The organism is Mycolicibacterium chengduense, from assembly GCF_033741155.1.
Lineage (GTDB): Bacteria > Actinomycetota > Actinomycetes > Mycobacteriales > Mycobacteriaceae > Mycobacterium.
In genome coordinates this window covers 1-56,511 of sequence record NZ_JAWQNH010000011.1, presented here as the reverse complement: position 1 = coordinate 56,511, position 56,511 = coordinate 1, and the positions used below count along the sequence as shown (strand labels likewise).

General features: G+C 65.7%; 56 protein-coding genes and 1 pseudogene (1 of these 57 only partly in view). 27 read left to right on the top strand and 30 right to left on the bottom strand.

The window, feature by feature from the left end; translation table 11 throughout:
* Together SBI67_RS28450 and SBI67_RS29175 are read left to right on the top strand one after the other, a co-directional pair.
* Positions 1-2,473: the 3' portion of an MMPL/RND family transporter gene (locus tag SBI67_RS28450; RefSeq protein WP_318983790.1), read on the top strand. 410 nt of this gene lie to the left of the window's left edge; only the last 2,473 of its 2,883 coding nucleotides appear in the window; its start codon lies off the left edge, out of view; it ends in the stop codon at positions 2,471-2,473.
* Positions 2,470-2,745: pseudogene (locus SBI67_RS29175) on the top strand (MarR family winged helix-turn-helix transcriptional regulator); the annotation flags it as partial. The gene SBI67_RS28450 and the pseudogene SBI67_RS29175, both read left to right, overlap by 4 nt.
* A gap of 15 nt (positions 2,746-2,760) precedes the next feature.
* Here the strand turns inward: SBI67_RS29175 and SBI67_RS28445 are convergent.
* Positions 2,761-2,943, bottom strand: a complete 183-nt coding sequence (locus SBI67_RS28445) for a hypothetical protein (RefSeq protein WP_318983789.1) — start codon at positions 2,941-2,943, stop codon at positions 2,761-2,763.
* Between the two features lie 55 nt (positions 2,944-2,998).
* Between SBI67_RS28445 and SBI67_RS28440 the strand changes: the two genes are divergently transcribed.
* Both SBI67_RS28440 and SBI67_RS28435 read left to right on the top strand, forming a co-directional pair.
* Complete coding sequence (locus SBI67_RS28440) at positions 2,999-3,631, top strand: TetR/AcrR family transcriptional regulator (protein ID WP_318983788.1); 633 nt, start codon at positions 2,999-3,001, stop codon at positions 3,629-3,631.
* A 43-nt stretch (positions 3,632-3,674) separates the two neighbouring features.
* Positions 3,675-4,430, top strand: a complete 756-nt coding sequence (locus SBI67_RS28435) for a Type 1 glutamine amidotransferase-like domain-containing protein (protein ID WP_318983787.1) — start codon at positions 3,675-3,677, stop codon at positions 4,428-4,430.
* Between the two features lie 3 nt (positions 4,431-4,433).
* Here SBI67_RS28435 and SBI67_RS28430 read toward each other — a convergent pair whose 3' ends face one another.
* The gene (locus SBI67_RS28430) at positions 4,434-5,240 is read right to left on the bottom strand and encodes a helix-turn-helix domain-containing protein (protein ID WP_318983786.1); all 807 of its coding nucleotides are present in this window, start codon (positions 5,238-5,240) and stop codon (positions 4,434-4,436) included.
* A gap of 108 nt (positions 5,241-5,348) precedes the next feature.
* Here SBI67_RS28430 and SBI67_RS28425 point away from each other — a divergent pair, with 108 nt between their 5' ends.
* Positions 5,349-5,804, top strand: coding sequence for a hypothetical protein (locus SBI67_RS28425; RefSeq protein WP_318983785.1), 456 nt, complete (start codon positions 5,349-5,351; stop codon positions 5,802-5,804).
* A gap of 58 nt (positions 5,805-5,862) precedes the next feature.
* On the opposite strand, the gene SBI67_RS28420 is transcribed toward SBI67_RS28425, so the two are convergent.
* The 5 genes from SBI67_RS28420 to SBI67_RS28400 form a co-directional block, all read right to left on the bottom strand.
* Positions 5,863-6,489 carry a DUF3887 domain-containing protein gene (locus SBI67_RS28420; protein WP_318983784.1) on the bottom strand — a complete coding sequence of 209 codons (627 nt, stop codon included), beginning with the start codon at positions 6,487-6,489 and terminating at the stop codon, positions 5,863-5,865.
* 206 nt (positions 6,490-6,695) lie between these two features.
* A complete protein-coding gene (locus SBI67_RS28415) occupies positions 6,696-7,856 on the bottom strand; it encodes an endo-1,4-beta-xylanase (protein ID WP_318983783.1) in 1,161 nt (386 codons plus the stop codon).
* A 287-nt stretch (positions 7,857-8,143) separates the two neighbouring features.
* Positions 8,144-8,959 carry an NAD-dependent epimerase/dehydratase family protein gene (locus SBI67_RS28410; protein ID WP_318983782.1) on the bottom strand — a complete coding sequence of 272 codons (816 nt, stop codon included), beginning with the start codon at positions 8,957-8,959 and terminating at the stop codon, positions 8,144-8,146.
* Positions 8,956-9,414 (bottom strand): MarR family winged helix-turn-helix transcriptional regulator, encoded by a 459-nt coding sequence (locus SBI67_RS28405; RefSeq protein WP_318983781.1) that lies wholly within the window; start codon positions 9,412-9,414, stop codon positions 8,956-8,958. The genes SBI67_RS28410 and SBI67_RS28405 overlap by 4 nt, the downstream gene beginning before the upstream one ends.
* Before the next feature lie 54 nt (positions 9,415-9,468).
* Positions 9,469-9,852, bottom strand: coding sequence for a DUF1622 domain-containing protein (locus SBI67_RS28400; protein WP_318983780.1), 384 nt, complete (start codon positions 9,850-9,852; stop codon positions 9,469-9,471).
* Positions 9,853-10,074: 222 nt separating this feature from the next.
* Here SBI67_RS28400 and SBI67_RS28395 point away from each other — a divergent pair, with 222 nt between their 5' ends.
* From SBI67_RS28395 to SBI67_RS28385, 3 genes are all read left to right on the top strand, one after another.
* A complete protein-coding gene (locus SBI67_RS28395; RefSeq protein WP_318983779.1) occupies positions 10,075-10,692 on the top strand; it encodes a GNAT family N-acetyltransferase in 618 nt (205 codons plus the stop codon).
* 75 nt (positions 10,693-10,767) lie between these two features.
* On the top strand, positions 10,768-11,166 hold the full coding sequence (locus SBI67_RS28390; RefSeq protein WP_318983778.1) for an ester cyclase: 399 nt from the start codon (positions 10,768-10,770) through the stop codon (positions 11,164-11,166).
* Positions 11,167-11,181: 15 nt separating this feature from the next.
* Complete coding sequence (locus SBI67_RS28385) at positions 11,182-11,661, top strand: GNAT family N-acetyltransferase (RefSeq protein ID WP_318983777.1); 480 nt, start codon at positions 11,182-11,184, stop codon at positions 11,659-11,661.
* 23 nt (positions 11,662-11,684) lie between these two features.
* Here the strand turns inward: SBI67_RS28385 and SBI67_RS28380 are convergent, their stop codons facing one another.
* Entirely contained in the window at positions 11,685-12,242 is a 558-nt protein-coding gene (locus SBI67_RS28380) for a P-loop NTPase family protein (RefSeq protein WP_318983776.1), read from the bottom strand.
* Positions 12,243-12,504: 262 nt separating this feature from the next.
* Here SBI67_RS28380 and SBI67_RS28375 point away from each other — a divergent pair, with 262 nt between their 5' ends.
* From SBI67_RS28375 to SBI67_RS28360, 4 genes are read left to right on the top strand one after another with little or no spacing between them, the layout of a single operon-like run.
* Positions 12,505-12,717, top strand: coding sequence for a hypothetical protein (locus SBI67_RS28375; RefSeq protein WP_318983775.1), 213 nt, complete (start codon positions 12,505-12,507; stop codon positions 12,715-12,717).
* A complete protein-coding gene (locus SBI67_RS28370) occupies positions 12,717-14,246 on the top strand; it encodes a solute symporter family protein (protein ID WP_318983774.1) in 1,530 nt (509 codons plus the stop codon). The genes SBI67_RS28375 and SBI67_RS28370 overlap by 1 nt, the downstream gene beginning before the upstream one ends.
* Before the next feature lie 41 nt (positions 14,247-14,287).
* Entirely contained in the window at positions 14,288-15,889 is a 1,602-nt protein-coding gene (locus SBI67_RS28365; RefSeq protein WP_318983773.1) for a thiamine pyrophosphate-dependent enzyme, read from the top strand.
* Positions 15,890-15,918: 29 nt separating this feature from the next.
* The gene (locus SBI67_RS28360) at positions 15,919-16,854 is read left to right on the top strand and encodes a malate dehydrogenase (protein ID WP_318983772.1); all 936 of its coding nucleotides are present in this window, start codon (positions 15,919-15,921) and stop codon (positions 16,852-16,854) included.
* Positions 16,855-16,868: 14 nt separating this feature from the next.
* Here SBI67_RS28360 and SBI67_RS28355 read toward each other — a convergent pair whose 3' ends face one another.
* Positions 16,869-17,627, bottom strand: coding sequence for an IclR family transcriptional regulator (locus SBI67_RS28355; protein WP_318983771.1), 759 nt, complete (start codon positions 17,625-17,627; stop codon positions 16,869-16,871).
* Between the two features lie 197 nt (positions 17,628-17,824).
* On the opposite strand from SBI67_RS28355, the gene SBI67_RS28350 reads away from it, so the two are divergent.
* Both SBI67_RS28350 and SBI67_RS28345 read left to right on the top strand, forming a co-directional pair.
* Entirely contained in the window at positions 17,825-18,322 is a 498-nt protein-coding gene (locus SBI67_RS28350) for an amidase family protein (RefSeq protein WP_318983770.1), read from the top strand.
* Positions 18,300-19,790: a vanillin dehydrogenase gene (locus SBI67_RS28345; RefSeq protein ID WP_318983769.1), complete on the top strand. Its 1,491-nt coding sequence runs from the start codon at positions 18,300-18,302 to the stop codon at positions 19,788-19,790. Before SBI67_RS28350 ends, SBI67_RS28345 begins: the two co-directional genes overlap by 23 nt.
* A gap of 48 nt (positions 19,791-19,838) precedes the next feature.
* On the opposite strand, the gene SBI67_RS28340 is transcribed toward SBI67_RS28345, so the two are convergent.
* The 5 genes from SBI67_RS28340 to SBI67_RS28320 are packed head-to-tail and all read right to left on the bottom strand — an operon-like array spanning position 19,839 to position 25,080.
* A complete protein-coding gene (locus SBI67_RS28340) occupies positions 19,839-20,903 on the bottom strand; it encodes an ABC transporter ATP-binding protein (protein WP_318983768.1) in 1,065 nt (354 codons plus the stop codon).
* Positions 20,904-20,943: 40 nt separating this feature from the next.
* Positions 20,944-21,768: a carbohydrate ABC transporter permease gene (locus SBI67_RS28335; RefSeq protein ID WP_318983767.1), complete on the bottom strand. Its 825-nt coding sequence runs from the start codon at positions 21,766-21,768 to the stop codon at positions 20,944-20,946.
* Positions 21,765-22,736 carry a carbohydrate ABC transporter permease gene (locus tag SBI67_RS28330; protein ID WP_318983766.1) on the bottom strand — a complete coding sequence of 324 codons (972 nt, stop codon included), beginning with the start codon at positions 22,734-22,736 and terminating at the stop codon, positions 21,765-21,767. The genes SBI67_RS28335 and SBI67_RS28330 overlap by 4 nt, the downstream gene beginning before the upstream one ends.
* Entirely contained in the window at positions 22,733-24,094 is a 1,362-nt protein-coding gene (locus tag SBI67_RS28325) for an extracellular solute-binding protein (protein ID WP_318983765.1), read from the bottom strand. The genes SBI67_RS28330 and SBI67_RS28325 overlap by 4 nt, the downstream gene beginning before the upstream one ends.
* Positions 24,091-25,080 (bottom strand): carbohydrate kinase family protein, encoded by a 990-nt coding sequence (locus tag SBI67_RS28320; RefSeq protein ID WP_318983764.1) that lies wholly within the window; start codon positions 25,078-25,080, stop codon positions 24,091-24,093. The genes SBI67_RS28325 and SBI67_RS28320 overlap by 4 nt, the downstream gene beginning before the upstream one ends.
* 174 nt (positions 25,081-25,254) lie before the next feature.
* Between SBI67_RS28320 and SBI67_RS28315 the strand changes: the two genes are divergently transcribed.
* The 3 genes from SBI67_RS28315 to SBI67_RS28305 are packed head-to-tail and all read left to right on the top strand — an operon-like array spanning position 25,255 to position 28,150.
* A complete protein-coding gene (locus tag SBI67_RS28315) occupies positions 25,255-26,031 on the top strand; it encodes a DeoR/GlpR family DNA-binding transcription regulator (protein ID WP_318983763.1) in 777 nt (258 codons plus the stop codon).
* Positions 26,028-27,404 carry a 6-phospho-beta-glucosidase gene (locus SBI67_RS28310; RefSeq protein ID WP_318983762.1) on the top strand — a complete coding sequence of 459 codons (1,377 nt, stop codon included), beginning with the start codon at positions 26,028-26,030 and terminating at the stop codon, positions 27,402-27,404. Before SBI67_RS28315 ends, SBI67_RS28310 begins: the two co-directional genes overlap by 4 nt.
* Positions 27,401-28,150 carry a glucosamine-6-phosphate deaminase gene (locus SBI67_RS28305; RefSeq protein ID WP_318983761.1) on the top strand — a complete coding sequence of 250 codons (750 nt, stop codon included), beginning with the start codon at positions 27,401-27,403 and terminating at the stop codon, positions 28,148-28,150. Before SBI67_RS28310 ends, SBI67_RS28305 begins: the two co-directional genes overlap by 4 nt.
* Before the next feature lie 37 nt (positions 28,151-28,187).
* Here the strand turns inward: SBI67_RS28305 and SBI67_RS28300 are convergent, their stop codons facing one another.
* Complete coding sequence (locus SBI67_RS28300; RefSeq protein WP_318983760.1) at positions 28,188-28,937, bottom strand: SDR family oxidoreductase; 750 nt, start codon at positions 28,935-28,937, stop codon at positions 28,188-28,190.
* Positions 28,938-29,010: 73 nt separating this feature from the next.
* Between SBI67_RS28300 and SBI67_RS28295 the strand changes: the two genes are divergently transcribed.
* Entirely contained in the window at positions 29,011-29,892 is an 882-nt protein-coding gene (locus SBI67_RS28295) for a LysR family transcriptional regulator (RefSeq protein ID WP_318983759.1), read from the top strand.
* A 26-nt stretch (positions 29,893-29,918) separates the two neighbouring features.
* Here the strand turns inward: SBI67_RS28295 and pcaC are convergent, their stop codons facing one another.
* The 5 genes from pcaC to SBI67_RS28270 are packed head-to-tail and all read right to left on the bottom strand — an operon-like array spanning position 29,919 to position 34,089.
* A complete protein-coding gene (pcaC, locus tag SBI67_RS28290; RefSeq protein ID WP_318983758.1) occupies positions 29,919-30,329 on the bottom strand; it encodes a 4-carboxymuconolactone decarboxylase in 411 nt (136 codons plus the stop codon).
* Entirely contained in the window at positions 30,326-31,531 is a 1,206-nt protein-coding gene (locus tag SBI67_RS28285) for a lyase family protein (protein WP_318983757.1), read from the bottom strand. Before SBI67_RS28285 ends, pcaC begins: the two co-directional genes overlap by 4 nt.
* The gene (gene pcaG / locus SBI67_RS28280; protein WP_318983756.1) at positions 31,528-32,085 is read right to left on the bottom strand and encodes a protocatechuate 3,4-dioxygenase subunit alpha; all 558 of its coding nucleotides are present in this window, start codon (positions 32,083-32,085) and stop codon (positions 31,528-31,530) included. Before pcaG ends, SBI67_RS28285 begins: the two co-directional genes overlap by 4 nt.
* Entirely contained in the window at positions 32,082-32,855 is a 774-nt protein-coding gene (pcaH, locus tag SBI67_RS28275; RefSeq protein WP_318983755.1) for a protocatechuate 3,4-dioxygenase subunit beta, read from the bottom strand. Before pcaH ends, pcaG begins: the two co-directional genes overlap by 4 nt.
* A gap of 46 nt (positions 32,856-32,901) precedes the next feature.
* Positions 32,902-34,089, bottom strand: a complete 1,188-nt coding sequence (locus SBI67_RS28270) for a 4-hydroxybenzoate 3-monooxygenase (protein WP_318983754.1) — start codon at positions 34,087-34,089, stop codon at positions 32,902-32,904.
* A gap of 89 nt (positions 34,090-34,178) precedes the next feature.
* On the opposite strand from SBI67_RS28270, the gene SBI67_RS28265 reads away from it, so the two are divergent.
* Positions 34,179-34,955, top strand: coding sequence for an IclR family transcriptional regulator (locus tag SBI67_RS28265; RefSeq protein ID WP_318983795.1), 777 nt, complete (start codon positions 34,179-34,181; stop codon positions 34,953-34,955).
* 204 nt (positions 34,956-35,159) lie between these two features.
* A complete protein-coding gene (locus SBI67_RS28260; protein ID WP_318983753.1) occupies positions 35,160-36,080 on the top strand; it encodes an esterase family protein in 921 nt (306 codons plus the stop codon).
* A gap of 59 nt (positions 36,081-36,139) precedes the next feature.
* Here the strand turns inward: SBI67_RS28260 and SBI67_RS28255 are convergent, their stop codons facing one another.
* The 4 genes from SBI67_RS28255 to SBI67_RS28240 all read right to left on the bottom strand — a co-directional run bounded on the left by SBI67_RS28255 (position 36,140) and on the right by SBI67_RS28240 (position 40,854).
* Positions 36,140-38,959 (bottom strand): MMPL/RND family transporter, encoded by a 2,820-nt coding sequence (locus SBI67_RS28255; RefSeq protein WP_318983794.1) that lies wholly within the window; start codon positions 38,957-38,959, stop codon positions 36,140-36,142.
* Between the two features lie 61 nt (positions 38,960-39,020).
* Positions 39,021-39,419 carry an MmpS family transport accessory protein gene (locus tag SBI67_RS28250; RefSeq protein WP_318983793.1) on the bottom strand — a complete coding sequence of 133 codons (399 nt, stop codon included), beginning with the start codon at positions 39,417-39,419 and terminating at the stop codon, positions 39,021-39,023.
* 175 nt (positions 39,420-39,594) lie between these two features.
* Complete coding sequence (locus tag SBI67_RS28245) at positions 39,595-40,041, bottom strand: hypothetical protein (RefSeq protein ID WP_318983752.1); 447 nt, start codon at positions 40,039-40,041, stop codon at positions 39,595-39,597.
* Between the two features lie 159 nt (positions 40,042-40,200).
* Positions 40,201-40,854 (bottom strand): TetR/AcrR family transcriptional regulator, encoded by a 654-nt coding sequence (locus SBI67_RS28240; protein ID WP_318983751.1) that lies wholly within the window; start codon positions 40,852-40,854, stop codon positions 40,201-40,203.
* A 199-nt stretch (positions 40,855-41,053) separates the two neighbouring features.
* Between SBI67_RS28240 and SBI67_RS28235 the strand changes: the two genes are divergently transcribed.
* The 3 genes from SBI67_RS28235 (at position 41,054) to SBI67_RS28225 (ending at position 44,688) form a co-directional block, all read left to right on the top strand.
* On the top strand, positions 41,054-42,268 hold the full coding sequence (locus SBI67_RS28235) for a CaiB/BaiF CoA transferase family protein (RefSeq protein ID WP_318983750.1): 1,215 nt from the start codon (positions 41,054-41,056) through the stop codon (positions 42,266-42,268).
* Positions 42,269-42,382: 114 nt separating this feature from the next.
* A complete protein-coding gene (locus SBI67_RS28230) occupies positions 42,383-43,528 on the top strand; it encodes a thiolase family protein (protein WP_318983749.1) in 1,146 nt (381 codons plus the stop codon).
* 11 nt (positions 43,529-43,539) lie between these two features.
* Complete coding sequence (locus SBI67_RS28225; protein WP_318983748.1) at positions 43,540-44,688, top strand: acyl-CoA dehydrogenase family protein; 1,149 nt, start codon at positions 43,540-43,542, stop codon at positions 44,686-44,688.
* 22 nt (positions 44,689-44,710) lie between these two features.
* Here the strand turns inward: SBI67_RS28225 and SBI67_RS28220 are convergent, their stop codons facing one another.
* The gene (locus tag SBI67_RS28220; RefSeq protein WP_318983747.1) at positions 44,711-45,337 is read right to left on the bottom strand and encodes a TetR/AcrR family transcriptional regulator; all 627 of its coding nucleotides are present in this window, start codon (positions 45,335-45,337) and stop codon (positions 44,711-44,713) included.
* Positions 45,338-45,413: 76 nt separating this feature from the next.
* On the opposite strand from SBI67_RS28220, the gene SBI67_RS28215 reads away from it, so the two are divergent.
* The 3 genes from SBI67_RS28215 to SBI67_RS28205 are packed head-to-tail and all read left to right on the top strand — an operon-like array spanning position 45,414 to position 48,801.
* Positions 45,414-46,943, top strand: coding sequence for a bifunctional 3-(3-hydroxy-phenyl)propionate/3-hydroxycinnamic acid hydroxylase (locus SBI67_RS28215; protein ID WP_318983746.1), 1,530 nt, complete (start codon positions 45,414-45,416; stop codon positions 46,941-46,943).
* Positions 46,940-47,809, top strand: coding sequence for an alpha/beta fold hydrolase (locus tag SBI67_RS28210; protein WP_318983745.1), 870 nt, complete (start codon positions 46,940-46,942; stop codon positions 47,807-47,809). Before SBI67_RS28215 ends, SBI67_RS28210 begins: the two co-directional genes overlap by 4 nt.
* Positions 47,806-48,801 carry a VOC family protein gene (locus SBI67_RS28205; protein ID WP_413232586.1) on the top strand — a complete coding sequence of 332 codons (996 nt, stop codon included), beginning with the start codon at positions 47,806-47,808 and terminating at the stop codon, positions 48,799-48,801. The genes SBI67_RS28210 and SBI67_RS28205 overlap by 4 nt, the downstream gene beginning before the upstream one ends.
* A gap of 76 nt (positions 48,802-48,877) precedes the next feature.
* On the opposite strand, the gene SBI67_RS28200 is transcribed toward SBI67_RS28205, so the two are convergent.
* From SBI67_RS28200 to SBI67_RS28180, 5 genes are all read right to left on the bottom strand, one after another.
* Entirely contained in the window at positions 48,878-50,122 is a 1,245-nt protein-coding gene (locus SBI67_RS28200) for an NAD(P)/FAD-dependent oxidoreductase (RefSeq protein WP_318983744.1), read from the bottom strand.
* Positions 50,119-51,588: an NAD(P)/FAD-dependent oxidoreductase gene (locus SBI67_RS28195; RefSeq protein ID WP_318983743.1), complete on the bottom strand. Its 1,470-nt coding sequence runs from the start codon at positions 51,586-51,588 to the stop codon at positions 50,119-50,121. The genes SBI67_RS28200 and SBI67_RS28195 overlap by 4 nt, the downstream gene beginning before the upstream one ends.
* Complete coding sequence (locus SBI67_RS28190; RefSeq protein ID WP_318983742.1) at positions 51,537-52,964, bottom strand: FGGY family carbohydrate kinase; 1,428 nt, start codon at positions 52,962-52,964, stop codon at positions 51,537-51,539. The genes SBI67_RS28195 and SBI67_RS28190 overlap by 52 nt, the downstream gene beginning before the upstream one ends.
* Positions 52,961-54,463, bottom strand: coding sequence for an amino acid permease (locus SBI67_RS28185; RefSeq protein ID WP_318983741.1), 1,503 nt, complete (start codon positions 54,461-54,463; stop codon positions 52,961-52,963). Before SBI67_RS28185 ends, SBI67_RS28190 begins: the two co-directional genes overlap by 4 nt.
* A gap of 77 nt (positions 54,464-54,540) precedes the next feature.
* Positions 54,541-55,302, bottom strand: coding sequence for a DeoR/GlpR family DNA-binding transcription regulator (locus SBI67_RS28180; protein ID WP_318983740.1), 762 nt, complete (start codon positions 55,300-55,302; stop codon positions 54,541-54,543).
* A gap of 167 nt (positions 55,303-55,469) precedes the next feature.
* Here SBI67_RS28180 and SBI67_RS28175 point away from each other — a divergent pair, with 167 nt between their 5' ends.
* The gene (locus tag SBI67_RS28175) at positions 55,470-56,456 is read left to right on the top strand and encodes a GGDEF domain-containing protein (RefSeq protein ID WP_413232585.1); all 987 of its coding nucleotides are present in this window, start codon (positions 55,470-55,472) and stop codon (positions 56,454-56,456) included.
* Positions 56,457-56,511: the final 55 nt, after the last annotated feature.

Sequence of the window (56,511 nt, the reverse complement as noted above, 5' to 3'; positions counted from 1 at the left end):
CGTTCAGATTTTCCTCAGCGGTGCCCAGGGCACGACGCCGAGTCACGAGTCGGTGGCCGCGGTGCGCGACATCGTCAACTCGGTCCCCGCCCCGCCAGGCGTGAAGGCCTACGTGACGGGCAACACCGTCCTGGTCACCGACACTTCGGTTGCCGGGCACAAGAGCATGGCGGTGATGGCCCTGCTCTCGATCGTGGTGATCATCGTGATGCTGCTCATCATCTACCGCTCGATTGTGACCATGCTGCTGTCGTTGGTGATCATCGGTATCGAACTGTTCGCCGCGCAAGGCGTCGTCGCAACCGCGGGCAACCTCAACATCATCGGTCTGACCCCGTACGCGGTCAGCATGGTGGTGATGCTGACGATTGCGGCAGGCACGGACTATGTCATCTTCCTGCTGGGCCGCTACCACGAAGCCAGATCGAACGGACTGGACCGCGAAGACGCCTTTTACTGGGCCTACCATGGTGTTTCGCACGTCATCATCGGCTCGGGCCTGACCATCGTCGGTGCGACGATGTGCCTGTCGTTCACCACGCTGCCGTACTTCAACACCATGGGTCTGCCGTGCGCCATCGCCATCCTGACCGTCATCGCCGCCGCGCTGACTCTGGCTCCGGCGGTCCTTGCCGTTTCGTCGCGCTTTGGACTGCTCGACCCCAAACGCCCCATAGACGCCCGCGGCTGGCGCAAAATCGGCACCGCGGTGGTCCGCTGGCCGATTCCGATCGTGGTGGTCACCACCGCCATCGCGATCATCGGCTTCCTGAGCCTGATGACCTATGTGCCCCAGTACAACGACGAGAAGTTCACTCCGGCTGATATGCCGTCCAATCAGGCCATGGCCATCGCCGAAAAACACTTCTCCAAAGCGCGGATGAACCCAGAATTGCTCATGCTGGAGGCCGACCACGATCTGCGCAACCCGGCCGATATGTTGGTGATCGATCGGGTCGCCAAGGCTGTCGTGCACATGCGGGGGATCGATCGAGTGCAGACCATCACCCGCCCGTTGGGCTCTCCCATCGAGCACAGTTCCTTGCCGTACCTGATGGGTTCCCAGAATGCCGGGACGCTGCAGGCTGCGCAGTTCAACAACGACAACTCGGCCCAGATGCTGGAGCAGGCCGACGAGATGAGCAAGACCGTCGCCAGCATGCAACGCATGTTGACCATCACCACGGAACTGGTCGACACGACGCACAAGATGGTCGGAGACACCCACGATCTGGTGGCCACGACGGAGGAGTTGCGGGACCACATCGCCGATTTCGATGATTTCTTCCGACCGCTGCGCAACTATTTCTATTGGGAACCGCACTGCTTCGATATCCCGATGTGTCATTCGTTGCGGTCCATCTTCGATGCCCTCGACGGGATCGACGCACTGTCGGACAAGTTCGGCAATATGGCCGCGGACCTGGACAAGATGGACCAGTTGCTGCCGCAGATGGTGCCGGTGCTGCAGTCGACCATCGACTCGATGACCAGGATGCGTGACTTCATGATCGCCACGCACAGTGTGATGGCCGGAACCCAGGCCCAGCAGCAGGAGCTGGCCAAGGGGGAAACCGAGATGGGTCTGTACTTCGACCAAGCCAAGAACGACGACTTCTTTTATCTTCCGCCCGACGTCTTCCAAAACCCCGACTTCCAGCGCGGTTTGAAGATGTTCCTCTCACCAGACGGCACCGCGGTGCGCTTCATCATCACCCATCAGGGGGATCCGGCCTCAGTGCAGGGAATTGACCACGTCCGCGATATGCGCGACGTCGTCGCCGACGCCATCAAGGGCACACCGCTGTCGACTGCCAAGGTGTCCCTGGCCGGTACCGCCTCGCTCTACAACGATATGCAGAACGGGGTGACCATCGACCTGGCAATCGCCGTCATCGCGGCGATGATCCTGATTTTCGCGATTATGTTGCTCATCACCCGCAGTGTCGTGGCAGCGCTGGTCATCGTCGGCACTGTCGCCGCCTCCCTGGGGACCGCGTGCGGGCTTTCGGTGCTGCTGTGGCAGGACATCCTCGGCTTGGGCGTGCAATGGATCGTCATCCCGTTGTCCATGGTGATCCTGCTGGCGGTCGGCTCGGACTACAACCTGCTGGTCGTCTCGCGACTGAAAGAGGAGATCCACGCCGGCCTCAACACCGGCATCATCCGCGGCATGGGCGCCACCGGACGCGTCGTCACCGCCGCCGGTCTGGTGTTCGCGTTCACCATGATGTCCATGATCGTCTCCGAGTTGCGTGTGGTGGGCCAGCTGGGCATGACGATCGGGATCGGGCTGATCGTCGACACGCTCATCGTGCGCTCGTTCATGACCCCGTCCATCGCCGCCGCGCTCGGGCGGTGGTTCTGGTGGCCGTTGAACACCATCAAAATCACCCACCCCACACCACCTCCGGCTGGGACGGAACCAGACGAACCCCACACCGCGCCCATCCCCACAGCCACCGCACCATGACATCGGTCGCCCCTCTCGATCCGGCCGATGTGGCTGACGCTCTGCTGCGTGTTCTCACCAAGCTCTACGTCACCTCACGGCATATCGACATGGGCAGACGGACATCAGGGCAGCTGACGAGCGCACAGTATGCAGTCATTGAGCTCCTGGTCGAGCGGGGCCCGGCCCGGGTCTCCGAACTCGCACTAGCCACAGGGGTGAGCCTGCCGACGATGTCGGTGGCCGTCAGTCGATTGACACGACGCGGCCTGATCCGCCGTAGCTCACCGACCGCTCCTAGGCGCAATTCATGTGTTGAACTGACCGCCGATGGTGCCGAGGCCGTCGAGGACTTCCTGGCGGCTCGCCGCCGCGTCATCGAGAGCAGATTGCAGCGCCTCAGCGGCGATGACCGAGAGTGCCTGTGCGCAGCCGTCCCCGTACTCACCCGATTGGGCCAGCGAGCCCGGCGACCGAGCGGCACGGATCACGCTGACTCGGTCTGAGATGCTGTAGGGACACGCGCAAGGTAAGAGGATGAGACACGTGACTGAGCCGGAGTCGAAGCTCCGTCAACGCACCGACGGGCGGCTGGATCGCACACGCGACCCGGCGATCCTCGACGCAGCGCTGGCGGAACTGACCGAACACGGTTACGCCAAGACCAACATGAACGACATTGCCGCGCGCGCTGGTGTCGGGAAAGCAGCGATCTATCGTCGATGGTCGTCCAAAGCGGCACTGATGACCGACGTGCTGGTGCATTGGCGACCCGAACTCTTGGATGACGACGTACCCGATACGGGCAGCCTGGAAGGCGATTTCGGCGAGATCGTTGATCGCACCGCACTCAAAGAAGACAACCTTGTCTCCAACGACCTGGTGCTGCGCGTTGCGCTGGAAGCGTCCCGTGACCCCGAGCTTGCCTCCGCGATGGATAAACTGTTGCTGTTCAAAGGACGCCGAACGGTCACGGTGATCGTCGAGCAAGCGGTGCGCCGTGGCGAGGTCCCCGAACGGGACTGGTCGGTGGTCGCCGACGCACTCGTGGCCATGGGCCTGATGCGGGTGATCAGCGGGCTCACGGTCGATGCCAATTTCCTGCGCGAAGTGATCGATACGCTGATCCTTCCGGCCATCTACGCAGCCGGTGATGCCGCCAATAATCGGCGGCGCTGACGTCAGCCGCTACCGGTGCGGGTTTCCGAATTGGCCGGCGGCCGTGGCTTCGCCTACCGTCGCGTCTATGCCTGCTGATGTTCCGACGATCCTGGCGACCAGTGGTGGGATCGGCGCCGGCCGGCGTACGCGGTTCGAGTTCACCGCGCTGACTGATTTCGCGGTCGAGCTTTCCGGGGTCAGCGGCCGGGCCCCGCGGATCTGTCTGCTGGCGACCGCGATGGGCGACGACAAGGCGGTTCTGCACCACCTGACCGAGGCGGCCCAGGTTCGTGGTTTCGTGGCGTCGCACGTGGCCCTGTTCCCGATGCCTACGGTCGAGGACATCACCGCTCATCTGCTGGAGCAGGACGTGGTGTGGGTGTTCGGCGGCAGCGTGGCGGGATTGCTGGCAATGTGGCGGTTGCACGGAATGGACGAAGCGTTGCGGGTGGCGTGGCATGCGGGTGTGGTGTTAACCGGGGTGTCGGCCGGATCGATTTGCTGGCATGCGGGCGGCACCACCGATTCGTTCGGTCCGCAGTTGCGACCCGTCACCAACGGCCTTGGGTTTCTGCCTTACGCCAATGGGGTGCACTACGACACCGAAGACCAGCGTCGGCCACTGCTACATGAGTTGGTTGGTGCGGGCGTGTTGCCATCGGCTTATGCCACGGACGACGGCGCCGGTTTGCTCTATCGAGGTACTGATCTTGCTGAAGCTGTAGCCGAGAATGACAGCGCCGGTGCGTATTTCGCCGAGCGAATCGATAATGGGGCGGTGGAGACCAGGCTCGATGTTCGCAGATTGCCGCGGTGACACCTAGCTCTGGTCTCGCTGGCGCGCAAGCGATTCGAATGCGTTGGCAGTCGCGCGATCGGCAGGAAAAAGCAGTTCGATGGCCAACTCCGACACCGTGACCTCGAATGGCATATCCAGTGTGCCGAACATGCCGAAGAACGACCACTCCCCGCCATCGGGGGCTCGCAGTCGCACCGGGCCGAGATTGTGGTCGAAGTCCGACCCCGTTGTCGCATCGTCCTCTTCGGATGGCAGATACCTGCCAAACTCGGCCAGCAGCTGGGCGAGCTGCTCGTCGGCGGTGGCGGCGAGCTGGCGCTGAATGCGATCGCGAAAGTAGCCCATGACGTCGCGGGCGTTGGTGATCCACGGGATCAACTCGAAGGCGATGCGAAGGACGTTGACGGGCGGACTGAGCAGGGCAGGGTCGATGGTCGCGATGAGCGGCTCGATGGCGGTGTTTGCGGCGACCAGATTCCAATGCCGGTCGAAGACGACGGCCGGATACGGCTCATGACTTTTCAGAATCCGCTCCAGCGCCTCCCGGACCGGAGCGAGTTCGGCAGCCCCGAACGAGTGCTCGGGAAAGGCCGGGGCGTGCCCGGCAGCAAGCAGTAATCGGTTGCGTTCGCGGAACGGTATATCGAGCCGCTCTCCAAGGCGCAGCAGCATGTCTCGTCCTGGCTTGGAGCGACCCGTCTCGACGAAACTCAGGTGTCGCGCCGATACCCCGGCATCGAGGGCAAGCTCCAGTTGCGTCAGCCGACGCCGTTGCCGCCAGTCGCGCAGCGATTGCCCGACCTGAGCAGCGGAGCTGGTGGTGGTCATTCACACCGACTGTAGCCGGATCAGGGCGGCCGCTCCATTACCTCGACGTAATCGACACGACGACCTCTGAACGCGACGATCACCGGGTAGGACCGTGAGGAGACCGACATGACTGCATTGATTCGACGACTGATCTGTGGCACAGCCGGTGCCTTGCTGGTTGTCGCACTACTCCTGCCGTGGAACGACATTCAGGACGTCGACCGCGCGGCGTGGGGATTGTGGAAGCTCACCTTCCCCCTCTGCGTAGCCTTGGCGGCCTGCGCATTGACCACCGCGATCACCGGCGGGCGGATCGGCCTGAACAGGCCCGACGTGTCGATCATCGGCGCCACCGACGGTCTTGGAGTCATCACCACCGTGACACTGGTGTGGCTGCTGTTCTACAGCCTGCCCGCTCACGCCATGCATCAGCCGGCTCTCGTTCTGGCCTTGATAGCCGCCGCCGCAGCAGCTTTCGGTGCCGCCGACTACCGCCCGTTGCGGGGTGCGCCGTGGTTCCCGAAAATGGTCGACCACAGCGGTGGGAATCTGACTCCCCGGCGTCTCTCCGAGTCGCGTTGAAAGCATGCGACGCAATTCCGGATCACTCAAGTAGCTTGGGCCCCTCAGTAGATGGGACTCAGGCCGACTCCCTGGACCCGGCCACCAAGGGGTCGAGGATATACAGTCCCGCGACCGTCTGATCGTCGCGGAAGGTGATGCGAGCGACGAATTCGCCGGCTTCGAAACTTAACGGCGTGTTCGTGGTGGTGAAATCACCGGCGCGCACGACATCAGTGGCGCCGTGGCTCTCGAAGGCTCCGGCCAAGCCCGCAATGTAAGCCCACGCCTCGGCAAGGCCCTCGTCGGTGAGTCGGTCGCGCATCGTGTCGTCGAATCGCGCGCTGACCGCAGACCACCGTCCGTGTGTCAGGTCGTCGATGACCGCTCCGGCCAACCCATCGGCCCCTGCCAGCGGATGGGTATTCATCGCTTCGCCGGTTCTGGGGTCAATTGGCTTACCGTAGCGCTGGAAAGCGGCCTGCCGCGATACGCCGAGGACATCGCCAATCTCCTGCCACGTTCGGCCGTCGTCGCGTGCTTGCGCTACCGCTGCGGCCATCAAGGCATCAGCCCCATGCTGGACGTTGCGAGCCACGCGCACCGAGTCGAGTGGATCGCTTTCGCTGCGGAGAACCGGAGCGGCGAGGATCTGGCCGAGTTCGCGGTGGAGTTGCTTGCCCAGGGTCGTAAACGAATCCGCCACGTGTCAATGATCGATTTACACCCGGCAAATGTCATAGATGATTGACGTCATTCTGCCGTGTGACGCGCGGAAGGTGGTTGGACCCGGGCTCCACTTGAGTGCCGCCACCCACGTGCGGATGACGCCAATACCGTTGCGGCAGAATCTATCTGACAGGGGGGGCCAATGGGGGATCATCGTGGCAGTAAATGGACGGGCTCGGCGAATCACGGCTTGCTCAGTGCGTCCGTAATACCCGTCCAGGCGGGCTTGCGGATGTAATCGGTGCTGGTCGGGGTGGCTGCGCCGTAGCCGGAGAAGGTGTCGGGATAGTCGGTGATCCACGAGTGTTTATCCGTGAATCCCCAAAAGGTGATGCCCGAGCATTGTGGTTGGTGCAAGCACAGTTCGGTCATAGTCTCGTAGACCTGTCGCTGGCGGACAAGGTCATCAGGGTTGGCGACGCCGTTGACGACAGGGATGCGTACATCGAGTTCGGTGAACCGGATGGACAGCCCTAGGTCGGCGAAGCGTTGCAGGTTGCTGGCCATGTCCGTGGTGGAGGGTTGTTGGCCTTCGCCGCCAAGCATGTGGGCTTGGAAGCCGATCCCGTCAACGAGCGGTTTCCTGGTTGGCTTGCCGTCGATGGCGACTTCAATTGTGGTGTCGTGTAGGCGTTTGACCAGATCGTAAATGGCGTTCGATTTGTCGCTATGCGTTTCGGCGCTGTGGTCGTTGTAGAGCAGCTGCGCGGTCGGATCGGCGAGACGGGCGGCGCGGAAGGCATCGAAGATGTACTGATCGCTGCGCGTGGTTTCCCACCAGGTGGTGGGTTGCAGGTGACCCATCTGATCGAATGCCTCGTTGACGACGGTGACTGTGCTCGCCCTTCCGGCGTAGTGCTTCATGATCGTGGTGATGGAGTCGATCATCAGTTGATGACGTTGCCCGGGAGGTAACGCTTTGATGGGTGCCGGAACGATCTGCCATTGGGATTGATCCAACGGGTCCCAGATCAGTGAGTGGATCTGGAACTCGCGATGGTTCTGTGCGGCCAGCTGCGCGACAGCGTCGGCCTCGCGGAAGTCGAACATGCCGGGTGAGGGTTGGACGGTGTTGGTCATCGTGCCGATTTCGGTGGTGAGTGAGCCGAATTCGGTGATAGCAACGTGCCGATAGCAGTCGTCGCTCGCGGCGTAGGAGCTGCGGTAGGCGGTACCAAATGTCTTGCCTCGAGCTGTCGCCAGGTCGGCTAAGGAACTGCCCTCCATGCCGCAGTCAGCATCGCGGCGATGTTTCGTCGGTGTGCCAAGCGTTGAGCAACTTGAGATCAAGACGCAGCCTGCGATGGCAACGGCCGCGACTTGTACGTGCGTTCTGGTGCCCATGCTGACCGTCGCTCCCTAACGTGATGCAGTGGAGCGGTTTCGGTCCCGGCTGGAGTCCGCGCCATTCTGCGCGTCGAGGTCGATCGGCAGTCGACCGAACGGTGTCGTGTTGGCACCTGTCCAGCGTTCACTGGCAGCCACCGTTCGAACGTCCAGTTCATCGATTGGGTGGCGCGCCGTCACCGCGACAGCCTGTAGCGCAACATATTTCTACCCCCGTACACCTGCACGACTTGAGCGACAGCCGCGATTCCCCTATCGCAGATAGTGCCGCATCCGAACTGATCTCACAACATCTTTTGCTCGATGGCGTGGTGAATGGTGCGTACGTTTGGCCGGAAGCCAAGCCGGCGCGCGAGGCCACCGTCCATGTGTAGACGCCACGGATGCGCCAATGCCTGCGACGACGGGGCCATGGTGCCGCCACCGATCGCGACGAGTTCGTAGAGAGTCGTCGGTGCTTCGTCGGTGATGTTGACGATGCGGCCATCCCACGCTCCGGTGAGTGCGATGCGGGTCGCGCTCGCGATGTCGCGGTGGTGGACGAGGCTCATCCGCTGTGCCGGGTGCATTCCACCGTTCGCGGCGTGGGCGGGCAGCGACTCCAGGTGGCCGTCACCGTCGCCGTAGACGAATCCGTAACGCTGGATCGACCACGTCAGACCACTTGTGCGCAAGGCATTCTCGGCGGCCAGCTTACTCGCCGGGTAGGCCTGCGTGGGGTCTGCCGGGTCGTCCTCGCGCCCTGGGCGCGCGCTGTCGGCGTCGTAGATATGGGCGGTACTCGCCATGATGAGGCGTGCCGTGGGTGCGTGCTGCTGGACCGCCGCGATGAGGTTGATCGTTCCCTCGTGGTTGGTCTTCCAGATCAGATCGGTGTCAGTGGTGCGGAATGCGGCGGCCAGATGGACGATTGCCTGGATGTCGCTGACTGCTGCCATGAGTGACGCGGTATCGGAGAGGTCGGCGACCATCTCGGTGACGTCCGGTGACGCCGACCCGGGCCGGCGTACCAGCGCTCGGCACTCGTGACCGTCTTCGACCAGGCGCGGCAGCAGTCGGGCGCCGACCAAACCGGTGGCACCGGTTACCAAGATCTTCATGATTCGTCCTTCTGTGTGAATTTTTCGAGTCGCTCGGTGGCGGCCCGCAGAACCCGGATCGCGGTGTCGATGTCGGCGGCGTCGACCCCGTCGAAGGCCACGGCGTGGATTCGGGTCAGGTCGGGCAGTTCTCGCCACAACGCGTCGCCAATTACAGTGAGGCGCAGCAGCTTTTGTCGTTGATCCGTGCTGTCGGGGACCTGCTCGACGAGCTGTTTGCGCACCAGGGTGACAACTACGGCGCTCAGGGTTGCGCGTTCGACCTGCAGAATGCGTTGCAGTTCCCGTTGCCGGGTGGGGCCGGCGTGCACGAGCTGGTACAGCACATACCACTGGGTTGCACCGAGGTCGTAGGGCCGCAGTGAGTGCTCCATGGCTGCCCGTGCGGCGAGATAACAGCGCTTGGTCCACGCGCCGACAGTGTCGTGCTGAGGAGCCGCCGTTTTGTCTGCCACCAGACAATAATGTCTGCTAGCAGACAAAGTGTCAATCGGCCGAGCGCGGTCGCTTTAGGTTGGTGCTTGTGGCGCGGCCCCTGGTGACGGGGTGGTCTCCGGTCGTTTCTTCTGCCACGGCCAGCGACCGCTGATCTCCAATTCCAGCGACCAGCTCAAGAAGGTTCGGATCAGCACGATCCCGGCCAGCACGGCCACGCTCTGCGCGGTCGGCGTCACCGCGACCGTGCGGATGATGTCGGCCGCCACCAACAGCTCGAGACCGAGGAGAATCGATCGGCCGAGTTGTTGGCGCAGCTTCTCGTAGGTATCGCTTTCTTTTCGCCGTAGCCGGCCGATCGCGAAGGCCGCCGCCAGCACCGCGCCGATCGCGATGATGGCCACGCCGGTTCCGTCGATAACCGTGCCGACGGTCTCCACGACCTCGATGAACGTCATGGGCCACAAGGCTATGCGGTAGGGACTGGATCTGGCCATGACCGGTGAACGGGGCAGAATCGCAGCATGGGCCGCTGGTCAGATGTTGAGGTTCTGCACGCTTCGCGGGACTGGGTGTCACCCTGGTTCCCGCCTACAGCGACCCGCGTCTCACGGGATGGGTACGAGCTGTACGTGGACGGCGGCACCGCCACAGTGATGGCGGTCAACGGTGCCCGGCCCATGCTCGACGACGTCGCCGCGATTCTCGAAGTGGGTCGGCGCGTTGGTGCTGAGGCAGTCGAATTCACCTTGGGACCGGATGACTCCGGCGCGGCGCCGGGGGATATCAGCGGGGCGCACGTGACGGCGACCGTCGACATCCTTGCGATCGATCTGGAGATCGGTGTGCTCGGTGTGAACCCGAGCCCGGAGCTGCGTGTGGATGAAGTTCGCACGTTTGACCAGTTTGCTTTGTATGAACTCACTTCGGCGGCAGCATGGGGCTATCCCGCACCCACGGATGCCGATATCTGCAACAGTTTCGATGAGCTGAGGCCAGGATGGTTCGTGGCATCGCTCGCCGGCCTGCCGGTAGGGGCCGGGGGATACACACTGGTCGATGAGGTCGCCCGGCTGTGGGGCGCCGCTGTCGTCCCTTCGGCGCGCGGTAAGGGTGTTTATCGTGAGTTGGTCGCGGCGCGCACTAGGGATGCGAAAGCCCACGGCGGCACACTGGGTTTGGTTCATGCGATGGCAACCTCGTCGCCGGTTCTGCAACGGGTCGGCTTCCGCAAAGTGGGTGAACAGCGGGTCTACCGGGCCGCTTGCGTTGATCCGCGTGGTGGTAGCCGACCCTGACAGCGGCTCATCGATACCTCAGCGCCGTCGTGAACATGCTGTAATCGAGTCTCACAACCGAGGAGGCAACGCAGAGTGGCCAGCACCCGCGCCCAGCTCGAAGACCTGTACCGCCGCTACCTGGACGCGTGTAACGACCACGATATCGATCGCATGTCGGCCTTCTACAGCGGCGCGATCAGGGTCAACGACAAACCGATGCCGCCCGGCGCGGTCGCCGAACAGTTCGCTCCCATCTTCGCGGCTTTCCCCGACTGGCGCTGGGAAGTGAAGGGTCTGGCCATCGATGGTGATCTGATTTCGCTGCGGTTCGAGGTAGGCGGCACCCATCTCGGCACCTTCGCGGGTGTACCGGGCACCAATCGGCGGGTGAGCATCCCAGAATTCACCATCTACCGTGTCGACGACGGACTGTTCGCCGATGTGTGGGATCTGTCGGACATGACGTCCCTGTTGGCGCAGATCGGCTCCTGACTGCGAGAACACCCCATGCCTCAGCTACCGGCGGTGCGCTTGCGCGCGGCAACGATCGCCGACCACGCCTTCGTCGTCGAGATGGCCCGGCACGCCTGCATCATCGAGGACTGGCCGCTTCCCGACCCGGAGGACGACGAGGTGCTGAGCATGCTTCCGGTGGAAGGCGAGATACCCATCATTGCCGAAGATCGGCCGGGCGAGCCGGTCGGAGCGACCTGGACGTGGCACAACGATCCGCCGCTGTGGCTTGATGCCGGCGGTGGATCGATTCCCGAATTGTGTATCGCCGTCGCGCCGGGCCGGCGCGGTACGGGCATCGGGGGCGTGCTGTTGGACGCGCTATTCGCCCGCTGCGCCACGACCATGGGTGACATATGCGCCAATGTGCACATTCGCAACCCGGCTCAACGCCTCTACCAACGCAAGGGTTTTGCGGTGGTTGGTCCGGGCCGAGGTCCGCTCGGTCTGGCGATGCTCAAGGATCTGCGCTGACCCACTGACTCGCCGCGCGGGCGCTAACTGAGCGCCGCCGCCAGGCTGACCCAGTGCGCACCGTCACGCCGGGACCTCAGCCGAACGACGTGCAGATGAGGGTGACGAACCTCGATGGCCGGCAGCAGGCCGCGATACTTTTTGCGGGTGCGGATGCCCCACCGCACGATGTGCTCCGGGTCGGTGAAGAAGTTGCGCAGTGGCCCTTCGTAATTGCCGTTCCACAGCTCCACGCGGCGCAACCGCCGGTGCAACGTGCGGCGGGTCAGCTGGTACAGCGTCAGCGGTGTGGGCAGGTCGAGCCACAGCATGGTGTCGGCCCGTTCGGCGATCTGGTCGCGTACCGCCGCATACTGCCACTCGATGACCCATGACGTGCCCGAGATGATGGCGTGAACGTCGTCGACGAAACTGTCTCGCGGCCGCCAGTTCGGCCCGTGGAACAGGCCGTCGATCTCGACGTGCGGCAGGTGCAGCCGATCCGAAACATGTTCGGCCAACGTTGTTTTTCCTGATCCGGACACCCCGGCGATCGCGATACGCCGCGGCTGCCAGGTGATCGGGTCACATGCTGACAACACTCGCCCGATCCTAATCAGTGCGACAACACCCCGGCCCACACGGCCGGGGCATCGGTTGACCCGGGCTTTTCCGCATGCCGAGAGGATCGCTTCCGGCGCGTCTGCCGACGGTGCCATGGTGTGTGAGCCGCGGTACACCAGGCCTGCGGATGTGTCCCGACACATACCCTCGACCCTTACTCGGAGGCGACCAATGATCCCGTCCGCCGTTGATCACGGGGTGCAACAGCCTCGAACGCTACCGCCCGATACGCGAATTCAGATGCGGCGCAATTTGCGTAGTGGCGGGGGAGCCTTCGCACTGCTTGTCGTCCTGACGGTGCTGATGCTGTTCACCCCCGTGTTCGACGGCCATATCGGCGGTGTCGGTGTCGGCTACGTCGTGGCGTTCGTGAACTTCCTCGTGGTGCTGACGGTGGCAGCGGCGCATTGCGTGCGCGGTAACCGGCTCGATGATGACGCTGAGGGCGCCTGATGGACGTGTTATCGACGATCATCGTGGTGGCCATCGTGGTGGCGACCTTGGGCCTGGCTGCGTTGGCCGCCCGGCGCAATTCCGACACCGGTGACCACTACGTGGCGGGTCAGCGCGTCAGCGGATTACAGAACGGTTTGGCCATAGCCGGTGAACAACTTTCGGCGGCTTCGCTGTTGGGCATCACAGGAGCCGTGGCTCTGACCGGGTTCAGCGGTTTCTATCTGGCCATCGGCATTCCCACGGCGTTTCTGCTGGTCCTGCTCATTGTGGCCGAACCATTGCGCAATCTCGGCAAATACACCCTCGCCGACGTGGTTTCGTTCCGGTTCGACGGCCGGCTGCTGCGCGCATCGCTGGCAGTCACCACCCTGCTGATCAGCGTGATCTACATGATGATCCAGTTCGTGGGAGCCGGAATTCTCGCCGAATTGCTTCTGGGCGTTCCGTTTTCGATCGCGGTGGTGGTCCTTGCGGTGCTCATGACGGTGTACATGCTGCTCGGGGGAATGGTCGCCGCAACCTACATTCAGATCTTCAAGAGTGTCCTGCTGCTCCTCGTCGTCTTCGTCCTGCTCTTGTTCGTGATCTCCCGGACGGGATGGAATCCCGTGGGCCCGCTCGTGGAGGCGTCCGACAGGTTCGGTGCCGAGGTGGTCAGCGCGCACCGGCTCGATTCCACGTCCGCGTGGAACAATCTCTCGCTGATCATCGGGCTCGGCCTCGGTGTGATGGGGCTGCCCCACGTCATGCTGCGCTTCCTGACAACCAAGAACGCCCGCGCAGCGCGGTCGTCGGCGCTGATCGCAATGACGATCTTCTCGGGCTTCTTCCTGCTGTTGCCGATCTTCGGCTACGCCGCCCTCAACGAGGTCGGTCGCGACACGATCGTGGCCGACAACAAGGGCGGCAACCTTGCGGTCGCCCGGCTCGCGGAGGCCGTCAGCGGGAACGTGCTGCTCTCCATTCTCGCCGGTGTCGTGATCGCCACCATCCTCGCGGTCCTCGCGGGCATCGCCATCGCCGCGTCGGGCGCTGCGGCACACGACCTGTACACCAATGTCATCAAACGCGGTGACGTCAGCCCTCACCGCCAACTGATCGTCGGCCGGGTCGCCGGCGTCATCATCTCGATCCTGGCGATCGTGCTCGCCCTCGGTGCACAGAACCTCAACGTCGGATTCCTCGCGAACGTCGCCTTCGCCATCGCCGCAGCCACGTTGACGCCGGTCCTCGTGCTCACGATCTACTGGCGAGGATTCAATCGGACCGGCGCCCAGGCCGCGGTCACCGGAGGGCTGTTGTCGAGCATCGTGCTGGTGGTGATCGGACCCAATGTGATGGGCGATGCGGCGCTGTTCCCGCTCAGCATCCCGGCGATCGTGACCGTCCCCGTCGCCTTTGCACTCGCCTGGCTCGGCAGCTTGATCGGACGTAAGAACGCTGGGGCCCGAGGTCGCTCGTACGACGAGATCGCGCTGCGTGCATTCCCGCCGCGTGGCGTCGCCGCACCTTCCGAAGCCCGATGAGTGCCTCGCCGAATTCCCCTTCGACAATTGGAGTTACACCTATGCCCACAGTTCGTGACGCAGCGTTCGACGTCTTGCGGCGATTGGGGATGACGACGATCTTCTCCAATCCCGGATCTACCGAGGTGTCACTGCTCACCGACCTCCCGGATGATCTCGAGTTCGTCCTGGGGCTGCACGAGGCTTCGGTCGTGGGCATGGCGACCGGGCATGCGCTCGCCTCCGATCGTCCCGCCCTGGTCATCCTGCACACCACGGCGGGCCTCGGCAATGCCGTGGGTGCTTTGGCCACGGCGCGAGTCAATCGGACACCATTGGTGATCATCGTGGGTCAGCAGGATCGTCGGCACCTGGCCTTCGAGCCGTTTCTGGCCGGCCACCTGCTCGGCTTGGCCGGTGACTATCCCGTGTGGGTGGATCAACCGGTGCGGCCGCAGGACGTGCCCGGCTCGATCGCGCGGGCCTGGCATGAGGCCAGGATCGGTCGCGGCCCGGCCTTGGTGATCGTCCCGATGGACGATTGGCTTTCCACCACCGTCGGGTCCGAGGACGCGGCACCGGTCCGGATGCTCGTCGACCGGTTACCACGACCCGAATCGGTGACCGAGGTCGCCCGATTGATCGGTGACAGCAGTAATCCGGCGCTGGTCGTCGGGGCCGGGTTGGACAACGTCGCCGGCTGGCGGGGAGCCACCGCGCTGGCCGAGCGGATCGGTTGTGCGGTCTACCAAGAGTCGTTCGGTGCCCGCGCCGGCTTCCCGCAGGATCATCCGCAGTTCGCCGGGCATCTCCCGGCCGGCCGTTCCCGGCTGCGGGCGGTACTTGTCCCGCACGACCTCGTCGTCGTGATCGGTGCGCCGGTGTTTCGTCAGTACCCTTTCGAGGACGGTCCCCTGATCCCCGACGGCACCTCGGTGGTCGTGGTCACCGATGACAGCGATGAAGCCGCCCGCAGCCCAGCCGATCTCGCGATCCTGGCCGATCCGGCCGAGTTCGCCCAGCAGCTCGCCGCCGAGGTGCCTGCCGGCTCCGTCGCGGCCGTACCCGCCCGCCACGGGCAACGACCCGCCCCTGCCCAGCACGGCTCGCCGCTGCGCGCCGCGGATGTTCTCGTCGCGCTCGGCGAACGGCTGCCGCGCAACACCATCGTGGTCGAGGAGACTCCCTCGAGCCGACCCGACCTGCACAGATTGCTTCCTGCCCGGGAACCGCTGGGCTTCGTCAGCGCCGCCATGGGCGGCCTCGGATTCGCGATGCCGGCGGCGATCGGCTTGAAGATGGCTGCGCCGGACCGTCCGGTGGTGGCGGTGCTGGGCGACGGTTCGTCGCTCTACTCGATCCAATCGCTGTGGAGCGCCGCTCGATACGACATCGGTGTGTTGTTTGTCGTGCTCGCCAACGGCCGGTACGCGATCATGGACCAGTTGGCTGCGAAGGAAGGCACCGGGCCGGCGCCCTGGCCGGCCTTCGAGGAGGTTTCGGTCAGTGGCCTCGCCGCCAGCCTGGGTTGTCCGGTCAGCCGCGCGGCCGGGATCACCGAGCTCTCCGAGATCCTCGACGAGGTGATCCCGACGCTGTCCACCCGCAAGAGCCCACTGATCCTCGAAGTCGGCGTCCTGGCTGACCGAGACTTCCAGTCCTGACACCGACGACCAGCAGCAGAAGGGAATCCATGAACGACATCTCCGCGAAGGTCACGATCTTCGGAGGCGCGGGCGGTATCGGGTCATCCGTCGCCTTCAACCTGCTGCGCGGCAGCGCCACGTACGACATCGTCATCGTCGACACCAAGCCCAACATGGTGACCAGCCATGTGATGGACATGCAGGACATGGCGGGCATCGACGGCTTCTCGACGGTCCGCGCCGGCACCGCCGACGATGCAGCCGACTCCGACATCGTCATTCTCAGCGCCGCAGTTCCGCTGCGGCTGAACACCTCTCGATCAGTGTTCCTGACCGACAATGCCCGGATCGTCGACGAGCTCGCCGTACCTCTGATCGGTTCCGGCTGGGACGGCGTGTTGATCATGCTCACCAACCCGGCCGACGCGCTGGTCACCTGGTTGCATGAGCGCACCGGGTTCGATCGGCGAAAGCTCCTCGGCTACACGCTCAACGACAGCCTGCGTCTGCGTACCGGATTGGGCCGCGCGCTGGGCGTCTCGCCGCGTCGCATCGAGGCGTGGGTGCTCGGCGAACACGGGGCCGGCCAGGTGCCGCTCTACGACGCGGTGCGCGTCGACGGATCGCCGGTGCAAGTCGATGCGGAGCAGAAGGCGATCGCGAGGGAGTACATCGAATCCTGGTATGTGACCCACGTGGCGCTGGATTCCGGACGGACATCGACCTGGAGCACCGGACGCGGCACGGCCCTGCTCGTCGAGGCCATGCTCGCCGAGTCCGACGAGCCGGTTCCGGTCTCGGTGGTGCTCGACGGCGAATACGGTGTCAAGGGAGCGAGTTCGACCGTCCCCGCGCTGCTCGGCAGGGACGGCGTGCGTGACATCGTCGAGTGGGATCTGTCGGCCGCCGAACTCGACGCGCTGCATACCGGCGCCGAGACGGTCCGGGGCGCCGCGGACAGTATCCAGCTCGGCCGTCCCTGACGGGCCCATCCCGATCAGCGTTTGCCGCCCTGGCGGAGGCTGCGGGAGATGACGGCGGCCGCCACCCGAACACCTTGGGCCAGGCCGGCCAGATTCGGGTGGGCGGCCGGCACGACGACGGAGATCGCCGCGACGATGGTGCCGTCTTTTCCGAAGACGGGCGCGGCCGCAGACGCGTTGCCCTCCGTCATCTCGTTTCGCGAGATGACGAATCCGGTGGTGCGAATATCGGACAGGACCTTGCGCAGCACATCGGGATCGGTGATGGTCCCCGTTGCCATCTTCGGCAGGTCTTCGGACAGCACCGCTTCCCGCAGTGCCGGGGTGCCGAAGGCCAGCAGCACTTTCCCGGGTCCGGTCGCATGCAGGGGCAGTCGGTAGCCCACTTGCGACGAGACGGTGGCACCCTTGCGTGACTGCGGCGCGAGCCGCTCGACGTAGAGCGCGCGGGTGCCGTCCAGGACGACCAGATGCACCACCTCATGCGTCGTCTCGAAGAGGTCTTCCAGTACCGGAAGTGCGACGTCGCGCAGCTGGCGTTCTTTCGGGGCGAGGGCGCCGAGCTGCCACAGCCGGGTGCCGACGGTGTAGGTGCCGCGGCCGGTCCGGTCGAGGCCGCCCCACTTGACGAGTTCGGCGAGGTAACGGTGAGCGGTGGCCGGCGGGAGCTTCGTCTTGTCGACGATCTGGCCCAACGTCTGCTCGGGCCGGTCCTCACTGAACGACTCGAGAATGGACAGCGCTCGCGCCAATGAACTCTTGGATTCGCTCACCGATCGGCCCTTCGACTCGTGAAGGGCCAACGTACTTCTTCCACATGCTGAGAGGAAGCATTGTTCGCGAGATGGCCTTGATCGACAGTGACTCACGACACTTTGACCACGCACGCACGGTTGCGTCATGAAAGCAGGTACGCATGATCGGGCGAGGATTCGCGAACGGGGACGGCGCACCGTCGGAGGCAGCCCCGATGACCGATGAGGCGTTGTACGACCTGTCTGTCGTCGAAGCTCGGCGCCTGCTCAGTGCCGGAGCGTTCGACGCGGAGCACTACGCCGCGCGCCTGCGTCACCGCGCCGTCGAGGTCGCCGAATACAACACGATGACCGTCGTGGTCAAGGACAGCATCGATGTGGCAGGTACGGTATCGACGGCCGGTACCCCCGGGCTCGCCGCGAACACCGCAGACACCGCCGCCGATGTCGTGCAACGCCTGCGCGCGGCCGGGGCGCACATCAGCGGCAAGAACGTGATGCACGAACTGGCACTGGGAGCACCCGTCCATCTCGATCTACCTGATCACGTTCGTGGCCGCTTCCCTGGCGAGCCTTGCCGCGATGAGGACATCCGACTTCACCGGATTCGCAGCCGACGACCGCGCTGCCGAGCAGCGCAGTGCCTGACCACGCAGCCACACCGCCGAGTGACGAAACGGAGAAATGACAATGAGCGCGGAACAAGAACATAGGGCGGCCCAGCGATTGCTGGACCGACCCGTATGGGAGTCACGCATTTTCACCGGTGAGTGGGTACCTGGTGGAGCCGAGGACCACGCCGTCATCGAACCCGCGACGGGTGGGCAGTTGTCGACCATCGGGATGGCGACCGCCCAGGATGTGGCGCGTGCCGCCGACCGGGCCGTACGTGCTCAAATCGACTGGGCCGCCCGCCCCTTCACCGAACGGGCCGCTGTTCTCCGTCGCGCGGGCATCCTGTTCGAACGGCACGCCGACGAGATCGCCGAGTGGGTGATACGCGAGGCAGGCAGTACCGCTGCCAAGGCCCACATCGAAACACACACCGCCGCAGAGGAATGCCACAACGCTGCAGCCCTCGCCGCACACCCGCACGGTGAGGTGCTGCGCTCGGAGCAGCCGCGACTGAGTTTCTCGAGACGCATCCCGGTGGGCACGGTGGGCGTGATCGCTCCCTTCAACTTTCCGATCGTCTTGTCGATCCGCGCCGTCGCTCCGGCGCTGGCGCTCGGTAACGCGGTGGTCCTCAAGCCCGATCCGCGCACTGCCATCTGCGGAGGTGTGGTCCTCGCCCGTGTCTTCGAGGAGGCAGGCCTTCCCGCCGGATTGCTCAGCGTCCTGCCGGGTGGCGCCGACGCCGGTGAAGCCGTCGTGGTCCATCCCACGGTGCGGGTCATCGCCTTCACCGGGTCGACCCGCGCGGGCCGCGCCGTCGGCGAACTCGCCGGACGCCATCTCAAACGGGCCCACCTCGAGCTGGGCGGCAACAACGCGCTGATCGTGCTCGAGGACGCCGACATCGAAAAGGCCGTGTCGGCCGGTGCGTTCGGCTCGTTCCTGCACCAGGGCCAGATCTGTATGGCGGCGGGTCGTCACCTCGTACACGAAAGTGTCGCCGCGAGCTACACCGCGCTGCTTGCCGAGCACGCCGAGCGGTTACCGGTCGGTGACCCGTTCACCAGTGACGTAGCACTCGGTCCGATCATCGATGGCAGGCAACGCGATCACATCCACGCCATGGTGACCAAGAGCGTGGATGCGGGTGCCGTCCTCGCAGCCGGTGGAAGCTACGACGGACTGTTCTACAGACCCACGGTCCTGGCACGAACCCCGGTATCGGCACCGGCGTTCGAGGACGAGGTCTTCGGACCCGTGGCACCGGTGGCGACGTTCGGCTCGATAGAGGAGGCCATCGCGATCGCGAACCGCTCCGATTACGGCCTGTCGCTGAGCATCCTGACCGCCGATGCCATGAAGGGCCTCGAGATCGCGCAGCGCATCCCCGCCGGCTTGGTGCACGTCAACGACCAAACCGTGGGAGACGAGGCAGTGGTTCCGTTCGGGGGTGTCGGCACCTCCGGCAACGGTGGGCGGGTAGGCGGCATCGGCGCCAATCTCGACGCCTTCACCGAAATCCAGTGGGTTACCGCGCAGAGTACGATGCCCGTGCGCGCGTTCTGACCCATGGCGCTCGGTTTCGCGATCCCGTTGCGCTAGCTGAGCGTCGGGTCAGGGAATCCGGACGCCGGTGCCGATGTCGAAGAGATGGATCGCGTCGGGATCCGCGGTGACGTGCACGGTGTCGCCCATGCCGATCCGGTCGCGGCCACTGGCACGGATGATGACGTCGGCACCGACACCGCCCACGGTCCCGTAGAGGTAGGCGTCCGCGCCCAGCGTCTCGACCACCGCAACCGTGACCGGGATGCCGGCCCCCGGCTGGGTCAGTCGCCATCCCTCCGGGCGCACTCCGACGGTGACGGGCCCGGTCATGGCCTCCGAACGCGCCACTGCCATGGTGTGTCCGGCGGCGGTGACCCCGGACTCGCCGAGTTCGCCGTCGAAGAACTTCATGGCGGGCGATCCGATGAACCCGGCGACGAACACATTGGCCGGCCGGTCGTAGAGTTCCATGGGTACCCCGACCTGTTGCAGCTCACCGTCTTTCATCACGGCCACCCGATCGCCCATCGTCATGGCTTCGGTCTGGTCATGGGTGACATAGACGGTGGTGACCCCGAGTTCACGCTGCAGTTTGGCGATGTCGGTGCGGGTTTGCACCCGCATCTTGGCATCCAGGTTGGACAGCGGTTCATCCATGCAGAACACCTGTGGGTTCCGAACAATGGCCCGGCCCATGGCAACCCGCTGGCGCTGTCCACCCGAGAGCGCCTTGGGTTTACGGTCGAGGTAGTCGGTGAGGCCCAGCGTTGCGGCGGCCGCGGCCACCCGCCGCTCGCGTTCATGTTTGGGTAGGCCGGCGTTCTTGAGGCAGAATTCCATGTTCCCGGCGACCGTCATATGCGGGTAGAGGGCGTAGTTCTGGAACACCATCGCGATATCGCGGTCCTTGGGCGCGGTCGTGGTGATATCCCGCCCACCCAGGCGAATGGAGCCGGCGGTCACCTCCTCCAGGCCCGCCAGCATGCGCAGCGTGGTGGATTTCCCGCAACCGGACGGCCCGACCAGGACCATGAATTCACCGTCGGCGATGTCCAGGTCGATACCGGCCACCGCGGGCGTCGGTGCTTTCGGGAACCACCGCTGGGCCTTCTCGAATTGGATGGTTGCCATGGTTTTGCTCCTTGGGTCGTGGGGCTCGGGTGGGCCGGTATCAGCGGGAGGAGATTCCGCCGACCATGCCACTGATGAAGCGCTTCTGTAAGGCGAAGAACAGCACGGCGATCGGCAGCGCGACCATGACACCGGCAGCTGCCAGCAGTGAATAGTCCGTGAGGTGCTGCCCCTGGAACAGGGCCAAGCCCAGCGGGGCGGTCCGCCGGTTGTCGGAGACCACCAGCACCAGCGGCAGCAGAAATTCGTTCCACGTCCACATCGTCACGATGACGGCCATCGTCATCATCGGCGCCAGGCTCGGTGGGACGACGATGCGCCAGAGCAGTCGCAGGTCGCTGGAACCGTCGAGTCGTGCGGCTTCGATGATCTCGCCGGGGAAGCCGCGGAACTGATTTCGCATCCAGAACACCGCGAACCCGAGCGATTGAGCTGTCTGCGGCAGGATCAGCGCCCAGTAGGTGTCGGTCAGGCCGACGGTGCGCAGGTTGAAGTACAGCGGGATGATGAAAGCTTCGGCGGGAAGGGTCAGGCCCAGCAGCAGGATGTAGAACAACGCCGAGGATCCGGGAAAGCGCATCCGGGCGAACGCGTAGCCGGCGAAGGTCGCCAGGACGACCGTCAGCGCCACGACCGCGCCGGTGACCACCACGCTGGACAACAGATAACTGCTGAAATTGCCGCGGTCCCAGGCTGCGCCATAGTTGTGCAGATCGATGCTCGTCGGAATGGTGAATCCACCCGAGTTTTCCTTGCTGGGTGTGATCGAGGACATCAGCACGCCGAACAACGGCACCAGGGCGAAGACCGCGAACAGAGCGAGAATGACTTGGTTGACGGTCTTTTCGGTGCGGCTGGGGTTCATTCGGCCTCCCGCGGACTGATCCGGCTGATCAAGAAGGTCAGGGTGACGATCGCGATGGTCAGCACCACGGCGATGGCCGAGGCCAGGCCCACCTGCCCGGTATTGAAGGCGCGGTTGTATGCCTCGAAGGCGGGCACGGTGGTGGCGGTTCCCGGGCCGCCCCGGGTGGTGATGTAGACCAGGTCGAAGGTCTTCAGGGCCGACACCACGGTGAGGGTCAACGCGACCGCGATCTGTCCGCGCAGGGACGGCAGCGTGATGGCGACGAACTCACGTGCCCGTCCGGCCCCGTCGAGGCGAGCGGCTTCGAACAGTTCCGGTGCGATGTTGCCGATGCCGGACAGGAAGAGCACCAGGCACAACCCGATGTTGAGCCACGTCCCGATCAGACCGATGGCGATCAACGCGAAAGTATGGTCGCCCAACCACACTCGAGTGAGGCTGTCCAGTCCGACCGCCTGCAGCGCCTGGTTCAAGAGGCCGTTCTGGGAATAGATGGAGATCCAGATCGTGCCGATGACGACGGTGGCGATCACCTGCGGCAGGAACAGCACCGTGCGGAAGAACGACATCGACCGCATTGCATGTGCTCGTGAGATGACGGCACTGAGCACCAACGCGAGGACGACGGGCACCGCCGCGTAGAACAGGATCAGGACGCCGGCATGCAGAAAGGACGCTCGCAACTGCTCGTCGTCGAAGACGTTGAGGTAGTTCGTGATTCCGGCGACGGTGGCAGTGCCGATGCCGTTCCAGTTGTAGAACGAGTACTGCACGGTCTGTACCAGCGGGGCGCCGAGAAACACCACGAACACCAGGAATGCCGGTACCACATAGAGATAGCCGCGGATCGCCGCGCGCGGTGTCACCCTGCGTGTCGGTGCGGCCGTGCGGCGCCGGCCACCTGGATCGGTGGCCGGCGTGTCGGGCGCAGCCCGTCGTCGTGGTGGTCGCAGCGTCACGGTCATTTCTGGTTCTTCAGGAAGGCGGCGTAATCCTTCTGCAGCGAATCGACGAACTGTTGTGGATCGGCTTGGCCGCCGAGCAATTCCTGCATGCCCGTGGTGATGGTGTCGTAGAAGGTCGGCGTGGTGTAGTCGAGATAGGGCACCACACCGTCGGCCTTCTGCGTCTCGCGGTATCGGGTCGCGATATCGGCGGCCACCGTGCCTGCCTTCGGTTCGTAACCGGCCGGCAGCACCGTTGGCAGGTTGCCCGAATCGAGCAGTACCTGAGCGGCTTTGGCGTTGGTGACGAAGTCGATGTAGGCGGCGGCGACGTCGGGATGGGCAGACTTGGAGGTGATGGCCCACGCCAGGCCCTGCCCACCGGTGGTGGCGGGCTTACCGTCGTCGGACGTCAGCGTGGTGAAGCCGACATTGTCACCCAACGCGTCCTGCAACGGCTGCTGCAGCCAGGTTCCGGTGAGGGTGAACAGCGCACCGCCCTTGCCGAAGGTGCCGACGGCGTCGTCACGGGAGACACCGTTGGTTCCCGGCGTCAGATAGCCCTCTGCGGACCATTTGGCGACCTGTTGAGCGGCCTTCAACGACGCCGGATCTGTCCATGCACCGTCGCGGCCGCTGACCAGATTCTTCACCGCCGGGGCACCGGCGGTTGCGGCCTGGACGACACCGAACAGGTGGATGCCGGGCGACTTGTCGAGATTGCCGAAGGCCATCGGGAGCATGCCCTTGGCCTTGGCGGCGGCCATTGCCGCGTCCAACTCGCCGAGGGTGGTCGGTGCGGACAACCCGAGCGAGGCCAACTTCTCACGGTTGTAGTAGATGCCGACGACCTCACCGGTCTGGGAGACACCGAACAAGGTGTCGCCCTGCCATGTCTTGCCGTCGCTGCTGAAACTGTTCTGCTTGAGCAGGCTTTCGGGATAGTAGGTGTCCCAGCCGTAGAGCTTGGCGTAGTCGTTCATCGGCCGCAGCATCCCGGCTGCCACGAAGGCGCCCATGTCCGGGTAACCCTGGTTGGCTTGCACGACATCGGGTGGCGTGTTGCTGGACAGGGCCAATTTCAGCGTCGACTTCAGGTCACTGAACGACTCGACGGTGCGCTTGATCGTGACATTGGGATACATCTTCTGGAACTCGGCGTTGAGCTGTTCCTGGGCCTTCACCATGCCGCCGTCGGTGTTCTGGTCCCATACCGCCAGCGTGACCGGGCCGGCCGAGGCGACGTCTTTGGAGACCTGGTTGGTGGGCGCGGCGGGCGCACCGCCACCCGATGGGCCGGGTGCGCATGCGCTGGCGGTCAGCAGTGCGGTGGCCGCGGCGACCGCGGCTCCCAGTCGGTACAGGCGGGATCTGGTCATCGGGAAAGAGCTCCTGGAGTCGCAGGGGTGGGGGAGTTGCGGTGCTGTTCGGCCCAATCGCGGACCGGTGCCCATTGCGGGTCGTGGTGGTGGTCGGCAAGCAGGTCGGCGATATCGGCGGGCCGGGGTGCGCTGCGGGCACCCCCGGCGCCGCGCACCGAACAGGTGGCGCTGACGCTGGCCAGTCGCAGGCGTTGATCCAGCTGCCAGCCCCAGGCTGTGGCCGCCATGAACGCGGCGGTGAAGGCGTCACCGGCTCCGGTTGGGTCCACCGCGCGAACGGTGATCGCCGGGACCTGCAACCGGTCGGCCCCCTGGGCGGCCAGTGCGCCGTTGGGCCCCAACGTGATGACCGCGAGACCGACCCGCTCGGCAAGGACGTCGAGCGCGGCATCGGCGGTCCTCGCCCGCGTGTAGGCAAGCGCCTCGACTTCGTTGACGATCAGGATGTCGATCGCGCCGAGTTGGTCGAGTAGGGCCTCCGACCATTGGCCCGACGGGTCCCATCCCACACCGCCCACCAATGTCGTTCCCCGGGAGCGGAGTCGCGCCGCCTCGCTGTCGATGGGTCCGCGTCCCATCCCGACATGGGCGACCCGCACCGGAGTCGAATCGGGCCACGACGGCAGATGCGGGGGCTGCTGCTCGAAGGTCACGAAGGACCGGTCGTGTCCATCGGTGATCGCCACCGTGATCGGGTTCTGGTACTCGGCGTGCTGGACGGCGAAGCGCAGATCGAGATTGGGTTCACCGCGCAGGGCACGCTCGATGATGCAGCCGATCGGGTCGTCGCCGAGTTCGGTGACCAACGCGGTGTGTGCCCCCAAGCGGGCCGCGGCGACCGCCCGGTTGGCGGCACCGCCGGGCGATATCGCGAAGTCGCTGGCGTACACCTCGGCTCCCGGTGCCGGCGTCTCGACGCCGGTGAACACCAGATCGCTGAACACCCGGCCCGAGACCAGGACGTCGATTTCACGATCGGTCACTCGTGGGTACCTCCACCTGCTTGACAGAGTTTGGTGGTCTTTGCGCGGTCAGCGTGACCGGCTTGCATGACGATTATGTTTCTTCGTCATCTCTCGCGGGTTATTTTGCGAAAAGTTTTCCAAAAGTCGTTCAAAGTTGTGCAAAGTCAATCATCGTCTGGGTACGATCCGGTCATGTTCCTCGCCCAGCGTCACGAACGCATCCTGGCTGCGCTCGCCGGCGGCGGCCAGTCCGTGGTGCAGCTCGCCGAGACGTTGGGGGTGAGCGAGTCGACGATCCGCCGCGATCTGGACATCCTCGCCAAGGGCGGCCGGCTCGAGCGGCTCTACGGCGGAGCCATGCTGACGCAGGGCAGTCGGGCCAACATCACCGACTCGGGCAGCGTGGAAGATCCGTTCACCTCCGACACCCGCGGCGATCTGGAGCTGCGTCGCACGATGGCGATCGAGGCGGCGCAACTGGTGTCCGACGGCGACGTCGTCGTGCTCGACATCGGCTCCACGACCCAGTTGGTGGCGCGTGAACTGCGCGGCCGCCCGGTCACCATCATCACCTCGAACCTGGCGGTGCTCGACGAGGTTCGCGACGACGACGTCGTCGAAGTGGTCCTGCTGGGCGGGGTGCTGCGGCGCAATCAGCAGTCTCTCGTCGGCCCGCTGGCCGAACAGGTCATCGGGCAACTCAGCGCCGACATGATGTTCTTGAGCTGCACCGGAGTTCGTAACGGCCACGTGCTGGACAACATGGCCGTCGAAGCACCGATCAAACAAGCCCTCATCGCCGCGTCACAGCGCATCGTGCTGCTGGCCAGTGAGCTGAAGTTTCCCGGCTCAGGTGCGCTGCGGCTGTGTTCTCTCGATGAAGTCGATGTGCTCATCACCACGGCGGGCACGCCCCACGACGAACTCGCGCATCGCCGGGAGGCCGGCAGAAAGGTCATCGTCGCATGAAACTCACGATCCTCGGCGGGGGCGGATTCCGCACTCCCTACGTATGGCAAGCACTGATCCGCGATCAGGGCTCGCCCCGGGTGACCGAGGTCGCGCTGTACGACGTCGACGAGGGTCGGCTGGCCACCATCACCACGATCCTCGAACAGCTTGCCGCCGGGTTCAGCGACCCGCCGACCCTGCGCACCTACACCCAGCTGGAACCGGCACTGGAAGGTGCGGATTTCATCTTCGCGGCCGTCCGCGTCGGCGGTGTCGAGCAGCGCTGCTGCGATGAACATGTTGCGTTGGACCTCAACGTGATCGGGCAGGAGACGACCGGGCCCGGCGGCATCGCCTACGCGCTGCGGACCGTGCCGGTCATGCTCGACATCGCCGAGACCATCCGCAGAGTCGCCCCTGACGCCTACTTCCTGAATTTCACCAATCCCGCCGGGATCATCACCGAGGCGCTGCAGAGCGTGCTCGGCGACAAGGCGCTCGGGATCTGTGACACGCCATCAGGATTGGGGCGGCGGGTCGCCGGGGTGCTCGGCCATGACCACACCCGTATCGACATGGACTATGTCGGTCTGAACCACCTGGGCTGGATGCGCAGGGTGCTGGTGGACGGCCGCGACGTGCTGCCGGATTTGTTGGCCGACGAGCAGCGGCTGCAACGGTTGGAGGAGGCGGAGGTCTTCGGGGTCGACTGGATCCGGACGCTCGACGTCATCCCCAACGAGTACCTGTACTACTACTACTTTCACCGCGACGCCGTCCGCCGGATCCTCGAATCCCCGCAGACCCGTGGTGATTTCCTGCTGGAGACGCAAGGGCGGTTCTTCGCCGACGCTGCCGCCCAGCCGGAGATCGCGGCCAAACTGTGGACCGCGGCCGTCGACGAGCGCGGGGCGAGTTACATGGCCGAGGCCAAGGGTGGTGTTCAGGGCGCTCCCGCGATCGAGCGCGAGCGGGAGACCGACCCGGCACATCTGGGCTATGCCGGCGTGGCCCTCGGGGTGATGGCGGCGATCAGCCGCAACGAGAAGCGGACCATGATCCTCAACGTGCGCAACCGCGGAACGATCCACGGGCTGCCTGCCGACGCGGTGGTCGAGGTGTCGACGATGGTGGATGCCAACGGTGTCCATCCGCTGACCCTGGACACTCAGCCCGATCTGCATCAGCTCGGCTTGATGCAGCAGGTGAAGGCCGTTGAGCGGCACACCATCACAGCGGCGACCACCGGATCGAGCGCCGAGGCGCTCAAGGCGTTCGCCCTGCATCCGCTGGTCGACTCGGTGGGCGTGGCACGCGAACTGCTCGCGCGCTATGTCGATGCCAATCCCGACATCGCCCGGGTACTGGCCACACGTTCGAAGGTAGCGTGACCCCGGTCGTCGAGATCAGCGCCGACGCCGAGACCACCGGGTCCAGGGTGGCGGAGCGGATAGCGGCGCTGATCGAGGCCAAACCCGATGCGGTCATCGGTGTGGCGACCGGATCGTCGCCCGAGCCGGTCTATCGCGCCCTGGCGCGCCACATCGACAACGGCCTTGACGCCTCGGCCGTCAGCTGGTTCGCGCTGGATGAATACGTCGGTCTGCCCCTTGGCCATCCGCAGTCCTATCGAGCGGTGCTCGAGCGGGTGCTCATCGACCCGCTGGGTCTGGACGCGGCGTCGCTGCATGTGCCCGACGGAGCCGCCGCGGATCCCGACGAAGCCGCCCAGGCCTATGAACTGGCCCTGGCGGGCACCACGGTGGATCTGCAGATCCTGGGCATCGGCGAGAACGGGCATATCGGTTTCAACGAGCCGGGCACACCGTTCACCACTACCACTCACCGAGCCGGACTCACCCGGTCCACCCGGATGGCCAACGCCCGGTTCTTCGACTCGGTGGACCTGGTTCCCGCCGAATGCTTGACCCAAGGTCTCGCGACCATCATGCGTGCGGATCGCATCGAGTTGGTCGCGTTCGGAGAGCGCAAGGCCGCGGCGGTGGCCGCGGCCCTGTGCTCTCCGGTGACCGAACAATGCCCGGCGAGCATCCTTCAGACGCATCCGGACGTCCGGTTCGGCGTGGACGCCGACGCCGCCGGGGGATTGCGGGAAATGCATTGTGTGCCAGGCTGAATCTCATGCGACTGCTTGGTAGCCGTGGCGTTCGTCCTCAGCGCGTGGTGTACCCACCGTTGGCGAAGATCGTCTGACCGGTGATCCAATGCCCCTCGCCGGCAAGGAAAACCGCCAGCGGGGCGATATCGGAGATGTTGGTCAGCCGATCACCCATGGCCTGGCTGGCGTGGAACTGGGCGCGTTCGGGTGTCTCCTGCGGATAGAAGAACGGCGTGTCCATCGGCCCGGGCGCGATGTTGTTGACGTTGATCAGGCGGGGCGCGAACTCCTTGGAGGCCGCCCGGACGAAATGCTCGACCGGCGACTTGGCGCCGGCGTAGGTGGAGTAACCGTCGGTGTAGGCGGCCAGCAGCGAGGTCACGATCGTGGTGAGGCTGCCTTGGTCGTTGAGTCGACGACCGGCTTCCTGGATGAAGAAATACGCGGCCTTGGCGTTGATGTCGAACATCGAATCATATTCGGCTTCAGTGGTTTCCAGAATCGGCTTGCGGAGCACCTTGCCGACCGTGTTGACGGCGATGTCCACACCGCCGAACGCGCCGACCGCTGCGTCGAACAGCGCGGTGATGTTGGCCGGCACCGTGAGGTCACCCTGGACCTTGATGGCTTGCGCACCGGCGGCGGTCACCTCGGCCACCGTTCGATCCGCATCCGCCTCGCTGGCCGCGCTGTTGTAGTGCACCGCGACGTTGACGCCACGCTGTGCCAGTGTCCTGCTGATGAGGCCGCCGAGGTTCTTGGCTCCCGCGGCGACCACTGCTGATTTCCCTTCAAGTGCGCTCATGACCCCACCGTAGGGAGAAATTGCACAATTGAAAAACAGCAAATAGCGATTGATCCACAACTAGTATTTGTAGATGCTTCGTGACCTGCGCCGGGTGGAACAGTTCGTGACGGTCGCCGAGACCGGGAGCTTCACTAGCGCCGCCGAGCGCTTGCATCTCAGCCAACAAGCGCTGAGCAGTTCGGTTCGTCAACTCGAAACCGACCTCGGTGTCGCGCTGTTCACCAGGGCCGGGCGCCGTATCGCCCTCACTCCCGCCGGGACGGCCCTACTCGCCGAGGCACGTCCCCTGCTGGCAGCGGCTCGCACCGTGCATGCCCACGCGCGTACCGCCGCGTCCGGTCAACACGCCTTTGTGGTCGGACACAGCCCGGCGCTGAGTGGGGCCGAGGTCTACGGACTGATCGAACCGGCGATCGACGCCTTCCCCGAGCTGTCCTTCACGTTTCGTCAGCTCTATCCCGACATCCTGTCGGCCGGTGTGCGGGACGGATCGGTGCACCTGGGCCTGCGGCGGGGGATCGCGCCGACCGGGGAACTGTCCGGCGCGGTCATCGGCTACCACCGGGTGCGCGTCGCGCTGCCCAGCGCCCACCGGCTCGCCCACGCCAAGAGTGTTGATATCACCGATCTGGCCGGTGAGCGGCTGGCGTTGTGGGCGCCACCCGGGTCCTCCTATTTCAGCGACTTCCTCATGAGTGCGTGCCGCCGTGCCGGGTTCGAGCCGGACTATGTCGTCAGCCGGGTCCAGGGCGCCGCGATGGTGGCCGCACCGCTGACCACCGGGGCCATCGCCATGGTGACGGCCGAAACCGGCGACACCATGGGCGGCCGCGTCAGGGTGATCGACCTGGAACCCTCGTTGCTGGTGCCTGTGCAGGCTGTGTGGCAGCGCCATACCGTGTCGACGGTGCGGGACGCGGTGCTCACGAGCGTGTCCGCGGGCGACGGCTGACCATGACGGGGCGGGAAAGGAGGTGCTCAGTCCTCGTCGGCATCGGCCAGGGCGGCCTGCGCGATACGGAACGCCGTATTCGCGTCGGGCACACCGCAATAGATCGCAGACTGCAGCAGCACCTCTTTGATCTCGTCGACACTCAGACCGTTGGTCCGAGCGGCGCGCACATGCATCGCCAGTTCGTGGTGGTGTCCACGGGCCACCAACGCGGTCAACGTGATCATGGATCGGGACCGGCGATCCAGGCCAGGGCGGGTCCAGATGCCACCCCACGCGTACTCAGTGATGAACTCCTGGAAGTCTCGGGTGAAGTCGGTGGTGTTGGCGTCGGCCCGGTCGACGTGCGCATCGCCGAGTACCGCCCGCCGCACCGCGGTGCCGTTGCGGCGCACCTGCGTCACTGTCATGTCGTCGCGGTTGCTGCTCTCCGTCATGATGGCTCCTCGGAATAGGGTCGGGCCCGGGTGATCGCTTCGTCGACGAGATCGTCCACCAGCCCCAGATAGGTCTCGGCCGGTTCATGGCCGGCCAATGCGGCCAGGCTGCGCTGCTCCGAACGGACCTCGTGGTCGACCTGGACCAGCCGCGCCGACATCGCCGCCGTGTCGACACGTAGTCCGGCGAGCAACGCGGTGCTCTGCCGGGCGGCGACGACGGTGCGCCGCAACAAGGTCTGCAAGGTCTGCCATTCCACGTGCCAGGCGCCGTCGGCCCGCTCATCGACCTGCTCGGCCGCCGCGGTGTGCAGCGTTGCGGCCAGTGGCGGAGCGGTCAACGCCGCACGCCGAATGAGCACCGACAGAGTCGGATTGGCCTTGTGCGGCATGGTGGACGATGCCCCACCCGTGCCTTCGGAAAGTTCTCCGATCTCCGAACGGCCCAGGGCAAGAATGTCATTGGCGATCCGGCCCCAGGCGTCGCTGGCGCACGTCGCCGCGTCCGCCAGTCGGGTGACCGCAGCGCGGTGGGTGTGCCACGGCGCGGACGGTTGAAGTCCGAGGCTTGCCGGAAAGTCCGCGCGGCAGGCGCGCGCACGGGCCGGCCCGGCCAGCTCGACCACACCGGACAGGGTGCCCGCCGCGCCACCCATCTGCACCGGAAAGGTCAGTGCCGCCAGCGCCTCGGCGGCGTCGACCAGGCCGTGTAGCCACGTCGCCGCCTTCAGACCGAAGGTGGTGGGCACGGCGGCACGGGTCAGGGTGCGGGCCGTCATCGGCGCATGGCGGTAGTGGTCCGCCAACGACGAGACCCGCCGGATCTGGGCAGTCAATTCAGACCGCGTGCTGGTCACGGCGTCGCGAGCCGTCAACATCAGTGCGGTGTCCATGATGTCCTGGCTCGTCAGTCCCCGGTGCATCCAACGGGCGGCGTCCTCGTCCCCGGCGGCACGCAGCCGTGCGCGCAAGGTGTCGACAAGGGGGATCACCGGGTTGCCGCCGGACTCGGACTGGGTCGCGATTGCCGCGATATCGTCCTCCGACAACAGATTTCGCAGCGATCGATAAGACGGTGCCACACCGTGCTCGGTCAGCACGTAGAGCCAGCGGTCCTCGGCATGCGTCATCGCATCCAAGAGTGCGCCGTCGCTCATCAGTGCACCGGCGTGGTGATCTCCCGGCCAGGTCAGCGAACTCATGAGTGCCGGGGGAACGCGAGGAATGGCGTCTCGTCGTGCCCTTGCAGCGTGATGTCGAACCGGTAACCCTGCACGCCGGGGCGGACCATCAACAACTCGGCGCGTGGACCAAGAGACGTCAGTAGACGATCTGGATCGGCCCCCTCCAGCGGAAGGTAAGCGCGGGTGAACAGCCGGTCCAGTAGACCGCGGGCGAACACGGCCACCGAGAAGAATGGAAGTCCTCCGTCGACGCGGCCGGGAAGCACGGTGGTGAAGGTGTAATCGCCCGAACGATCGGTGCTCGCGCGGCCGAAACCGGTGAACGTGTGGCCGTCACGGCGCAGCGAACCGGTCATGCTGGGCACGTTACCCGCCGAGTCGGCCTGCCAGATCTCGATGAGTGCGTCCGGAACCGGCACGGCGTCGCCATCGCGCACCGTGCCGTGCAACCGAACGGCTCCGGCGGTTCCCGGTGCGACGAGGTCACGATCACCGGGATAGGGCAGTGCGTAGTGGAAGAAGGGGCCGACGGTCTGTCCGGGTGTGGGCGTGGGCGTCGGTTCGGTGGTCATCGCGTTTCCTCGGTATCCATGGGTGTGCGGTGGGTACCGGTGAGCACGATGTCCCATCGGTAGCCGGTCGCCCACTCGTGCGTGGTGAGGTCGTGGTCGTAGGTCGCCACCAGGCGGCGGCGGGCCCGCGGGTCCACGATCGATTGATAGATCGGGTCGAAGTCGAACAACGGGTCGGCCGGAAAGTACATCTGGGTGACCAGGCGCTGCGTGAATTCCGTTCCGAACAACGAGAAATGGATGTGCGCCGGACGCCAGGCATTGTGGTGGTTACGCCACGGATAGGGGCCGGGTTTGATGGTGGTGAAGCGGTACCAGCCGTCGGCATCGGTGAGGCATCGCCCCACCCCGGTGAAATGTGGATCGATCGGGGCGGGGTGCTGGTCCCTCTTGTGGACGTAGCGGCCCGCGGCGTTGGCCTGCCATACCTCGACCAGTTGCCGACGCACCGGCCGGCCGTCGCCGTCGAGCACTCGACCGGTGACCACCATCCGCTCACCGATGGGGTCGCCGCCACGCTGGATCGTCAGATCCGACTCCAACGGATCGACGTCACGCTCGGAAAAGCACGGTGACCACAGCTCGATGCCTTCCGGGTCGGCGTGGTGCAGCTCCTTGGTCGGGTGGCGTAAGCGGCTGGACCGATACGGCGGGTAATCGATCGTCGTCGTGTTGTCCGGGGCGTGACCCGCGGCGAGCTTCGCCTCGTATGCGGTTGAGATAGCCGCCATTTCGGCCGTGATGGTCCTTTGGTCTGCCAGTGCGCTCATGTGGATTCCTTGTTCTCGAAGTGCGCCGGTCTGGTGATGCGCCGGGTCAGCTGTGTGGCCAACCGGTGTAGCCCTCCGCCAGATACGCGGAGCCGGCTTCCGATGCGATGAGGGTGGCCAATTCGCCGCGTTGCCGAAGTTCGTCGAAGTCCGAGATTTCCGGTGCCCGGTGCAACATCGTGGTCATCCAGTAGGAGAAATGCTGCGCCTTCCACACCCGGTCGAGGGCTCGCCGGGTGTAATCGTCCAACGCCTCATCGCGATCCTTGCGCAGGGCGAGGTCGATGGCTTCGGCGAGCAACCGCGCATCGTGCAGCGCGAGGTTGAGTCCCTTTGCACCGGTGGGGGGAACGGTGTGGGCGGCGTCGCCGGCCAACAACAATCGGCCGTGCCGCATCGGCGTCTGGACGAAGCTGCGGAACGGCAGCACGGTGCGTTCGATGACGGGACCCTCTTTCAGCTGAAAGCCGTCGCTGCCGGCCAATCGCGATTGCAGCTCGTCCCAAATTCGGTCATCCGACCAGGCGGCGGCGTCCTCCTCGGCCGAGCACTGGAAGTACATGCGCTGCACCGCTTCTGTGCGCTGGCTGATCAGCGCGAAGCCCCGTGACGAGCGGGTGTAGATGAGTTCGGGTGCACTGGGCGGCGCTTCGACGAGAACGCCGAACCAGGCGAAGGGATACTCGCGGAAGTACTGTTGGCGCCCGTCGATGTGGTCGCGGCACATGCTGCGGGAGCCATCCGTGCCCACGACGAGGTCGGCGAGCACCTCGTGGGACTCGCCTTCGGCGTCGAGGTAGGCAATGCGGGGACGATCGCCGAGGTCGGCGATGGTCGACCGCAGGATCCCGTAGCGCAGGTCGGCGCCGGCGCGCTCGCGTGCGGCGTGCAGGTCGGTGAACACATCGGTCTGGGGGTAGAGCCAGCATGACGCCCCGGCGAGTTTCTGGAAGTCGAGACGGTGGCTCGCACCGTCGAAGCGAAGAAAGATGCCTTGATGCTCGTGTCCGTCGGCGAGAACCCGTTCTGAGGCGCCGGAGTCGACGAGCAGTCGTACGCTGCCGGATTCGAGGATCCCGGCGCGGTGCGTCGTCGAAATCGTTGGCACGCTGCGCGTGTCGAGCACGACGGACTCGATACCGGAGAGGTGCAGCAGATGCGACACCATCAGGCCTGCCGGTCCGCCGCCGACGATGGCGACCTGAGTGCGTGTCGATGTCTTGGGTTCAGCCATGCTCGCTCCGTTCGGTTTCGTCGGACCTTACGGAGAGCGGCGGAGCACCGTCCAGGCTATGATTTCACTCAGTGGAATTGGAGGGCGATATGGCCGGTGGTGGTCCTGCGGGCGCATCCTTGGTCGATCGGACGCTGGACGTCCTGGAGTCCTTCGACGACGCCCATCGCCGGTTGTCGCTGACACAGATCGCGCGGAGGTCGGGGTTGGCGCCGCCGACCGCGCTGCGGATCGTCCGTCAGCTGGTGGCCCGGGGCGCGCTGAGCCGCAACGACGGTGGCGACTATGTCATCGGGCGCACGGTGTGGGATCTCGGCCTGCTGGCGCCGGTGCAGACCGATGTTCGTGAACTGGCGTCACCGTTCCTGCACGACTTGCACGCGGCGACGCGCGCCACCGTGCACCTTGCCGTTCGCGACGGCGACGAGGTGCTCTACCTGGACCGCCTGGCCGGCCATGCGTCGGTGCCGGTCGTCAGCCGGGTCGGCTCGCGGCTGCCCCTGCACGCAACGGGCGTGGGCAAGGTCTTGCTCGCGCATGCACCCCAGACCGTGCAGGAGGCCGTTCTGGCCGACCTGCGCCGTATCACCCCGTACACGATCACCCAGCCCGACCGCCTCAGCCAGCAGCTCCACAAGGTCCGCCGTGACGGCTACGCCGTGACGATCGAGGAGATGACGCTGGGTGCCTGCTCCATCGCCGTGCCGGTCAGCGCGTCCGTCGGTTCCTCCACCGACGACCCGCCAACCGCCGGTGATGTCCGCGCGGCCCTCGGTGTGGTGGTGCCGTCACTACAGCGGGACAAGCAGCGTCTGGTGACGGCGCTGACGGTTGCCGCCCGTGGGATCGGCCGCAACCTGAGCTGACCGCTGACCGCTCCAGTGGTGCTCGCCTCATGCCGTGACCGATGTGAGAAGCGGCACCGCCGGTGCCCGGCGGGTTTGGTCGCACCGGCCCATAGGGTAGAAGGGCTAAGCGAAGAGGACGGACCGACGCGGGGTGAGGTCATCGGGGTGAGGGTATTGAGAAGGCGACTGTTGCGCTGGACTGCAAGTGTTTTGGCGCTCGCTGTGCTGCCTGCGTTGGGCGCGACGCTTGCCGGAGCCGCACCCGCGGCCGCACACTCCCGGCCGGGGCTCCCGGTGGAGTATCTGCTGGTGCCGTCGGCGGCGATGGGGCGAGACATCCGGGTGCAGTTCCAGCCGGGCGGACCCCACGCGCTGTATCTGCTCGACGGGCTTCGCGCGCAGGACGACTACAACGGCTGGGATATCAACACCCCGGCCTTCGAGTGGTACTACCAATCCGGTGTGTCGGTGGTGATGCCCGTGGGCGGGCAGTCCAGTTTCTACACCGACTGGTATCAGCCGGCCGTCGGCAACGCCGGCACCCAGACCTACAAATGGGAAACCTTCCTCACGCAGGAGCTGCCGGCCTGGCTGTCGGCCAACAAGGGTGTCGAGCCCGGCGGTAATGCGGTGGTGGGACTTTCGATGGGTGGTGCACCGGCGCTGACCTACGCCGTCTATCACCCGGACCGGTTCGTGTTCGCCGGCTCGCTGTCGGGCTTTCTCAATCTGTCCCAAGGCTGGTGGCCGACATTGGTGGGGCTGGCAATGAACGATGCCGGGGGATTCCGGGTCAATGACATGTGGGGACCGCCGATCGACCCGGCATGGACCCGCAACGACCCGACCCTGCACATTCCCGAACTGGTCGCCAACGGGACCCAGATCTGGATCTACTGCGGTAACGGAACCCCAGGCGATCTGGCGCCGGCGGCGACCCAGGCCAACCCCGGGGCCGGCATTCTGGAGGGCCTGACCCTGCAGAGCAACCAGGCTTTCCAGCAGGCCTACCTGGCGGCGGGTGGCAAGAATGCCACCTTCAACCTGCCGCCGAACGGTCTGCACGCGTGGGAGTACTGGGGTCAGCAATTGCAGCAGATGAAGCCGGACATCCAGCGCACCCTGGGCGTCAAGTCCGCGTAGTCAGAGCACGCCGAACACCGCCGTCGGTGTCACTGCACCACGTCGTGGCCGCTTGGCGGTCACATGGGCGCCGTCGACGGCTCCCGGGGCGTCGGCCGGGCACGCAGGCGCGGGGGCAGGGGGCGCTGCCGGATGAATGTCGGCCACCAGAACCACGGGCCGAGCAGCCGCACCAGGCACGGCACGATGAACGACCGCACGATCAAGGTGTCGAGCAGCAGCCCGATGCACACCGTCGAGCCGAGTTGACCGATGGTACGTAGATCGCTGGACAGCATGGCCAGCATGGTGAACGCGAACACCAGCCCGGCCGAGGTCACCACCCCACCGGTGCTGCCGAGCGCCCGGACCAGGCCGGTGTTGATCCCCGCGTGCACCTCCTCTTTCAACCTGGCGATCAACAACAGGTTGTAGTCCGAGCCCACCGCCACCAGGATGATGAACGTCAGCGGCAGGATCAGCCAGTGCAGTGGCAGGCCGATCAGGTGCTGCCAGATCAGCACGGACAACCCGAATGCGCCGGCGAACGAGAACGCGACGGTCCCGGGTATCACCAAGGCTGCCACCAGACTTCGCGTGATGAACATCATGATGAGGAAGATCAGCACGAACGCGGCGATCGCCGCGATCAGCAGGTCGGCCTTGGCGTACTCCTGGATATCCCGGTTGTTCGACCCCGACCCGCCGATGTAGATCTTGGCGCCCGCCAGGGAGGTCTCTTTCAGCGCAACCTTGATGGCGTCGGGAAACTGCTGGACGTGGTCGATGCCTTCCTGTCCCATGGCATTGCCCTCGTGGGTGACGATGAGGCGAGCGGCCTTGCCGTCCGGTGACATCATCAACTGCTCGCCGGTCTTGATGTCCTCGTTGTCGAAGGCTTCCCGCGGGATGTAGAAGAAGTCGTCGCTGCGCGCGATGTCGAAGTCGTTGCCCACGTTGATCATGTCGTCGAAGGTCTGGTCGGTGTTGTCGGCCTGGATGTTGGACGGCCCGTAGGTGTTGACGATCAGCGCCTGCAGGCCCTGCATGTCATCGGCCATGATCTTCAGTTGCGACACCATCTGGGGCAGCAGCTTGTCGACGACCTCCAACGAGGCCACCGCGTCCTTGATATCACCGGCCAGACTGTCCACGCTGTCGAGCATGTCGAACAGCGAACGGAACGCCCAACATGCCGGGATGTCGAAACAGTGCGGCTCCCAATAGAAGTAATTGCGCAGCGGGCGCATGAAATCGTCAAGGTTGGCGACCTCGGAATTCATCTGGTCGGTGACCTGCTGCATGTCCTCCATGGTGACGACGGTGTTGTGCATCTCGTCGGCCAGGTTCTGGGTCAGGGCGATCATCTTCTGCAGCACCGTGATGGTGTGCGCCATGATCTGCGCCTGCTGGTCGGTATTGCTGTTGGACTGCCGCACGAACGGCAGCTGCATTCCGTTGCCGCTGCCCTGAGTGGTGAAAAGATAAGGCAGGCTGGCATGTTCGAGCGCCCGGCCCATCGGCCGGGTGATGCTCTGCACCATGGCTACGCCGGGCAGACGCATCAGCGCCTTGGCGGCACGGTCCAGCGAGATGAAGTCCGCCGAATTGCGCATGTCGTGGTCGGACTCGATCATCAGCATCTCGCTGAACAGCTTGCTTTGCGGGAAGTGCCGGTCCGCGGCCCGGAATCCCTGATTGGCAGGGGCATCGGCCGGCTGATAGGCACGGTCGTCGTAACTCACCCGGTAGGTCGGGACGAACACCGCGCCGAGCGAGACGATCGTCACGGCGGCGACCAGGATCGGCTTGGGCCAGCGCACCACGCTGGTGCCGATGCGCCGATAGAGTTTGGCCTTGACCTTCCGTTTCGGATCGAACAACCCGAACAGACTGCCGAGGCTCAGCAGCGCGGGCACCAACGTGAGCGCGCCGGTGATGGTGAGCACCATGCTGATCGCCACCGCGGGGCCCATGGTGTGGAAGTAGTTCAGCCGCGCGAAACTCAGGCAGAAGCACGCCCCGGCGATCGTCAGCCCGGAGCCGATGATGACGTGCGATACACCGCGGTACGCGGAGTAGTAGGCGTCCTCCCGGGTTTCCCCGTTCAGGCGTGCCTCGTGGTAACGGCCCAGCAGGAAGATGCCGTAGTCGGTGCCTGCCCCCAATGTCAGCGAGACGACCATGTTGACGGCGAAGGAGGACAGTTCGATGTAGCCGAAATGTCCGAGGGTCGCGATCACGCCCTTGGCGGCCAGCATGAGGACCAACACCCCGAACAACGGCACCAGGAGCGTGGTGATCGATCGGTAGACCACCAGCAGCATGAAGATGATGAGGAAGATTGTGACGATGGTGATGTTGTTGAGGCTGGAGTTCGCGATGTTCACGGTGTCCGCGGCCAGCGGCGCCGCGCCGCTGATGTAGACCTTCAGCCCCTGTGGGGGAGTGTCTTTCTCGACGATCTCCCGGACCGCGTTGACGGAGTCATTGGCCTGGATCTGGCCGATATCGCCGGCCAGTCGCAGGAGTACGTAGGCGGACTTGCCGTCCAGGCTCTGGGCGCCGGCGGCCGTGATCGGCCGGCCCCAGGTGTCCATCACGTACTGGACGTGCGCGGTATCGGCGCGCAACCGACGCACCAGGTTGTCGTAGTACTGATGGTCGGCTTCGGCCAGTGGATGGTCGGCCTCCAGCACCAGCATCGTCATGCTGGTAGAGGTGGACTCCTGGAACTTCTGCCCGATCTGCAGCATGGCGACCTGCGACGGGGCATAGTGCGGCACCAGTGGGCCGGCGAGCTCCTCGGCCACCCGTTCCACCTGCGGCACGAAGGTGTTCGTGCACACCGCCAGGATCGCCCAGAACACGATGATCGGGACCGCCAGGATGCGCACCATCCTGGCGAAGAAGGGTCGGCCAGCCCGGTGCGCGCTCATGCGGTCTCCTCGCACGCGTCGCTCATGCCGACTTCACCCGGCAGGTGACGTTGGCATCCTGACGGTCGTCGGAATGCTCATCGCGCACAACGTCGTTCACCAGGATGCGGCAACCGACCTGGCCGCCTCGAACCTGTGCCGACAGACTCCCGGACACCACGGTCAGGGTCGTCGTCTCGTCGTGTGACCATGGCAGACCGGTCAGGTCCTCCTGGTGCGGATGCCCGTCGATATCGACGTAGGAGACGATCCCGCCGCTGCCGGCCGACCCGTACAACTCGTAGGTCAGCTTCTTCGGGGTGAACTCCGGTGGCGCCTGTGGCAGGTTCACCGCGAGGACGGGTCCGGGTGCGGACATCTCGTGGACCTTCCACATGCACAGCGCGCCGATGGCGAGAGCGACCACGGTCACCAACGGCATCCACCCGCGCACGAGCATGGTGCGACCAGATGGCTGATGTTTCACGACAACACCTTTGCGCATCCTTGGCGGAACGGGCGGCAGCACTTTATATCAACATGGTTGATATAGGGATGGATGGACATTACCAGTGCTTTCATGATCGATCGAAGGCTGGAGACCTGTGAATCGGCTGTCAGGCCGGTTGGGGCGTTACCACTGGGACCCGTGGAATGCGGCGTTTGAGGGCCTTGTTCCGCAGGATCTGCATGGTGATGTTCAGCGAGGAGAACATCGGGATCACCCCGAGAAAGGTCCGTTCCGACGGGGTGGCCCCGTGCAGGTGCTCGAGACTGCCCAATACATAGAAGCAGCCGAGGCTGAAGATGGTGGCGGGAATCGAGAACGCCAGCAGTGAACTGCGATCGGCGATCGCTTGTTTGGCAAAGTCGAGCTCAGTCTGGGTCATCGGTTCGAGCTTGCGTACCTTGTTCAGCATCGCCTTGGTGCCGCCGACTTCTTCTCCGTAAGCGGCTACCGGCCGCAGGCGTATCCGGCGGGTGTGGACGAACATGCCCGTCGCGAACACCAGAAGGCAGACGAAAGCGACCACTGCCAGGTCGCCGAACACTCTGGAATCCATACGCTGTTCCTTTGCGCCGCCGTCAGTTTGGGCAAGCGGCCGCCCAAGCCCCCACTCGCCGATGACCTGGAGACGCTACCTCAAGTTTCTTGAGATGCCGACCGGCGAGGAGAAAGTCACAGATTCCGTGAATGGGAATAAACTGGAGACGTGCGGCAGTCAGGGAGCGCCGGTGAAACCGTGCGCGACGAAGTCCCACACGTCCATCGGCGAGGCCGGCAGTCCGGTGACGTCGTCACCGCCGCCGAACTGCGCGACCACCATGACGGTCTGCATGGTCATTGCGGCCATCCGTCGCGGATCGACTCCGGGGCGCAGCTTTCCTGCATCGGCCGCTTCTTCCATCAGCGTGGTGAGCAGCGCCAGCAGCGGGGCGGAGGCGACCTTCACCTCCGATGGGTGGGAGGCAAGCAATTGCGGCGCGAAGTCGGTGAACAGCGGTCGCTTGGTGGTGGGGTCGGGGCGCGATGATTCGAACAGCGACTGCACCGCGACCCTGAGCCGGTCGAGCGGGTCGGATTGGCCGGCGGTGGCGGCCCGGATCCGTTCGGCCGAGCGGCTCAGCGCGTCCTCGAACAGTGCGAGCAACAACTCGTGCTTCCCGTCGAACTGCAGGTAGAAGCTGCGCAGTGACTGACGGGACCGGTCGACGACCTCTTGCACGGTGAAGTCCGTGCCGCCCTTCTCGATGATGATCGACTGTGCCGCGTCGAGGAAGCGCTGAACACGTTGAGCGGCACGAAGCTTGGCTGTTTGGATGGACCGCTCGACCGCGCGCTGCTTCCACGCGGGCTCTTCGCCGGCGCTGGTCACCTGCTGCTCAGCTGCCTGCCGATCCGGGAGGGCATGCCTGGACTCTACCGGAGAACGCCTGCGGGTCGCGGTGGTCGCGGCCGCCGTCCAGACGTGGCACCACCGCTTCTCCTCCAGGTGAGAAGCATGTTCCTGCATCGGGCTGACAGATTTCCGGCTGTTGGCCATGGGATCGATGGCGGCATGGTTATGTGAGTCCGTGACCTCGAGTACCGCGCCGCTGTCCGGTATCACCGTCATCGCCTTGGAGCAGGCGGTGTCCGCGCCGATGTGCACGCGGGTGCTGGCCGATTTCGGCGCCAGGGTGATCAAGATCGAGAATCCGGTGGGCGGCGATTTCGCGCGCGACTACGACGACGTCGTGCTCGGACAGGCCGCCCATTTCGTATGGGCCAACCGCGGCAAGGAATCGGTGACCCTCAACCTGAAGTCCGCGGCCGGGATGGACGTGCTGCACCGGTTGCTCGACCGTGCCGACGCCGTCGTCTCGAATCTGGCTCCCGGGGCGACGGCCCGGCTCGGGCTGTCGCCGGCGGATCTGAAAGTGCGTTACCCGCAGGTCATCGCGGTGGAGATCGACGGTTATGGGCCGGGTGGTCCGTTATCGCACAAACGCGCCTACGACCTACTGGTGCAGGCCGAATCGGGCTCGTGTGCGGCGACCGGGTTCGCCGGCATGCCGGCCAAGCCGGGAGCCGCGGTCGCCGATATCACCACCGGCTTGTACTCGGCGTTGTCCGTCATGGCGCTGCTGTTGGGCCGGGCCCGTCACGGTGACACCCGCGCCGCCCCGTCGGTGGCGGTGAGCCTTTTCGACACCATGACCGACATCATGGGATACCAACTGACCTACACCCAGCACTGCGGAGTCGACCAGACGCCACTGGGCATGAGCTCACCAGCCGTCGCGCCGTACGGGGCGTTCGCCACCCGGGATGGGCAGACGGTGGTGCTGGGCACCACCAACGACCGGGAATGGCAGCGGCTGGCACGCGACGTCATCCAACGTCCGGATCTCGCCGACGATCCGCGCCTTGCCACCAACTCCGGTCGTTGCGCGCACCGTGACGAACTCGACATCGCGATCGAAAGCTGGTGCGCCCAGCACGATCTGGACCATGTTCAGGACACCGCCGACCGGGCCGGTATCGGTAACGCGCGCTACAACCGGCCCAGCGAGGTGATCGCGCATCCTCACCTACGGGCGCGGGACCGGTGGCGCGAGGTCAGTACTCCCAACGGCACGATCGAAGCCCTGTTACCGCCGCCGGTGGTCAGCGGTTTCGAGATGGCCATGGGCGCGGTGCCCGGGCTGGGTGAGCACACCGACGCCGTACTCGGCGAGCTCGGTTTCTCCGCGCACGAGGTCGGTGTGCTGCGTGCCGACGGGGCCATCGGTGCGAGATGTGCATGAGAAGTACACCGAACCTGAAGCCAGGGACCGATTTCGCGGCGCCGACGTCCCAGCTTTCCGTCTCGATGCCCGGGTGGCCGGCCGCGGGACGCTACGTACCTGAGGAGAGAAGTCATGCGTGAAACCGTCATCGTCGGGGCCGTCCGCACGCCGGTCGGCAAACGCAACGGCGGCCTGTCCGACCAACACGCCGCCGATCTGTCGGCCGTGGTGCTCAACGAGCTCCTCGAGCGCACCGGCGTGGATCCCGGTGTGATCGACGATGTGGTGTGGGGCTGTGTCTCTCAGGTGGGTGACCAGTCCAGCAATGTCGGGCGCTTCTCGGTGCTGGCGGCCGGTTGGCCCGAGCACATCCCGGGAACCACCGTCAATCGTGCCTGCGGATCCAGCCAGCAGGCACTCGATTTCGCGGTGCACGCCGTGATGTCGGGCCAACAGGACATCGTGGTCGCCGGCGGAGTCGAGGTGATGAGCCGGGTGCCGCTGGGTGCGGCCCGCCAGACCGGCCAGCCATACGGCCCGAAAGTTCTTGCCCGCTATGAGCATTTCTCCTTCAACCAGGGCATCTCGGCCGAGCTGATCTGCCAGAAGTGGGATCTGTCGCGCACCCGGTGCGACGAGTACTCCGCCGCATCACATGAACGAGCCGCCGCCGCCCAGGATGCCGGCGCATTCATCGACCAGATCGTCCCGGTGTTCACCGAGGGTGACGTCATCGTGGCCGACGAGGGCATCCGACGGGGCACCACCGTCGAGAAACTGGCCGCACTCAAGCCGGCGTTCACCGAAGACGGCATCATCCACGCGGGTAACTCGTCCCAGATCTCCGACGGGGCGGCCGCGCTGCTGGTGATGACGGCCGACCACGCGCTGCAACTCGGCTTGACCCCGCTGGTCCGCTATCGAGCCGGCGTCGTCAGCGGGGCCGATCCGGTGTTGATGCTGACCGCGCCGATCCCGGCCACCGAGAAGGTGTTGCGCAAGGCCGGCGTCGGCATCGACGAGGTCGGTGTGTTCGAGGTCAACGAGGCCTTCGCCCCGGTGCCGCTGGCCTGGCTGGCCGAGACGGGCGCCGACGAGGCCAAGCTCAATCCGCTCGGCGGCGCGATCGCGCTGGGACACCCGCTCGGCGCCTCGGGGGCGGTATTGATGACCAGGATGATCCATCACATGCGCGACAACGGAATTCGTTACGGTCTGCAGACCATGTGCGAGGGCGGCGGGACCGCCAACGCCACCCTGGTCGAACTCGTGGCGTGACAGGAGCAGACATGCAGCGCAATCTCTTCACCGAGGATCACGAGGCGTTCCGTCAGCTCGCCCGCGACTTCGTGGAAAAGGATGTCGTGCCCGCCTACCCAGAATGGGAGAAGGGCGGCCGGATGCCTCGTGAGGTGTTCGCCAAGATGGGCTCGCTCGGCATGCTCGGCATGGCCATCGACGAGGAGTATGGCGGCGGTGGCGAGCCGGACTACCGCTACAACGTCGTGTTGCAGGAGGAGGCGGCCCGTGCACTGGTCACCCTGTCGACGGTGCGCACCCAGCTCGAGGTGATCCTGCCGTACTTTCTGCACTACGCCGACGAAGAACAACGCAAGAGGTGGTTTCCGGGTCTGGCCGACGGCACCCTGCTCACCGCGATCGCGATGACCGAACCGGGCACCGGATCGGATCTGGCCGGCATGCGTACCACCGCCGTGCGCGACGGTGACGACTGGATCCTCAGCGGCGCCAAGACCTTCATCACCGGCGGCATGCAGGCGGACCTGGTGGTCGTCGTCGCCCGCACCTCCACGGACCCGGACAACCGGCGCCGGGGGCTGACGCTGTTCGTGGTGGAAGACGGCATGCCGGGCTTCACCCGCGGCCGTGAGCTGGAGAAGATGGGCTGCAAGGTTCAAGACACCGCGGAGCTGTCCTTCGTCGACGTCCGAGTCCCTGACGTCAACGTGCTCGGCGAGGTCGACGAGGCGTTCGGCTATCTCGGGCAGAACCTGCCCCAGGAGCGGCTGACGATAGCGGTCGGCTCGGTGGCCCAAGCCCGATCGGCGATCGCGGCTGCCATCGAATACACCCAGGACCGCAAGGCATTCGGCACGCCAGTGGCCTCGTTTCAGAACACCAAGTTCGAGTTGGCGGCGTGTTCGGCCGAGGTCGAGGCCGCCCAGGCGATGCTGGACCGGGCCATCGCCCTGCATGTCGACGGTGAGCTGGCGGCGCCCGATGCCGCGCGGGTGAAGTTGTTCTGCACCGAGATGCAGGCTCGGGTGGTCGACCGCTGCCTGCAGCTGTTCGGCGGTTACGGCTACATGATGGAGTACCCGATCGCGCGGTTGTACACCGATGCCCGGGTGGCCCGGATCTACGCCGGCACCAGCGAGGTGATGAAGGTGATCATCGCCAAAGACCTGGGGCTGTAGCGCTATCCGCTTGCTGGCCGCCTCACGATTCGTTCTCGGCGATGAGCCGGCGAGCGGTGTCGTAGAGCGCGTTGGCGTGCATCTCCAGCAGGGCGAGCAGATCCACCGAGTCCCCGCCGATCTCCTTGGCGAGGAACAATCCGTCACCGCCGGCGATCGCATAGGTGACCAGCAACCTCTGCTGCGATTCGTCGAGCCCGGTGGTGAACTCACGCAGGGCTTCGGACAGCGATTCCGCGGCTTGGGCGCGTGCCTGCAGGAACATGGCACGGGCTCGCGGCTCGACTGGTCGGCGCTCCAGGGAGAGCATCAAGCCCAGGCGGAGGAAATCGGGTGAGTCGAGCAGTGCCTTGGCGATCTGCATGGCCATGACGTTGATCCGTTCCCGCGGCTCACCGTCGGCGGGCAGCTGCCAGGACTGCAGCCATGCCCCGAAACTGCGCTCGATAACGGCGGCCAGCAGGTCGTCCTTGTCCTTGAAGTGCCAGTAGATCGAACTGGCGGGCAGTCCGCACTTCTTGCTGACCAGCGAGATGCTGGTGCCCTCGTAGCCACGCTCGGAGGAGATCTCGGTGGCGGCGTCGAGGATTCGTTCGCGCGACAGCTCGCCGTCGGCGCGCTTACGGCGGGGTTTGGAGGTTTGTGACATCGGACACTCCCGACTCTTGACGCTGTAGCGATCACTACATTACCGTAGCGATCACTACAGATCAATCGGAGGTCCGATGAATCCCTGCGACACCTATGACGTTGCCGTGATCGGATACGGCCCGACGGGAGCCACCGCGGCCAATCTGCTGGGCCGGCTCGGCCTGAAAGTTGTCGTGATCGAACGTGACCCCGATATCTACGGACGCGCCAGAGCCATCTCCACCGACGAGGAGGTGCTGCGGATCTGGCAGTCCGTGGGTCTGGCCGACCGGCTGAAGCGTGACATGTTGCCCAACCGCCCGGTGACCTTCGTCGATGCCAAGGGCCGACCGTTCGTCGAGACTGTGATCCGAGGTCGGGGCTGCGGCCACCCTGCGCAGCAGTTCCTGTATCAACCGGCCGTCGACGAAGTGTTGCGCGACGGGGTGGCCCGCTTCCCCAATGTCGATGTGCTCCTCGAGCGGGAATGTCTTCGCGTAACCAACGCCGCCGACCACGCCGAGTTATTGCTGGCCGACTTGCGCACCGACGGTTTCACCCGGCTGCGGGCGTCTTACGTCATCGCCGCCGACGGTGGCTCATCGCCGACCCGCGGTCTGCTCGGGGTGGGATACACGGGACGCACCTACGGTGAACGCTGGGTGGTCATCGACACCAAGGTGCGCAAGGAGTGGGATGCCCACGACCGCTTGCGTTTCCACTGCGATCCCGATCGACCCATGGTGGATTGCCCCACTCCGCTCGGCCATCACCGCTGGGAGTACCCGGTCCGGTCCGGTCAGGATGAGCGACGTCTCGTCACCGATGAGGCGGTGTGCAACGCGCTTGCGGCCCAGGGAATCACGGGCGAGCACGTCGAGATCCTGCGGGCCGTCGTCTACAGTCACCATGTCCGGGTCGCCGATCGCTGGCGGATCGGCCGCGTCTTCCTTGCCGGTGACGCTGCACATGCCATGCCACCGTGGATCGGGCAGGGGATGTCGGCGGGCGTGCGCGACGCCGCCAACCTGTGCTGGAAGTTGGCGGCGGTAGTGGCCGGTAGCGCTCCGGAAGAGCTCCTCGATTCCTATGAGGCGGAACGCAAGCCACACGTCGTGGAGGTGACCCGCAGGGCGGTTCTGGTGGGCAGGGTCATCACCGAACGCCGGCCGGTGCTCGCCGCGCTGCGCAACCGGACACTCCGGGCGTTGAGCCGGTTGCCGGGGGTGCTGACGAAGGGGCAGAAATTCTGGTGGATTCCGGCCGCGCGGTATACCGAGGGATTCTTCGCCACCGGTCCCGGCCCTGCGGTCGGATGGCAGGTGCCGCAACCGGCCGTCGTCCACGACGGCGAGATCAAGCCGCTGGACGATCACCTGGACGGGAGATGGGCGCTGCTGCACACCACGGCCCTGCCGCCGGGAGCGCAGGCCTGGCAGCAGATCGGAGCAGTGACCCTGCGGGTCACCCAGCCCGAATTGGTTGGCTGGCTGCGCGGCCGAAAAGCCGACACCGTGGTGTTGCGCCCCGATGGATTCATCTATGCCGCAAGCAGTTCAGGTCGCCCGTTGGCGGGACCACCGGCCGGGCTGCGCCAGCCCGATCGCACAGGAGCCCACGCATGATCAGCACACTCACCGAACGGACCGTCACCGTCGGGGACCGGCAGATCTTCTTCGCCGAAACCGGCACCGGACCCGCCATCGTCCTCTTACACGGCGGCGGCCCCGGCGCCTCCGGCGTGACGAACTACTCGCGAAATATCGACGCACTCGCGCAGCACTTTCGTGTGATCGTGCCGGATATGCCCGGTTACGGCCGCTCGACCAAGCGGATCGACAAGCTCGATCCGTTCGGCTCGCTGGCCGAGGCCATCGGCGGTCTGCTCGACACCTTGCAGATCGCCACCGCGCATCTGGTCGGAAACTCCTACGGTGGTGCCGCAGCATTGCGCTTCGCGCTGGAGCACCCGCAGCGCGTCGGCAAGATGGTTCTGATGGGTCCCGGCGGAATCGGCACCACCAGGATGCTGCCCACCCGCGGACTCAACCACTTGCTGTCCTATTACACCGGTGCCGGGCCGAGCCGGGCCAAACTGGCCGACTTCATCCGGCATTACCTGGTCTACGAAACGGATTCGGTGCCCGACGAGTTGATCGATATCCGGTATGCCGCGTCGATCGACCCGGAGGTGGTGGCAGACCCGCCACTGACGCGGCCATCCGGGCCATGGGCGCTGCGCACCCTGTGGCGAATGGACCTGACCCGCGATCCGCGCCTGAAGACGCTGCCAACGCCGACCCTGATCCTCTGGGGCCGTGATGATGTGGTGAACCGGCCGGCCGGCGGGCCACTGCTGCTGCGCAGCATGCCGCACGCCGAACTGATCATGACATCACGTACGGGGCACTGGATGCAGTGGGAACGTGCCGAGCTGTTCAACCGGCTCGTCGTTGAATTCCTCTCCGAGCCATCGGTATTTGCGCCGTGAACGTCTTCGGCCGGGTGCGGCTGGGCTATCTGGTGATCGAAACCGACCGGTTCGCGGACTGGAGCCGTTTCGGTCGAGAAGCCATCGGCATGCACATCGACGATGTCGGTGCCGATGCGATGCGATTCCGGTTGGATGAGCACGCCTGCCGGTTCCTGCTGCAACGCGGTCCCGCCGAGGATGTGACGGCATTGGGTTGGCAGGCGCGCGACCACGACACCCTTGACGAGATCCTGCGCAGGATGAGTACGCATGACGTCCCCGTCCGGGAGGGCACCGCCGAGGAGGCTGCCCTGCGCGGGGTGCAGCGTCTGGTACGACTGCCCGGCCCCAACGGATTGAATCAGGAGGTCTTTGTCCACGCGGAGATCTCCACGGAGCCAGTGGACTTGAGGACCGGTGGATTCGTCACGGGGGAGTACGGCATCGGTCACGTCGCCATCACCTCGAAAAAACCCCAGCAGATGCGCGGCTACTACAGTGCGGTCTTCGATGCCCGGCTCTCCGACTACATCGACGAGACGATCAACGGGATGAAACTGACGATACGGTTCCTGCGTATGAATGCCCGCCATCACTCGGTGGCGATCGCGGCGGTGAACCGGCTGCCCGTCAACCCCATTCGTACCCGGGTGCAACATCTCAACATCCAGGTGGCCGACCTGGACGACCTGACACGCTCATATGAGCGCGTGCGAGCGCTCGGTTTCGGCATGGCGCTCGACGTCGGGCAGCACACCAATGACAGGGAACTGTCCTACTACGCCGTCACGCCATCCGGTTTCGAATGGGAAGTCGGCTGGAACCCCATCGTCGTCGACGAAAGCACCTGGCAGCCCGCGACGTATCAGGGCATCAGCATCTGGGGTCACACCCCCCACGGCCAGACCGTCGTGGACAAGCTGGCCCAGTTCGCGACCGCGGCCCGCTCGCTGGGCCATCGCGAAGACCCGGTACCGGCACTGGCCGGTGCCGGCATTCCCGACAACTGAGCCGCGCAGCTACGCGAGCGTGCACCCAGATGGCGGTCGAGCCGGTTTTCGCGCTCTGTCTGCACGCTCGCGTGGGTTAACCGGTGACCGAGACGGTCACCGGTCCGCCGCGGAGGTCCGCGCCGTCGAGCAGACGGGACGGTACCCGGAACACCCGCCCGGGTGATGCCGGCCAGGGCAACGTCTTTCGGGCGATGACCCGACCGTCCTGGCGGACGGTGACCGTGGGGATGCGCACCAGGTGATCGGTCCACAACAACAGCCGTCCACGTGCCGGCGCGTCATCGCCCGGGCGGACGATACCCGGGGTGATCCACCGCAGTGGTGCCTGCACCCGCAGCCGCAACCCGTCCGCGGCGGACGTTCCGCCCCGCAGGTAAGCCCGCACCGGGTCGGCGACGTGCTTACCGTCGAGCGCCGCGATATCGGCGGTGTCCACCGGGTGCAGCAGATTACCGACCGCGAAGACGCCGGGACGGCTGGTCCGCAATGCGGTATCGGTCAGTGGGCCGAGGGTTTTCGGGTCCATGTCTAGCCCGGCGCTGCGGGCCAGTTCGTGGTCGGGAATCCAGTCGCCGGTCAGTACCAGCGTGTCGCATTCCACGATCCGGCGACGGCCGGTGTCGAGGTCTTCGATTTCCACCGCCTCCAGTGCCGGCTTTCCGATGATGCGTGCCACCCTGCTGCGGGTGGCCACGTTCAGACCCAACAACGGTGAGCGGCCGGCCAGGTTGAACACCGTGTAGGACTCCGGCGACGGGTGCGTGGTGGTCATCAACACGGTCTCGCACCCCGCATGCCTGAGCGTGAGCACCGCGGAGTAACTGACCAGTTCGGCACCCACCACGACCGCCCGCCGGCCGACGGGGCGGTGCCTGAGGTGCACCAGGTTCTGCAGAAGCCCGGTGGTGTAGATACCCGACGGACGGTCACCCGGGATCATCCGGGCCGGCCTCGGCCGTTCGCGGGCGCCGGTGGCCAGGATGACCGCACCCGCTTCGAGACGGTGACGCCCTTGGGGGGAGGTGACGTCGAGCGCGCGGTCACCGGCCCAGCCGGTCACCGTGGCGTCGGTGCGGATGGTCGCACCGGCATGCGTCGCGCGGCGGACCAATCGGCGAGCGTACTCGGGTCCGCCGAGGAAGCGTTTGAGGTCACGGATGCCGTATCCAGGGTGGTCGCTGTGCCGGGGAATCCCGCCGGCCGCCGATTCACGTTCGAGCACGACCACGTCGAGACCGGGGGCGAGTTCGGCCGCGGCGGTGAGACCGGCCGGTCCGCCGCCGACGATCGCGACGTCGACGGTCCTGGTGGTACTCACAGTGTGATCTCCTCGGGTTGGGTGGCGCGTACCGGCACAGCACCAGCCGGCGTGGTGTCGAGGAACTCCTGAGCTTCGGCGCCGCAGAAGAAGCCCTGGCACCGCCCGTTCAGGACGCGGGTGCGCCTGCGCAGGCCGTCCAGCCCCACCGGGGGGATGGTGGAGATGCAGGCGTCGCGCAGTTCCCCCGCGGTGACCCGTTCGCAGAAGCAGACGATCTTGCCGTACGCGGGGTCGGCGGCGATGCGGTCGGCGTCCTGGTAGGGGCGGGTGAAAGCCTCGCCGAGGTTCGGCATCCGCGGCGGGTCGGGGAGCTCGGCTTTCGGCACCAGATCCAGTCCTGCCGAACGCAATTCATTCACAACGTATTCGGCGATCGCCATACCCGCGGTCAGGCCCGTGGACCGGATACCGCCCACCAGCAGGTACCGCTGACCGGTGTCGGGGGCGATGAGGTAGTCACCGTGGTCGATGGCGGCGCGCAAGCCGGAGTACGTCGCGGTCACCTCTTCGACAAGCAGATCGGGCATCAGCCTCTGCCCCTTGTCCAGCAGGAACTCGAACCCCGCCTCGGATGTGCCGGTCGCGGTGCGGTCCTGCAGGTCTTCGGAGGTCGGTCCCAGCATGACGTTGCCGTAGATGGTCGGGCTCACCAACACACCCTTGCCGCGGGCGGTGGGGACCGGTAACACGATCTTGTCGACCAGCCGGCGTGCCAGCTTGTCGTACACGATCAGCTCGCCACGCCGTGGGGTCACGGTGAACCGCTCGAAGCCGAACCGGGCGTCGATGACATCGGCGCCCAGCCCCGCCGCGTTGACCACCCAGCGGCTGGTGACCGGCCCGGCGCTGGTGTGCAGCGTGGTGAATTCCGGCCCCACGTCGACGGTTTCGACCCGGTGGCCACGCAGCAGGGTGGTGCTCCGGTGCACGGCGTCGGTGGCCAGTGCCAGGTTCACCGTCCACGTGCAGATGATCGACTCGTCGGGCACGGTCAACCCGGCAAGGGCGCCGGGCCCGAGGTGCGGAATCTGCCGATACACCTCTGCCGCGTCGATGATCTCGCAGTGCCGATAGCCGTTGGCGGCAGCCTTGTCACGCAGGCCGGGGAGGGCGTCGAGCTGTTCGTCGTCCCAGGCGACCAGGATGGCGCCGGTGCGCTCGATCGGGATGCCGGTGTGGCGGGCGTATTCGGACAGCAGCTGATAGCCGCGGCTGACCATCGCGGATTCCAAGGTGCCGGGTTTGGCGTCGAATCCGGTGTGCAGGATCGCGGTGTTGGCCTTGCTGGTGCCGTCGCCGACATCGTCTCGGGCGTCGAGCAACGCCACCGACAGTTGGTGACCGGACAGTTCGCGGGCGATGGCTGCGCCGACGATGCCGGCGCCGATCACGACGATGTCGTAGGTGGTGTTCACGCGGGGTTCCTTGGGTGCGGGTAGGTGGTGGAGGCCAATGCCCGCCATACCGAACGGAATTCGGCGGACCGCTCGGGGCTCCAGGTCGGTTCGTAACTGGCCGAAGCCGACCAGCGTGGGATGACCTCGGACAGTCCGCGGTCGGGGTGCAGGCTCAGCTGCGCAAGTGCCGCGGCGCCCAATGCGGTGGCGTTGGGTGACGGGTACACGTCGACGGGCACCTGCAAGATATCGGCGACCGCCTGCATGAGCACGGTGGACTGGGTCAGGCCGCCGTCGACGCGCAGCCTGCTCAGCGTGGTCTGCGGTCCGATGGCGGCTACCAGCTCCCCGATCTGTGCGGCGATGCCCTGCAATAGTGCCAGCACCAGGTGGCCGCGTTCACTGGACAGCGTCATCCCGGAAAACGTTGCGGTGGCGTTCGACTGCCACCACGGTGCGGCCAAGCCGGCCAGGGCGGGGACACACAGCACGCCGCCGTTGTCCGCTGCCGCGACGGCGTCCAGCTCGGCGGCGCCGGTGATGATGCCCAGTGATGCCAGCCACCGGACCGCGGATGCGGCGGTGTAGACCTGTCCGTCGACGCAGAAGGTGTCCTGCCCGGCCACCCGCCAGGCCACCGACGACGTCAGCCCGGTGCTGGAGAGCACCGGCGTGGTGCCGGTGTTCGCCAGCAGGAAGGCGCCGGTGCCGAACGTGCATTTCGCGGTGCCCGCCGTCAGGCAGTCTTCGGCCAGCAATGCCGCCTGCTGGTCGACGATGATACCGCCGACGGGTACATCGGCTCCGAATGCCGAAGTGCTGCCGATAATCTCGTCGTTCCCGACGATTCTTGGCAGTCTTTCTCCGGCGAGTCCGAACAGGGCGAGCAGGTCCGCACTCCAGCCGTCGCCGCCGAGATCGGTCAACAGCGACCGGCTGGCGGTGGTGGCATCGGTGACGAACTCGCCGGTCAGTTGGTGCAGCAGCCAGGTGTCCGAGGTCGTCACGACACCGGCGGACTCGACGTTGCGGCGCAACCAGGCCATCTTGGGTGCCGAGAAGTACGGATCGAGCACCAAACCCGTTCGTGCCGCCAGGGTTTCCCGATGCTCGGACAGCTCCGAACACAGCGCCTCGGCTCGGCGGTCCTGCCAGACGATGGCCTGGGTCAGTGGGCGCCCGCTGACCGGATCCCAGGCCAGCACCGTCTCACCCTGATTGGCCAGCGATACTGCCGCGATGGGCCGGCGCGCCTCGGCGACGGCGGTGCGCCCGGCCGCCAGGACCGACGCCAGCAGTTCGTCGGGGTCTTGCTCCACCCCGCCGCCGTCCAGGTAACGCGGGTGCACCGGCACCTCGGCGACCCCGCAGACACCGTCGGCGGGGTCCACCACGATGGCCTTGGTGCCCGAGGTGCCCTGGTCGATGGCCAGCACCGTCATGGTGTGGACACTTCGTCGAATTCGGCGTCGATGGACCGCATCTCGGGCATCCGCAAGCCACGGGTACCGCGGCTGACCAGCAGGTAGCCGAGGTAGACGGCGCCGAGCAGGACCATGACCAGGACGTAGAGCCAAGGGTCACGGAACGCTGCGTCGCGGAACAGGGACAGTTCGAACACCAACCACACCACCGCGACCACGATGATCGGCAGTTCGAATCGGCCAAGGCTGAAGCCGGCGCTGCGCGGAAGCTGACGCCGTTTGGTGATGTAGAGCGCCACGGTGATCGCATAGATGATCGCGGGCAGAAGCGTTGCGGCCGAGAAGAGTTTGAACAATGCGTCGGTGCTGGTGGAGAACAATCCGAGGATGGCTGCTGCGACGATGGTCATGAACACCGTGGCGTTCAGCGGCGTCTTGAAGCGCGGCGAGACGGTGCGCAGCACCTGCCAGCCGGGAAAACGCTCGTCGCGCGACATGGCCCACACCAGCCGGACCCCGGTCATCAGGATGACCAGACCACACGCGAAGATCGCGATGGCGACCAGTACCAGCAGCGCGGTTCCGACGAACGAACCGAGGATGTCCTGGATGACGTCGGCGACCGGGGTGCCGGACTGGGCGAGTTCGCCGGGGTTGCTCACCGCGGCCGTCACCACAAGCAGGAAGAGAAAGCCGAGCACACCGGACGCCAGCACCGCTTGCCACATGGCGCGCGGAACAACCACTTCCGGGCGTTTGGTCTCCTCGGCGAGATTGGCGGCGGATTCGAATCCGACGATGGTGAAGGCGCCCAGCAGGAAGCCGAGCATCCACGGGCCTGCCGAGGTAGCCGTGCCGAAACTCCAGTAGTTCTCCGCCGGCACGTCCCCGGTGGTGAACAGGTTGCCGACGTGCAGTTTGTGGGCGATGACACCGACGATGAGCAGCAACGCCACCAGCGCGACCATGCCGATGAGCTCGGCGGTCACCGCGAAGTTGTTGACCCGCTCGGTCCATTTCGTCGAAAGCCCCACCAGGACAGCCTGCAACACCAGGACGGTCGCGGTGATCAGAAATGCGGTGGTCGGGGTGCCTTGGAAGCCGAACAGTGCGGGCAGCACCGTGGCGGCCACCGTGTAGTCGACGGCACTGACCACGATGGCCAGGAAGGTGAAGGACACCCACCCGGTGATCCAGCCGAGCACGGGATTGGCCAGCCGCGAAACCCATTGGTAGGCGTAACCCGTGACGGGGATGCGAGCGGCGAGGGCTCCGATGAGCAGGGCGACGGCCAGCTGGCCGGTGACCACCACCGGCCAGGTCCAGATGCCCAGGGGGCCAGAGGAATTGAGGACGCTTCCGTAGGTGGTGAAGATGCCGGTGGCGATCGAGACGAAGGCAAAGGCGACCGCGAACGAGGCGAACCGGCCGGTGGTGCGCTCGAAGGACTCGCGGTAGCCGAAACGGGCGACACCGGAGGCGTCGGTCGGGTCCGGGGATGTGGGATTATGGGTCACGGATCGTGCTTTCTGACTGGTTTTGGATGTTCGGTCCAGCGGGCGGCGCTGCAACGCCGCCCGCACCCTTTTGGCCGTCACGCTGACAGCACGACACCTCCCGCCTCGCGGATGGCCGCGGTGACCGCCGGGGCGCAATCCCGCTCGGTGATCAGTCCGCTGACCGCCGCCAATCCGCACACCCGATGTGGTGCGATCTGGCCGAGCTTGGAGGAGTCGGCGAGGATGAACGATCGGGCGCTGTTGGCGATGATGGTGCGCCGGACGTCGACCTCGTCGAGGTGATAGTCGGTCAGTCCCGCGCCGGCGTCCACGCCGCCGGACCCGATGAACGCGATATCGGCGTACAGGTCGGCGAACATCGCCTTGGCGTGCGCGTTCGAGCAGGCCAGATCGCCGCCACGGACATGCCCACCGGAGACCAGGACGTTGATGCCGGGTCGGCCGGCCAGTTCGACGGCGACCAGCAGCGAGGGCGTGGCGACGGTGCCGCGCCAGCCGTGCGGGATGGCCCTGGCCACCTCGACGGCGGTGGTGCCGATGTCGATGGTGACGGTCTGTCCGGATTCGAGCAGGCCGGCCGCCAGCCGGGCCATCTCGGACTTGGCCGGTCGATGGATGCCGGCACGTTCGGTGAACGGTGGCTCCTCGCCGCGCGGTGCGACGGTCGCGGCGCCGCCGTGCACCCGGCGGAGCGCTCCGCGTTCTTCCAGTAGCGCCAGGTCACGGCGGACGGTTTCGGCAGAGACGCCGAGCATCCGGACGAGCTCGTCGGTGCTGACCGTCGTGGAGGTGTTGACCGCGTCGACGATGGCGTCGTGTCGGACCACCGGAAGCATGCGCACCCACCTGTGTGGAGATTTGACTGCGGATGCCTGTAAGTGCGGATTATTGACCGTGCGGCGTCAAACCGAAAAGGTGAGGTGGGGCACGACCTGGCCGGCGGTGTTGCTTGGCTCAAGCTGTTCGGTTGACGATCACCGCACGCCCGGGCAGGTTAACGGTCATGTACCGCCTGAATTGGCCTGTCGGGGCCGATGCCAACGCCGGGCACAGACAGCAGGTGCGGCTCCTGCGAATCTATTTGGGCGCGACCACGTTTCTGTACACGTACGGTGTGGTGTTCACGTTGTTCCCGGTGCGCACCGACATCGCCTACGCCAACCCTGTCGGCGGTATCGTCGCCATCGCCCTGGGGCTCACCGCGCTGGTGTACTTGGCTTTTCGGCCGCACCGCGTCGCCATCGCCACCGCGGCCGCACTCGTGGCCACCCCCATCGTGATGGCCTTCCATGTCACGATCACCGCCGAATACGTCTGCCTGATCGCGCCGATGTTTCTCGCCATGTACCTCCGGGCGTTTCTGCCGGCGGTTCGTGCCTGGACGTTGATCGCCATCCTCATCGTGGCGTGCGTCGTCGCCGTGGCCATTGCCCCGGCCCCGCACGTCGGGGTGATCACGTTTCTCATCATCACCGTCGCCATCGCGGCCGCCGCCGAGTCCTTCGGCCTGCTGATTCGCGCCATGTTCGGCGCGGCCTGCACCGACCCCCTGACCGGTCTGCTCAACCGTGCGGGCTGGGAGATCGCGACCTCGACCCTGCTGAGCCGATGCCGTACGACCGTGCCGGTCACCGTCATCGCACTCGATATCGACGGGCTCAAGAGCCTCAACGACACCTACGGCCATCAGGCCGGCGATCGGCGGATCGTCGAGTACGCACGGCAATGGCAACGGGCGCTGTCTCGGCGTGCGGCGCTGGCCCGGTTGGGTGGCGATGAGTTCGCCGTATGCATGATCGGTGGGGGACCCGAGGACGTCGACGAATTCCTGCGCACCGTGCGAGACAAGACGCCCGCGGTCAGCTTCGGTACCGCCACCGCGGCGTCGTCGGAGGCCGATATTGCCGGCCTGTACCGAAGCGCCGACGCCGAGCTCTACCGCAGCCGCGGCCGGCCTCTTCGGGACGACCCTGACATCGCGACCACGTGAGCGGCCAGGACCTCATCGGCAGGGGCCCGAAAACGGATTCGGCGTGTCCCGGCAA

Coding starts and splice junctions, on each gene's coding strand:
- SBI67_RS28190 (WP_318983742.1), bottom strand. CDS start 52,964: ATGACGGTGCTGGCCATCGACCAGGGCACCTCGGGCACCAAGGCCATC.
- SBI67_RS28300 (WP_318983760.1), bottom strand. CDS start 28,937: ATGAGCGCACTTGAAGGGAAATCAGCAGTGGTCGCCGCGGGAGCCAAG.
- SBI67_RS28265 (WP_318983795.1), top strand. CDS start 34,179: ATGGCCGGTGGTGGTCCTGCGGGCGCATCCTTGGTCGATCGGACGCTG.
- pcaC (WP_318983758.1), bottom strand. CDS start 30,329: ATGACGGAGAGCAGCAACCGCGACGACATGACAGTGACGCAGGTGCGC.
- SBI67_RS28270 (WP_318983754.1), bottom strand. CDS start 34,089: ATGGCTGAACCCAAGACATCGACACGCACTCAGGTCGCCATCGTCGGC.
- pcaG (WP_318983756.1), bottom strand. CDS start 32,085: ATGACCACCGAACCGACGCCCACGCCCACACCCGGACAGACCGTCGGC.
- SBI67_RS28195 (WP_318983743.1), bottom strand. CDS start 51,588: ATGGCGGGCATTGGCCTCCACCACCTACCCGCACCCAAGGAACCCCGC.
- SBI67_RS28230 (WP_318983749.1), top strand. CDS start 42,383: ATGCGTGAAACCGTCATCGTCGGGGCCGTCCGCACGCCGGTCGGCAAA.
- SBI67_RS28415 (WP_318983783.1), bottom strand. CDS start 7,856: ATGGGCACCAGAACGCACGTACAAGTCGCGGCCGTTGCCATCGCAGGC.
- SBI67_RS28315 (WP_318983763.1), top strand. CDS start 25,255: ATGTTCCTCGCCCAGCGTCACGAACGCATCCTGGCTGCGCTCGCCGGC.
- SBI67_RS28365 (WP_318983773.1), top strand. CDS start 14,288: ATGCCCACAGTTCGTGACGCAGCGTTCGACGTCTTGCGGCGATTGGGG.
- pcaH (WP_318983755.1), bottom strand. CDS start 32,855: ATGAGCGCACTGGCAGACCAAAGGACCATCACGGCCGAAATGGCGGCT.
- SBI67_RS28255 (WP_318983794.1), bottom strand. CDS start 38,959: ATGGTGCGCATCCTGGCGGTCCCGATCATCGTGTTCTGGGCGATCCTG.
- SBI67_RS28310 (WP_318983762.1), top strand. CDS start 26,028: ATGAAACTCACGATCCTCGGCGGGGGCGGATTCCGCACTCCCTACGTA.
- SBI67_RS28430 (WP_318983786.1), bottom strand. CDS start 5,240: ATGACCACCACCAGCTCCGCTGCTCAGGTCGGGCAATCGCTGCGCGAC.
- SBI67_RS28400 (WP_318983780.1), bottom strand. CDS start 9,852: ATGACGTTCATCGAGGTCGTGGAGACCGTCGGCACGGTTATCGACGGA.
- SBI67_RS28375 (WP_318983775.1), top strand. CDS start 12,505: ATGCGGCGCAATTTGCGTAGTGGCGGGGGAGCCTTCGCACTGCTTGTC.
- SBI67_RS28370 (WP_318983774.1), top strand. CDS start 12,717: ATGGACGTGTTATCGACGATCATCGTGGTGGCCATCGTGGTGGCGACC.
- SBI67_RS28325 (WP_318983765.1), bottom strand. CDS start 24,094: ATGACCAGATCCCGCCTGTACCGACTGGGAGCCGCGGTCGCCGCGGCC.
- SBI67_RS28410 (WP_318983782.1), bottom strand. CDS start 8,959: ATGAAGATCTTGGTAACCGGTGCCACCGGTTTGGTCGGCGCCCGACTG.
- SBI67_RS28295 (WP_318983759.1), top strand. CDS start 29,011: ATGCTTCGTGACCTGCGCCGGGTGGAACAGTTCGTGACGGTCGCCGAG.
- SBI67_RS28330 (WP_318983766.1), bottom strand. CDS start 22,736: ATGACCGTGACGCTGCGACCACCACGACGACGGGCTGCGCCCGACACG.
- SBI67_RS28175 (WP_413232585.1), top strand. CDS start 55,470: ATGTACCGCCTGAATTGGCCTGTCGGGGCCGATGCCAACGCCGGGCAC.
- SBI67_RS28225 (WP_318983748.1), top strand. CDS start 43,540: ATGCAGCGCAATCTCTTCACCGAGGATCACGAGGCGTTCCGTCAGCTC.
- SBI67_RS28335 (WP_318983767.1), bottom strand. CDS start 21,768: ATGAACCCCAGCCGCACCGAAAAGACCGTCAACCAAGTCATTCTCGCT.
- SBI67_RS28245 (WP_318983752.1), bottom strand. CDS start 40,041: ATGGATTCCAGAGTGTTCGGCGACCTGGCAGTGGTCGCTTTCGTCTGC.
- SBI67_RS28250 (WP_318983793.1), bottom strand. CDS start 39,419: ATGCCGTTGGTGACCGTGGTCGCTCTCGCCATCGGCGCGCTGTGCATG.
- SBI67_RS28285 (WP_318983757.1), bottom strand. CDS start 31,531: ATGAGTTCGCTGACCTGGCCGGGAGATCACCACGCCGGTGCACTGATG.
- SBI67_RS28180 (WP_318983740.1), bottom strand. CDS start 55,302: ATGCTTCCGGTGGTCCGACACGACGCCATCGTCGACGCGGTCAACACC.
- SBI67_RS28345 (WP_318983769.1), top strand. CDS start 18,300: ATGAGCGCGGAACAAGAACATAGGGCGGCCCAGCGATTGCTGGACCGA.
- SBI67_RS28210 (WP_318983745.1), top strand. CDS start 46,940: ATGATCAGCACACTCACCGAACGGACCGTCACCGTCGGGGACCGGCAG.
- SBI67_RS28385 (WP_318983777.1), top strand. CDS start 11,182: ATGCCTCAGCTACCGGCGGTGCGCTTGCGCGCGGCAACGATCGCCGAC.
- SBI67_RS28395 (WP_318983779.1), top strand. CDS start 10,075: ATGCTCGACGACGTCGCCGCGATTCTCGAAGTGGGTCGGCGCGTTGGT.
- SBI67_RS28350 (WP_318983770.1), top strand. CDS start 17,825: ATGACCGATGAGGCGTTGTACGACCTGTCTGTCGTCGAAGCTCGGCGC.
- SBI67_RS28360 (WP_318983772.1), top strand. CDS start 15,919: ATGAACGACATCTCCGCGAAGGTCACGATCTTCGGAGGCGCGGGCGGT.
- SBI67_RS28220 (WP_318983747.1), bottom strand. CDS start 45,337: ATGTCACAAACCTCCAAACCCCGCCGTAAGCGCGCCGACGGCGAGCTG.
- SBI67_RS28425 (WP_318983785.1), top strand. CDS start 5,349: ATGACTGCATTGATTCGACGACTGATCTGTGGCACAGCCGGTGCCTTG.
- SBI67_RS28215 (WP_318983746.1), top strand. CDS start 45,414: ATGAATCCCTGCGACACCTATGACGTTGCCGTGATCGGATACGGCCCG.
- SBI67_RS28340 (WP_318983768.1), bottom strand. CDS start 20,903: ATGGCAACCATCCAATTCGAGAAGGCCCAGCGGTGGTTCCCGAAAGCA.